The organism is Rhizobium sp. 01T417 (genome assembly GCF_056398905.1).
On sequence record NZ_JBFTQH010000010.1, the window covers coordinates 1 to 55,762 of the forward strand.

Here is a 55,762-nt window from a genome sequence, read left to right on the forward strand (position 1 = left end):
CATAAGAGGCAGTCATGCTTCCAACTCCCTTGTTGAGATCCGCAAAACCCCAACAGGATAAGCCGAAAGGCCGGAAGTGTGACTGTCCCTCAATCATTCGCAGTGATCCGTTCTCTCCGGAGGCGACCTCTTTCATGTCACCTCCCTTAATTATTTGCCGGCTCCGGCGACCTGGTCGCCGTCGCGAGTGAGGTAGTAGGCTGCCAGGATCGGCAGGAAAGTGACGAGCACGACGACCATCGCGACCACGTTGGTGACCGGGCGTTGGCGTGGGCGGATGAGTTCTTCGAGCATCCAGATCGGCAGCGTCGATTGCTGGCCGCCGGTGAAGGTGGTGACGATGACTTCGTCGAAGGACAGCGCGAAGGCGAGCATGCCGCCGGCCAGAAGCGCGGTCCCGATGTTCGGCAGGATGACGTGGCGGAAGGTCTGGAAACCGTCGGCGCCTAGATCCATCGATGCCTCGATCAGTGAACCCGAGGTGCGGCGGAAGCGGGCGACGGCGTTGTTGTAGACGACAACGACGCAGAAGGTCGCGTGACCGAGCACGATCGTCCAGACCGAAAATGGAATGTCGAACAGGCTGAAGGCCGAGCGCAGTGCAATGCCGGTGATGATGCCGGGCAGCGCGATCGGTAGGATGACGAGGAGCGAGATTGCTTCACGGCCGAAGAACTTCGTCTGGCTTACTGCGGCTGCGCAGAGCGTGCCGAGCACCAGCGCGATCGCGGTGGCGATGCAGGCGACCTGCACGGAGAGGCCGAGCGCTGACCAGACATCCGGGCGGTTCCACGCGATGGCGAGCCATTGCGTCGTCAGTCCCGGTGGCGGCCATTGATAGCTCTTCTCTTCCGTCGTGAAGGCATAGACGAAGATCAAGAGGATCGGCAGGTGTAGGAAGAGCAGGCCACCGGCTGCGGCGATCTTTAGAAGCAGCGGTGAACGCTGGGAACGGTCAGAGCGCATCGAAGGCCCCCTGTTTCTTGGCCAGCCAGAGATAAACGGCCATGATGACGATCGGGACGACGGAGAAGGCGGCCGCGAGCGGGACGTTGCCCGCGGTGCCCTGCTGGGCATAGACCGCCTGGCCGATGAAGAGGCGCGACGAACCGATGATCTGCGGGATGATGTAGTCGCCTAATGTCAGCGAGAAGGTGAAGATCGAGCCGGCGACGATACCGGGCAGCGCCAGCGGGAAAAGTACGGTGCGGAAGGTCTGGCTCGGTGTGGCGCCGAGATCGGACGACGCCTCGATCAGGTTGCCTGGGACGCGTTCGAGTGCTGCCTGTGTCGGCAGGATCATGTAGGGCAGCCAGACATAGACGAAGACGACAAACGTACCGAGATAGCTGACCGACAGCGAATTGCCACCGACAACGGGCAGGTTGAGGATGCCGTCGAGCAGCCAGGACAGGTGCAGCTTCTCGAAGATCCAGGTGAGGATGCCTTCCTTCGCGAGGATGAGTTTCCAGGCGTAGATCTTCACGAGATAGCTCGACCACAGCGGCAGCATGACACCGAGGTAGAACAGCGCCTTCCATTTGCCCTGCGCATAGCGAGCAGCGTAGTAGGCGATGGGAAAGGCGACGACGGCAGAAGCCAGTGTCACCAGCGCCGCCATGATGATGGTGCGGATGATGATGTCAAAATTCGTCGGGCTGAGGAGTTGCGCATAGGTCGCAAGCGTGAACTCGTAATTCACCAGGCCCGAGAAATCATCGATCGAGAAGAAGCTCTGCAGGAGCAGCGCGATCAGTGAGCCGATGTAGATGATGCCGAGCCACAGGAGCGGCGGCGTCAGCATCAGGAAGAGCAGCAGTCTAGGATGGCGCCAGAAGGCGTCCGAGAGCTGTCCGAAGAAACCGCCGCGACCGGGAAGGATCGAGGTCTCGCGCAGTTCCGCCGGTTTGGTGAGGGCAAGCGCTGTCATGCTGCGTCATCCATGTAATGCACGTCGACGGGCTGCCAGACGAGGCGGACGCTTGTGCCGACATCCGGCACGTTGGCGCCGGCCGGCAGCATGACGTGCAGGCGGGTGCCGCGGATATCGACCGAGAGGCGGGTTGCCGCGCCGAGGAAGCTTGCATGCTCCACACGCGCCTCAACGCCTTCGCCGGCGACGTGGATCGCTTCCGGACGCAGGCTCGCCCAGCGCTTCTCGCCGCCGAGCGCGGTCATCATATCGGGCGCAATGACATTGGAGGAGCCGACGAAATCCGCGACGAAGCGCGTCTTCGGGCGCCGATAGATGTCGTGCGGCGTACCTTCCTGGACGATGCCGCCGTTGTTGAAGACGGCGACGCGGTCGGCCATCGACAGGGCCTCGCCCTGGTCGTGGGTGACGAAGATGAAGGTGATGCCGAGCGCGCGCTGCAGGCTCTTCAATTCCTCCTGCATCTGCTCGCGCAGCTTCAGGTCGAGCGCGCCGAGCGGTTCGTCGAGGAGAAGGACTTTCGGCTTGTTGACGAGGGCGCGGGCGAGCGCCACACGCTGCCGCTGGCCGCCGGAGAGCTGTCCGGGTTTGCGCGCGCCGTAACCGGGAAGCTTCACAAGCTCCAGCGCCTGCTCGGCGGCTTTGGTGCGCTCTGGCCTACCGACACCCTTGACCATCAGCCCGTAGGCGACGTTGTCGAGGATGTTGAGATGCGGGAAGAGCGCGTAGTCCTGGAAGACGGTGTTGACGTTGCGGCGATAGGGCGGGATGCCTTCGGCGGTCTCACCGAAGATTTCGATGTGGCCGCCCGTCGGCTGCTCGAAGCCTGCGATCAGGCGCAGGCAGGTTGTCTTGCCGGAGCCGGAAGGGCCAAGCATGGCGAAGAACTCGCCGGGCGCGATTTCGAGATCGACGCTGTCGACGGCGCGGACCGGCCCGAAATGGCGCGAGACCTGTTGGAAACGGACGGCGGGAATCATTGTAAAACTCCGGGATGTTGCGTCTTTCACCTTCCCAGCGGGAAGGATGCGGCCCAAGGGGCCCCGACGAGGGGACAATTCGGCGTTCCGTCGTTGCCCCCAGCGCTCGGACGTTTCGCTCTTGTCTTCATTGTCCCCTCGCCTTGCCCTCAGCGGGCGCCTTCTCCGCTTGCGGAGAAGGAGAGGTTGTGCGGGCGGATTATCGTCCGCCGATCACACCGATATAGTCGGAGACCCAACGGTGATACGGTACGCACTCGCCCTGCGTTGCGCATTTGGCCGTCGGCGTTCTCCAGAACTTGATCTTGTCGAAGTGATCATAACCGTTCGTTGAGCAACCCTCGTCGGTCAGCAGCTCGTTGCCCTTGCAGGCAGCGGGAACGGAAGGAACGGCGCCGAACCAGGCAGCGGCATCGCCCTGGACCTTGGCCTGCAGCGAATGCTCCATCCACATGTAGGCGCAATTCGGGTGTTCGCTGTCGACATGCAGCATGGTCGTGTCAGCCCAGCCGGTGGCCCCTTCTTCCGGGAAGGTGGAGGCGATCTTCTGTTTGTCGGCTTGCATCAGGTTGACCTGGAACGGCCAGGAACCGGAGGCCACGACGCCTTCGTTCTTGAAGTCGTCGATCTGGATCATCGCGTCGTGCCAGTAGCGGGAGACGAGCTTGCGCTGGCCGCGCAGCAGGTCGAGCGCCGCCTTGTACTGGTCTTCGTTCAGTTCATAGGGATCCTTGATGCCGAGTTCCGGCTTGTGCGCCATCAGGTAGAGAGCGGCATCGGCAACGTAGATCGGACCATCATAGGCCTGGACACGGCCCTTGTTGGACTTGCCGTCGGGAAGGGTTTCTTCCTCGAAAACGACCTTCCAGCTGGTCGGTGCCTTATCCTTGAAGGCATCGGTGTTATACATCAGCACGTTCGGCCCCCAGAGATAGGGAACGCCGTAGTGGACGTCTTTGACCGTGTACCATGCGCCTTTCTGCAGGCGCGGATCGACGTTCTTGAAGCTCGGGATGAGATCGGTGTTGATCGGCTGGACACGCTTGCCTGCGATCAGGCGAAGCGACGCGTCGCCAGAGGCCGTGACGAGGTCGAATCCGCCTTCGTTCATCAGCGAGACCATTTCGTCGGAGGTCGCCGCCGTCTTGACCGACACTTTGCAGCCGGTTTCCTTTTCGAAGCCGGTGACCCAGTCGTAGCTCTTGTCGCTTTCACCGCGTTCGATGTAGCCCGCCCAGGCTACGATGCTGACAGCACCTTCGCCCTTGCCAAGCGCCTTCAGCGGTTCGGCTGCGGCAACCTGCGTCACGAAGCTCACGCTCGCGAGGGCAGCAGTGCACGATTTCAGAAGATATTTCATCTGATGTCTCCCGGTTGTTGCCACTTTTCGTGGCGTTATGTTCCCGGTTGAAAGGTGCGCTGAATTTTCCGGTTTCGCAAATTCATTTATCAGAAAGGCGATATCGGAATTTCCGATATCGTCCGAAGGATCACCGGGGCCGGCCGGATCGCAGGGCTTCTGCGATGCCCACGAAGTCGCGCGCCGCTTGCGGCAAACTCGAGCCCTTTCGCCAGACCATGCCGACCTGGACGACCGGAAGGGAGCCGGACACGTCACGGCTCTCGATTCGGTCGCCTTCCAGCGACCAGGGGCGATAGACCAGGTCGGGCAATAGCGCCACGCCGGCACCGGTCGCGACCAGACTGCGTACCGCTTCCACCGAGCGCGTGCGGAAGGCGACATGCGGCCGTGCGCCAAGCGCCGACAGCAGCTTGCCGGTGTTTTCCTCGATTTCGTCGACGGTCAGCATGATCAGCGGTTCGCGAGCGATGTCCGCCACGGAAATGATGTCGGCGGAAACGAGTGGATGGCCCATGGGCAACCACAACCGGTAAGGTGACGTCTCCAGGATCTCTGCCTGCAGGGCCATGCGGTCGCGCAGGTTGGAAATGACCATGACGGCCACATCCAGTTCGCCGCCGACCAGCAGGTGCTCGAGATAGCCGCCATTGTCTTCGATTGCGCTGACTTCGACGCCCGGGCAGGCGCGGCGATAGCGGGCCAGGAGGTCGGAGAGCACATAGCCGGCGACGAGCGAGGTGACGCCGATGTTGAGTTTGCCGGAGATCTCGTTCTGCTTGCCGGAAAAGCTGGTGCGCGCATCCGTCACGCTTGCCAGGATTTTCGTCGCATGGCGAAGGAACTGATGGCCATTGTGGGTGATCGTCAGGCCGCGTGGATGACGCTCGAAAAGCTCGACGCCGAGGTCGGTTTCAAGCTCCTTGAGGGCCTCCGTGACCGACGATTGCGAGATCGAAAGGTTCTGCGCGGCGCGCGTTACAGAGCCCTGCTCGGCGACGGCAACGAAGTACTGGATCTGGCGAAGCGTGAAGGCCATCAGCCGTTAGAGCATGGCCGTGAGGACATTGGCAAGCATAGGGAAAGCTTGGACCTTTTTTGGTGTTAATCCCATACTGATGCAAACTTAGAGCCCGCGTTTAAGTATTCGGAAACGTCATTTCTCTAGCGTCGAAACCACTCGTATTGCGTTGGAGCTTGTTAATGGCGGAGCAGTTGGCGTGAAGGCCCTACTGCGCATCTTCCGGCCTTCCCGGAAATTGGTGTTTATCATCGCTGGCGTCGCCCTTCTCGGGGGCGTCTCCGGCGGTGCCGCGCTTTTTATCGGCAAGGATAGGCTCCTTGGCCCTTCCGCAGAGACGATGAACGGCCTCTCCTGCACCGACGTCAATCTCGTCACCATCAAGAAGCAGAACCGCGTCTGGATCCGTAAATATATCAAGACCGAGCCGACCGATGGCATGACTCGCGTCAAGACCGCGCTTCGCGTCGCCAAGACGATCTACGATGCGCAGAGGCCCGATCTCGTGCAAGTCGTCGTTCTCGATACCAACGGACCGACGCTGCGCTCGGATATTCGCGGCAGGGCGATCGGCGCTGACGTCGTCTATATTCCGCATCCCGATCCCGTCCTCGAAAGCACGGAAGCCAAGACCTACACCGCCCGCTACTATGACGGGGAGGCGGCGGACAACGGGCTGTTCTTCGGCGAACGCGTCGATCTACCCGAGGACGAGATAACCGCGATGAACGCGTCCTTCAGGGACTATTCGGACTGTATCGATCCCATCGCCGTTGCCGCTACCAAGGGCGGCGAAGGAGAGGGCAAGAAAACTGCGAAGACAGCAGAGGCAAAGGAAGTAAAGCCCGCGGAAGGCGGCGAACATGGCTCCGCACCTGCCAAAGAGCCTGCTGCGCCGGAAGCCGCGCCCGGAGCCGGCCACTAACCCTTTCCAACAAAAAAGCGGCGAGCCCAACGGGTCGCCGCCTTTTTCTATTCCAGGTAAGCCGGCTCAGTCGGCCTTGCTGCGTCGAGCCGGGAAGAGGATGACGTCGCGGATCGATGGGGCGTTGGTGAGCAGCATGATCAGGCGGTCGACGCCGATCCCGAGACCGCCGGCGGGCGGCATGCCCTGGTCGATCGCATCGAGGAATTCGTCGTCCAGCTGCTTTTCCTTTTCGCCGCGGGCGTGCGCCTGCTCCAGCTGCTCGACCATGCGGCGGCGCTGCTCTTCCGGATCGTTGAGTTCCGAGAAGGCGTTGCCGAGTTCCCAGGCGTTGCAGTAGGTCTCGAAGCGTTCGACAAGGCGCCGCTCGCCTGGCACTTCCTTGGCGAAGGGCGAGATGTCCTTCGGAAAGTGGGTGACGTGTGATGGCTGAATGAGCGTGGCCTCAACCTTTTCTTCGAAGATGAAGGCAAGGCATTCGCCCCAGGTCCAGTCCTTCTCGACTTCGAAGCCGGCGGCCTTGGCAGCCGCGCGGGCTTCCTCGTCGGTCTTCATGGCGAGGAAGTCGATACCGGTCACTTCCTTGACGGCGTCTGGCATCGGCACGCGCTTGAACGGCCCCTTGAAGGAGATCGTCTTGTCGCCGAAGGGGAATTCCGTCGTGCCGTGGATCGACAGTGCCAGGCTTTCGAACAGCCGCTCCACGAGGTCCATGATGTCCTCGTAGTCGGCATAGGCCCAGTAGCACTCCATCATCGTGAATTCAGGATTGTGCCGGGTCGAGACGCCTTCGTTGCGGAAGTTGCGGTTGATCTCGAATACCTTGTCGGTAAGGCCGGAGACCAACGTCCGCTTCAGGTACAGTTCCGGCGCGATGCGCAGGTACATGTCGAGCTTCAGCGTGTTGTGATGCGTCTTGAACGGCTCGGCGGTGGCGCCGCCATAGACCGAGTGCAACATCGGCGTTTCGACTTCCATGAAGCCGTCGTTTTCCATGAAGCGGCGGATGCCGGACACGATCTTCGAACGCTGCTGGAAGCGGAGCTTCGATTCCTCGTTGGTCATGATGTCGAGGTGGCGCTTGCGATAGCGGATCTCGACGTCGGAAACGCCGTGCCACTTCTCCGGCATCGGGAGCAGCGACTTCGTCAGCATGGTGATTTCGCGAGCGTTGATCGACAGCTCGCCGCGCTTCGTGCGGCGCACCGTGCCGGTCACGCCGATGATATCGCCGATATCGATCATGCCAAGCATGTTGCGGGCTTCTTCCGGCGTCACGTCCTTGTGGCTGAAGATCTGGATCTTGCCCGAGGCGTCATGGATATCCATGAACATGCCGGAGTTGCGCGAGGAATAGACGCGACCGGCAACGGTCACGACATCCTGCGTCTCGACGTCGGATTCGAGGTCCTTGTACTTCTCCGCCAGTTCGGCATTGGTCATGGTCCGGTGGAAATGCGCCGGATAGACCTCGCCGATCTGTTCGCGCAGCAGCTTCAGCTTCTGGGCGCGGACCTCGGTCGCGTCGGAGGAAAGGGTCGCTGTTTCGGTCTTTTCAGTCATGATGCAAACGTCCGGTTCAGTTCTTCGGGCCGACGAGGGAGGCAACTGCCTGGGCGGCCAGTTTCAGCCGCTGACGCACGACGGAACGGCCGAGGATCGCCATCGAGTCGAAGAGCGGCAGCGAGCGCGACGAGCCTGATACTGCGACGAAGAGCGGGGCCACGACGACCTTCAGCTTCTTGCCCATGCGGTCGGCAATGGCGCGTAGCTCGGCTTCGATCGTCTCGACGTTCCATTCGAGGATCTTTTCGAGATCCGGCTGGACGGTGTTGAGGATCTCGAGGATCTCTTCCGGCGGTGACTTGATCTTGGCGAAGGCCGACGGGTCAACGCCGAGGTCGGACTTCAGCAGGAAGCCTGCGAGGTCAGGTAGTTCGCCGAGCTTGGAAATGCGCGACTGCGACAGGCGCAGGCCCGCCTTCAGGCGATCGTTCTCCATCGCCCAGTCGAGCACGCGGGCCTGGAACTCCTCTTCGGACAGCTTCTCACGAATCCAGCGGCCGTTCAGCCAGTCGAGCTTCTGGATGTCGAAGATGGCGCCGGCCTTCGAAAGGTTTTCGGGATCGAACTTCTCGGAAAGCTCGTCCATATCAAGCAACTCTTCGCCTTCGGCGATCTGCACGAAGAACAGGCCGAGGAAGTTCATCAGCGCTTCCGGGATATAGCCGAGAGCGGAGTAGTAGGAGATTGACGTCGGGTTCTTGCGCTTCGAGAGCTTCGATTTGTCGGCATTGCGCATCAGCGACAGATGCATGAACACCGGCTGCTCCCAACCGAAGTAGCGGTAAAGCAGGATGTGCTTCGGCACGGATGCCAGCCATTCTTCGCCGCGCGCGACATGGGTGATTCGCATCAGATGGTCGTCGATGACGTTTGCCATGTGATAGGTCGGCATGCCGTCGCCCTTGATCAGGACCTGCATGTCAACGGAATCCCACGGAATGCTGACATCGCCATAGACGCCGTCGGTGAAGTCGCAGGAGCCCTCGGTCGGGATCTTCATGCGGATCACGGAGCCTTCGCCGGCGGCCATCTTCGCGGAGACCTCTTCGGCCGAGTACTTCAGGCAGAGGCCGTCATACTTCGGCGCCTTGCCGGCGGCGCGCTGCTCTTCGCGCATCTTCTCTAGACGCTCAGGCGTGCAAAAACAGCGGAACGCATGCCCCTTGTCCAGCAGTTCCTGGCCGTATGGGGTGTAGATGTCCTTGCGGTCGGACTGACGGTACGGGCCGTAGGGGCCACCGATGTCAGGACCTTCCTTCCATTCGAGGCCGCACCATTTCAGCGCGTCCAACACCTTGGTCTCGAATTCCGGGGTCGAGCGCGTCGCATCGGTGTCTTCGATGCGCAGAATGAACTCGCCGCCGTTCTTCTTGGCGAAAAGGTAGTTGAAGAGAGCGATGTAAGCAGTGCCGACATGCGGCTCGCCGGTCGGCGAGGGAGCAATGCGGACGCGGACGCCGGAAGCTGTCATTTTATGTGCCCGTCAAATGAATGCCGGACGGCTTGCCTGAGAAAGCGACGTTCGGCCGGAAAGAATGCAGATAACTGGATCAGGAAACCGGCCGGAAAAGGGCACTGCCCCCGTTCATCCGCCGATTGCCCATTTGGCTGGCCTTAAGGCCATATTCGACCGCGCGCGTCAAGGAAAATGGGCGATCGCATCAATGGACAGGCCAGACGTAGAGCAGGACAGGTACGCTGACGAGGACGATGACGAATGACAGCGGCAGGCCGAGGCGGGGGTAATCGCTGAAACGATAGCCGCCGGGACCGAAGACCAGCGTGTTGCATTGGTGGCCGATCGGCGTCAGGAAATCGCAGCCAGCGCCGATGGCGACCCCCATCAAAAAGGCCTCCGGTCTATAGCCGAGCGTGTGGGCAAAGCTCGCCGCAATTGGCGCCATGACCAGAACCGTTGCCGCATTGTTGAGGAACGGCGTTACCGCCATGGCGGTGATGACGATCAGAGTCAGCGCGCCGAAGGGCGGCATCTGGGCGGCGAAGTGCCCCAGCCACCCGGCAATCAGATCGCTTCCGCCGGTCGTTCGCAATGTGTCGGAGACGGGGATCAGCGCGGCAAGCATGATGAGGATCGGGCCGTCCACCGCCTTGTAGACCTCGGCAAGGGGGATGGCCCGAAAAACGACCATCGCCAGCGCGGCGCAGAAGAAGGCGACCGAAACCGGAACCATTCCGGCCGCCGTCATCCCCATCGCTGTCGCAAGGATCAGCAGCGGTACGTAAGCTCTGCGCGGCGTGCCGAGCATGATTTCGCGCTGCGCCAATGGGAGACAGGAGAATTCCTGCAGGAAGCCCGGCAGGTTTCGACGGCTGCCTTGCAGCACAAGAACATCGCCGGCGCGCAGGGTGACTTCGCTCAACCGTTCGGTCAGCCTGTGCCCGTGCCGGCTGACCGCAAGCAGGTTGATGCGCCGGCGGTTCCAGAGCGAGAGCTGGCGCGCGGACCACCCGATCAGCATGGACTCGGAGGAGACCACTGCTTCGATCGAAGTCACGTCGCCCTCCGTCTTTGCTTCGGGGATCGGTTTGCCTGAAAGTTTGAGTTTGGCGTTGGAAACGACGCGATCCAGGGCTTCAGGACGCCCTTCCAGCAGAATCGTGTCGCCCGGCTTCAGGAGAACGTCGGGGAACGGCGCGAGGCGCGAATGCCCGCGCAGGATCGCGGTTGCGACCACTTCTCCATCGCCGAGCTGCAGGAGCTCGTTGAGCTTTTTGCCTTCGAAGCCGGAGCCTTCGACCACCGTTGCTTCGGAGAAATAGTTCTTCAAATCCAACGCTTCCTCAAGCGATGGGTTCTCGTTCTGCCGTTCGGGAACGAGCCAGTGGAAAAGGATCAAGAAGACGATGCCAACCAGAGCAAGCGTCGCGCCGACGGGTGTGAAGTCGAACATCGTGAAAGGCGTCCCGGTGATTTCGCCGCGAAGCCGCGAGACCACGATGTTTGGTGAGGTGCCGATCTGCGTCATCAACCCGCCGAGTAGCGCGGCAAAGCTCATCGGCATCAGGTAAAGCGACGGAGACCTCCCGCTTTTTCGGGCAAATTGGAAGGCGACTGGAATCATGATCGCAAGCGCGCCGATGTTCTTGATGAAGGCCGACAGAAGCGCGACGACAATGAGCAGCAGCGCGAGCTGCGCATGCAGCTTGGTCAGGTTCGGAAAGAAGCGCTTGATCGTTGTATCGACGATCCCCGAGCGCGCCACGCCGGCGCTGACGATGAGGGCGCTGCCGACGATGATCACGATGTCGTCGCTGAAGCCCGAAAATGCCCGGTTGAAAGGCACGATACCGACGCAGATGGCCAGCACGAGAGTGCAACAGGCAACCAGGTCATAGCGAAACCGATCCCAGATGAAGACTGCCATCATCAGGCCGATGAGCCAGAAGGCGAGGATCTGCTGCGTTGTCATGCGATTCCAGCAACTTGAGGTCGGCACCGGCGAGTGCCCGCCGTACCGATAACTGTAAGCTCCGCTGGACTAATCAATGCCGCGCCGCGGGCAAAGTTCCTAACGCCGCCCGTCGAGGATACGGATCGTTTCAGTGAGGATTTCGTCCGAGAGGGCAGGGTCATCGACGGCGCGCGCCATGACGAGGGCTCCGACGAGGCTTGAGAGATCTGCTATGGCCTTGCCGCGATCGACCGTTTGCCCCTGCTGCGCCTGGATCTGTTCGACCTGCTCGATGCGTGCGCGAACGTAGTCGGTGATCCCGCCGCGCTGCCCCTTGGGGAGGCGGGCGATTTCCGGGCCAAGAGCCGCAACCGTGCAGCCGCTGTCCGCCGCATCTCGATGTGCCCTCGATAGATAATTCTTCGCCAACGCACCGAGCGTGGCGTAGGCGGGTTCGGAACGTAGGCTTTCCAAAAGGGCGTGGCTGACGGCTTCCGCGGCAAGGTCGCCCTTCGATTTGAAGTGGCCGTAGAAACCACCATGCGTCAATCCGGCGCCCTTCATTACTTCGTCGACGCCGACAGCATGAATTCCTTTCTCTCGAAAGAGCCGACCGGCCGTGTCGATGATCCGTTGGCGGTTCTGGTTCGCCTGTTCCTTTGTTGGGCGCATTTGAGGCTCTCATCATTTGTTCTTGACAAATTATATGACGTCCGTCATTTAAATGCAAATGAATGACGATCGTCATTTAAAATTGACCAAGGAAGCAAGGAAGGCAATGACAATGCGCTATAGGATTTTCGGCCGAACCGGACTTCGTGTCTCCAGCCTGGCACTTGGCACAGGCAATTTCGGGACGGGCTGGGGTTACGGTTCCAGTCGCGAGGAGGCCAAGGTGGTCTTCGATGGCTACCGCAACGACGGCGGCAACTTCATCGACACGGCCGACCAGTATCAATTCGGCCAGTCGGAAACGATGGTCGGCGAGTTCATCGCGAGCGACCGCGATGACATGGTCGTCGCGACGAAGTTCTCGCTCGGTGATCGTCACGCGGCCGGCCTCCAGCGTACAGGCAACAGCCGCAAGGCCATGGTTCAGTCGGTCGAGGCAAGCCTGAAGCGGCTCGGCACCGATCGGATCGATCTTCTTTGGGCGCACATGCCGGATGCCGTAACGCCGATCGACGAGATCATGCGAGGTTTCGATGATCTCGTCCGCTCGGGCAAGATCCTCTATGCCGGACTTTCCGACTTCCCGGCTTGGCGCGTGGCGACTGGTGCCACGCTTGCCGAGCTTCGTGGCTGGGCGCCACTGTCGGCTCTGCAGCTGGAGTACAGCCTCGTCGAGCGTACGTCCGAGCGCGAGCTGCTGCCGATGGCGGCGGCCTTTGGCCTTGGTACTGTCGGCTGGTCGCCGCTCGGCGGCGGGCTGCTGACCGGTAAGTACCGCAAGGGCGAAACTGGCCGCCAGCAGGGGCTCGGCGTCGTCATTCACTCCGAAAGCGATGCGCGCAAGACGGCAACGGTCGATACAGTTCTGGCAATCGCCGAGGAAACCGGCGTGCCGGCCGGCCAGATCGCCATCGCCTGGGTGCTGCACAAGGGCACGCTGCCGATCATCGGGCCGCGAACGGCTGAGCAGCTTGCCGACAACCTTGCCGCGCTGGACGTGAAGCTTAGTGAGGAGCAGGTTCGGCGCCTCGATGACGCGAGCGCGATATCGCTCGGCTTTCCCCACGATGTGGTCTCCCAGAGCCGCAACACGCTGGCCGGTGCAAAGGCCGACCTCATCGACTGGCCGACGATTGCGGTTCGCTAACTGTGATGCCGTGGCCACACTGGGTCGCTCCTTCCAGGACGGCGCGGTGCTTCGCAGTTGCTATTGTTGAAGCTCGGCAAGCGCCCTGCGAAGAGGTGTGTCGGAGATCTGGATCCAGCCCGAGAATGGAATATCCATATCCAGCACGATGAAGATCGATAGCGATATCAGGAGCGCGGAGATGGTGAACATCAGCACGACAATGATGTTTCTTGGCGCGCGATAGCCGAAGCTCGCAAAGATCAACGTCAGCCACGCCGTCAGCATGCTTATGAGCGGCCTTGGGATGACGCCTTCCGACTGTTCCACGATGACCCAGCGCTGCTCGACGATCCGTTGATATTGCTGGCGAGCGTCGTTCCACAACACCACATGGCCCGGGTCGGAAGGCACGATCAGTGCCAGACTGTCTCCGACGGCGTTGAGGGCAATCTCGCTTGTGCGGTCGCTTTTGACCAGCGGATCCGGCGCGGCGCGTGCCGGATTGGTGAGAGCCTTTTCGACGTAGTTCTCCAGACGCTTGCGAGTTTCCGTGGCCTCGAGGCCATAGGTCCGCAAGGTCCGGTCGAGAAGGATGATCTGGGTTGCGAACGCGTGAACGTTCTTGTCGATCTCGCCGAAAGTGTTCTTCGAGGAATTGATCATCAGGCCGAAGACCAGCGATGTCATGACGACGAAGATGTTGGCGACGAGCCGAACGACGGTGTTGGTCTCGTCCTGCCGGTGATGCACAGGCAGCTTTGAATAGGTCAGCATCGTTCCGATCGAGGCTGTCATGAGCAAAGCAAAGACAACGGCCGCCACCAGCGATTCCAGTGCCATCTTTCGTTGCGCCCTCCCGTGCTCTCGACGGCAAACTAGCTGTTTTAATTGATTTTGTCAGTGGACCGGATCTGCCCGCTGGACAAACGCTCCGTTGGGTATAGCTTCCGCGGCGGAATTCATGGTGGAGATAGCGATGACGGACCTTTTGAATATACCGGTGAAGCTGGCCGATGGTCGCGAGACAACGCTGAACGATCACCGCGGCCAGGTGATTTTGGTCGTCAATGTCGCCTCCAAATGCGGCCTCACCGTTCAATATGAAGGGCTTGAGAAGCTCTATGAGGACAAGCGAGAGCGCGGCTTCGTGATTGCCGCCTTTCCGGCAAACAATTTCAAGGGGCAGGAGCCGGGTACGGATGCCGAGATCGTCGAGTTCTGCACGCTGACCTATGACGTGAAGTTTCCGATCTTCTCGAAGATCTCCGTCAAGGGCGGGGACAAGCATCCGCTCTACCAGAACCTGACGGCGGCTGCCGGGACTGCCGTCGGCGAAGGTCCGATGCGGGAGCGGCTGCGCAGCAATGGCCTGGCGACCGACGATAAGAGTGAAATTCTCTGGAACTTCGAAAAGTTCCTGATCGGTCGCGATGGCAAGATCGTGGCGCGGTTTGCGCCTGACGTGATGGCAGATGACCAGCGACTGGTTTCGGCCATCGACAAGGAACTTTCAAAGACCGCCTAAGACCGGCTATTAAGCCGGAGCGACTGCTGCGCCGTTCAGAAACAGGTCGGCGCACATTTTCGCCCGGGCCGCGATCTCCTCAATCCCCGGCGCCGGCTGCTGGCGCAGCATGGCGGCGCGCTGGGGCTCCATGGCCATCATGCCGCGCAGCATGCCGCAGGCCGCATGCGGGTCTTCGAGAGCGATGACGCCGCGATCAACCTGCTTGCGCAGCCACCCCTCCATCAGCGCATTCGTTCGGACGATGGCTTTTTCGTAGAAGGAAGCGGAGATCTCGGGGAAGCGGTCGGACTCGCCGATCACAAGCCGCATCATCGTGATTGTGTCGTCCGAAAGCGTCAGCATGCCGTAAGCCATCAGCATCCGCTCCAGTCCCTGGCGAAGATCGGCCGCGGCAAGCGTAGTCGGGTCGAGAGCCAGCAAAAAGCGTCCAATGCGATCGGTGATCAGGTCGGAAAAGAGGTCGGCTTTCGTCGGAAACAGCCTGTAGAGCGTCTTCGTCGAGACGCCCGCTTCCTGCGCAATATCCGCGATGCACGCCGTTGCATATCCGTTCGCGTGAAACTGCTTGTTGGCAGCCTCGATGATGACGCTCCTGGTGTCCTCGTCGCACCGCGCCTGCGGTCTGCCGCGCGGCCTTCTCTCGATCTTGTGATTTTGGACCATCGGTATTTTCCAAATTCAAGTTGACATCCATTTTATAGAGCATATTTTGGAAAACGTCAATTTTCCATTTTGTGCATCAGAGGCTGCATCGCTTGCGACGGCGGCCATGATCCGGAGAAAACAATGACCGCCCAGAAGCTGCATGCTCTGAACAACAACGCCGATCCAACCGCCGTAGCGGTCGCAGAGGTGATCCCGGAAACGCTTGAAGCGAGCAAGCCGCCGCACGCGGAGGCGCCACGCGCTGCCGCTGACGTGCCGCAAGCCCGCAAACGAGCCGGCCGGTTGCTCCTGCTTGGCGCAGCCGCCCTCGCGATCGTGGCCGGGGGTGCCTACTACGGACACGATTACTGGACGGTCGGTCGCTTCCACGTGTCGACCGACGACGCCTATGTGAAGGCGGACAACAGTGCGATCGCGCCGAAGGTTTCCGGCTACATCGCCCGGGTACTCGTCAACGACAACGAGACCGTCAAGGCGGGTCAGCCGCTTGCGCGTATCGATGATCGCGACTTCCGAGCCGCGCTCGACCAGGCGAAGGCCGACGTTGCCGCCGCGGCGGCGACGCTGAATGCGAAGGAGGCGGCCCTCCAAATCCAGCAATCGACGATCGCCGCCGCCCGCGCCACGGTCGAGGTCGACAAGGCCAACGAGACGTTCGCCGAGCAGAACAACAAGCGCTATTCGAGCCTGGCCACCAACGGTTACGCCCCGGTCCAGACCGCGCAGCAGGCCGCCTCGCAGATCGCGGCAGCACAGGCGACCATCGTGCGCGACAGCGCCGCCCTCGATGCAGCCGTAAAGCAGGTCGATCTTCTGAATGCCGAGCTTGCCCAGGCAAAGGCTGCGCTCACCCGCAGCCAGGCGCTTGAGCGCCAGGCCGAACTCAATCTCTCCTATGCCACGATTGTGGCGCCGGTCGATGGCTCCGTTGGCAACCGTACACTGCGCGTTGGCCAGTACGTCCAGGCAGGCACGCAGCTGATGTCGGTCGTTCCCACCAGCGCGGCCTATATCGTTGCGAACTACAAGGAAACGCAGCTGACCGACGTGCATGCCGGCCAGCCTGTCGAGATCGAAGTCGATACGTTCCCGGGCCGCACTTATCACGGTCACGTCGACAGCATCGCACCGGCCAGCGGCCAGGAATTCGCGCTGCTGCCGCCGGACAACGCCACCGGCAACTTCACGAAGGTCGTCCAGCGTATCCCGGTCAAGATCGTGCTCGACGGCAATGGAGCGGCAGCCGGCGATCTTCGCCCCGGCATGTCGGTGCAGCCAAGCATCAACACCAAGGCCGCCGATGCGGCCGATGGGGCCTGACCGGAGAGGATGAGGGTGGTGCCATGTCTACCACAACTGCAACCGTTGCCCCCGTCTCCCAGCCGGGCGCCAGCGTAAAGGATTGGATTGCCGTACTTGCCGGGATGATCGGCGCGTTCATGGCAATCCTCAACATCCAGATCACCAACGCCTCGCTCCTCGATATCGAGGGCGGCATCGGCACCGGCGTTGACAACGGCGCCTGGATCTCGACGTCGTATCTGATCGGTGAGATCGTCGTCATTCCGCTGACGGCGTATTTCAGCAGCGTCTTTTCCTTCCGCCGCTACATTCTCGTCAATTCGGTTCTCTTCCCGATCTTTTCGATCGCCTGTGCCTTCGCCCACGATCTCGGCACGATGATCCTGCTGCGTGGCCTGCAGGGATTTGCCGGCGGTGTCCTCATCCCCATGGCGTTTACCATGGTGCTTACCAAGCTCCCCAAGTTTCAGCAGCCTCGCGGCCTCGCACTCTTTGCCCTGTCCGTCACCTTTGCCCCGGCCATTGGCCCGACGATCGGCGGTTATCTCACGGAGAACTACGGCTGGCAGACGATTTTCTTCATCAACGCGCTCCCGAGTGCCATCATGGCCGCTGCGCTTGCCCTGACGCTCGAGAAGCAGCCGATGCAGCTCCACCTGCTGAAGGAAGGTGACTGGGCCGGCATTGTTACCATGGCGATCGGCCTTTCCGCCCTGCAGACGGTGCTCGAGGAGGGAAACAAGGAGGACTGGTTCTCCTCGCCTTTCATCGTCAAGCTCAGCATCGTGGCGTTCGTCTTCCTCGCTGCCTTCATCTGGATCGAGCTGACGGTTCAAAAGCCCCTGGTGAAGCTCAGTCTCCTGAAGCAGCGCAACTTCGGCATTGGCGTTGCCGTCAATGTGCTCGTCGGCGTCGCGCTGTTCGGGACCGTCTACATCCTGCCGCAGTATCTGGGACAGGTGCAGCGTTACAATGCCGAGCAGATCGGCAATGTCCTGGCCTGGACCGGCCTGCCGCAGCTGCTGCTCATTCCCCTCGTTCCGCTGCTGATGAAGCGCTTCGACGCCCGCTATATCGGTTTCCTCGGCATTTCGATCTTCGCGATCAGCTGCTTCATGAACATCACGCTGTCAGCGAACAACGCCGGTGATCAGTTCTGGATTCCGAACATCGTGCGGGCGATCGGCCAGGCCCTGGTCCTGACCCCGATCACCGCAATCACGACCGCTGGTATTGCTGCGTCGGATGCGGCGGCTGCCTCGGGCCTGACGAACATGCTGCGCAACCTCGGCGGCGCGGTCGGCACGGCGTCGCTTGGCACGATCCTGACCGAGCGCGAGCAGTTCCATTCGAATATCATCGGGCAGTCTGTAACGCTGGCTCGCGATGAGGTTCGTGATCGCCTCGCCCAAACCACCAACTACTTCCTGGCACACGGCGTCTCCGATCCGGCAGTCGCCAGCCAGAAAGCCATCGTCGCCTTGGGTCAGATCGTCAGACGTCAGGCTCTGATCCTTGGCTTTAGCGACACCTTCGCTGTGATCGGCGTCGTGCTGGCCATTGCCGCCTTCGCCCTGTTGCTCACGCGCAAGGCGCAGCCCGGTGGCGGCGCCGGCGCCCACTGAACAGCGCAATTGAACCGAATCAATGCATGACTGCGGCCGGACTCGATCCGGCCACAGTCATGTTCTGCGGTAGTGACGGCGGAATTCGCTTGGCGAACAGTGTTCGCGATCCTGAAACAGCCGCGAAAAGTAGAAGGCATCGTCAATACCGACGGCATACGCAATCGCCTCGATCGACCGATCCGATGTCGTCAGCAGCTGCTTGGCCCGATCGATACGAAGGCGCAGCTGGAAAGCCTTCGGCGACAGGCCGAGGGCAGCCTGGAAATGCCGCCGCAGCGTTGCCGGCGACATGCCGAATTCTTGTGCCAGCGAATGCATGTCCACCGGCTCGAAAGCCCGGCGCTGCAAGGTCTCGATGATCAACTCGATCTCGACGTTCGCCCCGTTGTCGCCGCCGGCGTTCGCATGGCGCGCGGATTGGACGGCGATGCGGTGAAGCGTCGCTGCCGCCGAAGCGAGGCTGAGCGGATCGCCTGCGGCAAAGTCCGAATGAAGCGCGCCGAAGAGGTGCTGCATCTCACGCAGGTTCTGTAGACGCACCACCGGTTCTGTCGGCGAGATCAGGCGCTGGCGGATCAGGTCTGCGATCAGCGTCCCCTCGAAGAGAGCCCATCTCTCCTCCCAGCTCGTTCCGTTCGTCGGGCCATAGGAATGTAATGTGCCGGCCGGCAACCAGAAGAGCGACGGCCCGTTGATCTCTTGAAGGCCCGCCTTCGCTGTCTGCAGCGTGCCATCCCCGGCCTCGACAAGGACGACCGCGTGCATTGGCAGGCGGCGGTTGGTGATACGCGCTCCGATGCGCTGCCGGCCAAACCCCGTGACGGCGAGCGCCATGCCTTCGGAAGAGGGCCAACGATAGAGAGCGATCGGCGCTTCAGTCATGAGCGAAAAGTCCAGTCGCTCTTTCCGTCCATGGCAAGTTTATCTCCAGTGTCTCACATATGCAGCGTCCATTTCGCTTTGGGAGTGATCGAAATGTCAAGTCTTGCCCTGGATCAGCGGCCAGCTCAACCACCGGCGATCGACTTGGTCGCCAACGGGAAAGTCCTTTCGACCGCAGCGAACCGGTTGGGCGAACTCAAGCCGACGGATCCGTCGATCGGCGTGGAGGCGATCCGCAGGCTTTATCACGAAAACGGCTATGTCTGGTTGAAGCGCTTTCTCGATCCCCAAGTGGCCAATGCGTTTCGCGGCTGGGTTTTTTCGCATCTGGCGCGCGGCGGGCTCGTCGCGCCAGGCACCGATCCGATGCTCGGGCTATCCGCCGGCACGGGTTTGGACAAAGGCCAGGTGGATCGCATTTTGATGTCGCTCGTCCGCTCGGTCGCCTTCGAGGGTTTTTGCGCGCAGCCGCGGCTTGCGCAGTTCATGGATGAGTTTCTTTCCGGCATCTCCTACCTTTACAAACGCAAGATCATGCGCTTTACCCAACCCGGTACGACGACAGCGACGCCGGCGCATTACGATCTGGTCTATCTACGTGGCGGCACCAACCGGCTGGTGACGGCCTGGATTCCGATCGGCGACACCCCAGTCGACATGGGTGGTCTCGTGTACCTCGAGGGCTCGCATGCCATTGGTGTGCGCATGGAGGAGGAGTTTTCCAGAAAGAGCCTCGACCTGTCTGCGGAAGAAAAGATCAGTGCCTTCAACCGCAACATGACCGAGGGCGGCTGGGTATCGAAGGACCTGCCCGACATGGCAGAGCGCTTCGATACGCGCTGGCTGGTCGCCGACTACGAGGCCGGCGATGTCGTGTTGCACAGCCCTTACATGATCCACGCCTCGACCACGAACCAAAGCGCCTCGAACAGGATCAGACTGTCGACGGATATCCGCTATCAAAACGTCGATGACGAGATCGATGCCCGATGGGGCAACCACTGGACCCTGGGGGACATGCTCTAGGGCACGGCCTCATTGCCGTGCCCATGGCGACTCAGTGGCCGCCCTGCTTTTTCCGCTGACGGGCATTGCGGGCGAACATGTTGAGCACCTCCACCAGCGCCGAGAAGGCCATCGCGGCGTAGATGTAGCCCTTCGGCACATGGTAGCCCATGCCCTCTGCGAACAGCGTCATGCCGATCATCATCAGGAAGGCCAGCGCCAGCATGACGATGCTCGGGTTCCTCTCGATGAAGTTCGCGAGCGGCTTTGCCGCGACCAGCATGACGGTTACGGCCACAACGACGGCGACGACCATGATGGGGACGTGTGGGGTCATGCCGACGGCGGTGATGATACTGTCGACCGAGAAGACGATATCCAGCAGCAGGATCTGGCCGATCGCTGCGGTAACGCCTCTTGTTGCTGATGAAACAATGAAATCCTCGTTGTGATCGGCCGGATCGACGTTGTGATGGATTTCCTTCGTCGCCTTCCACAACAGGAACAGACCGCCGACAAGCAGAATGATGTCCTTCCAGGAGAAGCCGTGACCGAACAGTTCGAAGACCGGCGTCGTCAGCGTAACGATCCAGGCAACCATGCCGAGGAGGGCAAGTCGCAGCACGAGGGCAAGGCCGATGCCGACCTTGCGTGCTCTCTCGCGATGCTCAGGTGGCAGCTTGTTGGTGAGAATCGAGATGAAGATGAGGTTGTCGATCCCGAGGACCACTTCCATCACCACCAGAGTGATGAGGGCCACCCAGGCGGCCGGGTCCTGAACGAGCATCATAATGTCTTGCATCGGCGTTTATCCCCTTGCGCCACACAAATTGACGCTCGCAATGTACGGACGCGGCCTGCCTTGGCAAGCGCGCAAGGGGATATACGAAAGCAAGGCGCGTTTTATTCCTTTATGGGAATCCAGATTTCCGTCAGGCCCATGCCGGTATAGGGGTCGAAGCGGTCGTCGTAACGCTCGAACATGTCGGGCATGTTGCCGAACTCCATGCCTGCGTTCGGCATCCAGCTCCCGAAAATCTGGTGCATCGTAGCGGGAATGCCGGAGACGTGGCCGCGATGAGCAAAGACCGCATACCGCTGACCGGGTATCTTCAACGTGGCAAAGCCGTCCGGCAGGTCGCTGCTGTCGTCGACAGCCACGGCCGCCATGTAGCGGAATTTCTCTGTCTCTCCCTCGATGTGCGTGCAGACGCCATAGGCGACATTGCCGACCTGGCCGGGAATGCTGCCGAAATGAACATTGAATTTTTGCCAGAGCGAGGGAATCGCGGCATTGCCGCCATAGGGATATGTCTCCTGCAAGCCGGCAAATAGCATCGGCGGCAAGGTTTCAAATCGTGGCGGCTCGAGTTCGGGAAGGCGGGCGGGATCCATTCTGATCGGCTCCAGTAGTGCGAGGTTGCGCGTGTGCCCCTGCTTGCGGACGGCCTCAGGTGTCAGGCCGAACTGGTCGCGAAAGGCGCGAGTGAATGCCTCGTGCGAGCCATAACCCGCGTCGAGGGCAACCTCGAGAATGCTCTCCGGCTGATCGACGAGCGTCCGTGCCGCGCCGCTCAGACGGCGGGCGCGGATATAGCCGCTGATCGAATGCCCGGTGACGAGTCCGAAGACGCGCGAGAGGTGGTAGCGCGAAAGGCCGGCAACGTCCGAAATCTCTTCCAGAGTAATGTCGTTGCCGAAATGACTTTCGATGAACCAGATCGCACGTCCGACGGCGCTCATTTCTTCTCCCTGGCTGCATTCCCTTCATAGCGAAGGGCAGCAGGCCGCGTTTGATCCCTGTTGCGGGATTCTGGCGCGGACGGAGAAAGAAATCAAAGGTGTGGGTTCAGGATCGCTTCTTGGTGCCGTACGCGGCGGTGAAGACGCGGATGGCGCCGTTGACCACGCGATCCATCTCCTCGCGCGGAGGAGGGGCGTCCATGTCGCCGAACAGCCGCAGCTTGAAGAAGCTTCCGCCGCAGAGCTCCAGGAACTGGCGGGCGGCAAGCTCTATGTCGTCGATCTCGAAACGGCCGGCCTCGACCTGGCTCGTCAGGAAGTCCTTCAGCACCGTCCGGATGTTCTCGGGGCCGGTGAAAAAGCGCTGACAGAGATGCGGCATGCGGTCGCGGACGCCGATGACCGTACGCATCGCATTGATGACCTTATCCTCGGTCAGATGGCTGACAAAGGTCATCCCGAAGTCGTGCAGCGCAACGTCGGGATCATTGGATTCCTTGAGAGTATTGCGCACGCTGGCGACGAACGCCGCGCGCTCGCTCTCCATCATCGCGGTGAAGAGCTCTTCCTTGTTGGCGAAGTAGACGTAGAGCGTTCCTTTTGAAACTCCCGCCTCGCGCGTTACATCGTTCATGCTCGCGGCATCGAAGCCAAGTTTCATGAAAACGCGGCGGGCGCCGTCGAGAATTTGTTTGCGCTTGGCAGGGTCTTCGCCCGCGGCCCATCGGCCGCCTGTCGAGGGAAACTCATCCACGCGCGTATCGGAAAGCTCTGTCATAGCTCCTTAACCATATCCGCATCAGCGAACTTTTCGTTAATAAAATCGAACCGGGTGGTTCGATACAGCTTGATATGAATGGAAAAAGGTTCTATGTCAACTGAACCGAACCGTTCAGTTCGATTAAATTCACTCAATTTGCCGGTAGTCGCCCATGTCGTCCAGTCCAAAAGCCAATGTTGCCCGCATCGTCAGCGAACCTGCTGAAACCGAGGGCAAGGCTCAGGAAGCAGCAGTCCCCACCGCGGAAGCACCGCGCGCGCCGCAGGCTCCTGCCGACACGCAGGCCGTTCCCGCTGAGAAGAAGAAAAAGCGCAGTCTTGCCCTGCCAATCATCGGCCTTGCGCTGCTCGCAGGCGCCGCATGGTACGGCTACGATTGGTGGACGACGGGCCGTTTCCTGGTCTCGACCGACGACGCTTACATCGAAGGCGATATCGCGACGATCTCGCCGAAGGTTACCGGCTATGTCGCCAAGGTGAACGTCGTTGCCAACCAGAATGTCAAGGCCGGCGACGTTCTGGCCTCGCTGGACGACGGCGACTACAAGCTCGCCCTCGATCAGGCGGTGGCTTCTCTCGATACCGAAACGCTCTCGCTGCAGCGTATTGACGCGCAGATTGCCGGTGGTCAGGCAAGCCTCGACCAGGCCAAGGCCCAGAAGACGGCTTTGGAAGCCACCGTTCGCGGTGCGCAGATCACACAGACCCGCGCCGCGGAACTGCAATCCAAGTCTGTCGGTACGACCGCTAACCTCGACGCCGCGAACATTGCTCTCGACCAGGCAAAGGCAAACCTGATTGGCGGTGATGCGGCGATCGCATCCGCGGAAGCAAATGTAACGCTGCTGCAGGCGCAGCGCCGCGAGGCCGAAGGCACGATCCGCCAGCTCGAGCTTGCGCGCGACAAGGCTGCCCGCGATCTCTCCTTCACGGTCCTGAAAGCGCCCTATGATGGCGTCGTCGGCAATCGCTCGGTGCAGGAGGGCGATCTGGTGTCGCCCGGCCAGCGTCTGATGGCGCTCGTCCCGGTTCGTCAGCTCTTTATCGACGCGAACTTCAAGGAAACGCAGATCCAACATCTGGTGCCGGGCTCCAAGGTCAACGTGCATGTCGATGCTTATGGCGACCATCCGATCGTCGGCACGGTTGAATCGATTTCGCCGGCTTCCGGCTCCGTCTTCTCGCTGCTGCCCCCGGAAAACGCCACGGGCAACTTCACGAAGATCATTCAGCGCGTGCCGGTTCGTATCTCGCTGCCGCAGGATGCTCTCGACAGCGGTCGCCTGCGCGCAGGCCTGAGCGTGGTTGTTGATGTCGACACGCGCACGGCGCCGGATGCGACCAAGTAAATCCTGACGAGGTAGGCCGATGGCCGCGAGCGCAACAGTTGGAACCGTTCCGGCCACTCCAGCGGCCACGGATCATATGGATCCACGCAAGCTCATCGCGTTCTTCGCGATGGTGCTCGGCATGTTCATGTCGATCCTCGATATCCAGATCGTGTCGGCATCGCTTGCCGAAATCCAGGCTGGCCTCAGCGCTGGTTCGGACGAGATCGGCTGGGTGCAGACCTCCTATCTGATCGCCGAAGTCATCATGATTCCGCTGTCGGGCACGCTCGCGCGCATCGTCTCGACACGATACCTGTTTGCGGCTTCCGCTGCTGGCTTCACCATGGCGAGCGCGCTCTGTGCTACGGCGACGAACATCGACCAGATGATCGTCTACCGCGCCATCCAGGGCTTCATCGGCGGCGGCATGATTCCGTCGGTCTTTGCGGCAGCCTTCACGATCTTCCCGCCCTCCAAGCGCAGCATCGTCTCGCCGATCATCGGCCTGATCGCCACGCTTGCTCCGACCATCGGCCCGACGGTCGGCGGCTATCTCAGCCACGCCTTCTCGTGGCACTGGCTGTTCCTGGTCAACATTGTCCCGGGCATCATTGTGACGATCGTCACTTGGAATTTCATCGATTTCGATAAGCCGGAATTCGCGCTGATCAAGAAGTTCGATTGGTGGGGCCTGTTGTCGATGGGCGTCTTCCTCGGCGCGCTTGAGTATGTGTTGGAGGAAGGCAATTCCAACGACTGGTTCAACGACAGCTATATCTTCATGGGCGCGATCGCCTCTGCAATCGCTGCCGTTGTCTTCTTCTATCGGGCCTTCACCGTTGATTTCCCGGTCGTCGACCTGAGGGCCTTCACGAACCGAAACTTTGCCTTCGGCTCCGTGTTTTCCTTCGTCATGGGTATCGGCCTCTATGGCTTGACCTATATCTACCCCGTCTACCTCGGGCGCATTCGCGGCTATGACTCGCTGATGATCGGCGAAACGATGTTCGTATCGGGCCTCGCGATGTTCTTCACCGCGCCAATTGCCGGAAAGCTATCGACGAAGATGGATCTGCGGCTGATGATGGTGATCGGTTTCGCCAGCTTCGCGGCCGGTACCTACATCATGACGCATCTGACCCAGGACTGGGACTTCTACGAGCTCCTCATTCCGCAGATCTTCCGCGGCTTCGGGCTGATGATGTGCATGGTGCCGATCAACAATATCGCGCTCGGCACGATGCCGCCGGCCCGTATGCGCGGCGCGTCGGGCCTCTTCAACCTGACTCGTAACCTCGGCGGCGCCGTGGGGCTGGCGATCATCAACACCGTGCTGACGAACCGGCAGGATGTTCATTACGAGCGGCTGCGCGAGAATATCGATTGGGGAAATCCCGCCGCGATCGACCAGATGAACAACATGGCGGCGAACTTCGACGCCTACGGCATGGATGGCGCGGTTGTTGCCATCAAGCAGATGGTCGGGCTCGTGACGAAGCAGGCAATCGTCCTGTCCTTCAGTGATGTTTTCCTGATGCTGACCGTGCTGTTCCTGGCGATGATCCTGGGCGTCGCGATGCTGGACAAGCCTGCACCCCAAGGCGGAGGTGGTGGCGGCGGAGGCCACTGACCACTCTTGAAATCAGGGTTTAGGGCCGGCCTGGGACACCACGCCGGCCCTCATTTTTTGCATAAAGATTTGACGTGAACGGAAACGTTTGCAGTTTTTGATTTACGTACATCAAATTTGGAGCTAAAGGTCTCGTCAGGAGGAGAGATGAGACCAACAGTCCACGATATCGCTGCTGCGGCAGGCGTCAGCCTGGCAACCGTTGACCGGGTTTTGAACCAGCGGCCGGGCGTGCGTCACGTGACGCGCGAGAAGGTCGAGAACGCCATTCGCGAGATCGGCTATGTCAGGGACGTTGCCGCTGCCAATCTCGCCAAGGGCCGGACCTATCCGCTCGTGTTCATCCTTCCGACCAGCGACAATTCTTTCATGCATGGGCTGAATGACGAGGTGCAAGCCGCGATTGCGCGGTCGTCCGTGGAGCGAACGCAAATCCGCACCGTCGAGGTGCCGGCGTTCGATCCGGGCGCGCTCGTCGGGGTTCTGGACGAACTTGGAGAAGAGCGGCCTTCGGGGGTCGCGCTTGTCGCCACCGATGCGCCTGAGGTGCGCGACGCTGTCGATCGGCTGGTGAAGGACGGTATTCCCGTCGTGACGCTGGTTTCGGATCTCACCGGTTCGCAGCGGCATCACTATGCCGGTGTCGACAATATTGCCGCCGGACGCACAGCCGCACGGCTGCTGGGGCGTTTCTTGGGCGGCAGCAAGGGGGAGGTCGCGGTGCTCGCCGGCTCGATGCTGGTCCGCGACCATCGCGAACGCCTCGAGGGTTTTGCTGCCGTCATGGCCGCGGAGTTTCCATCGCTCTCCATCCTTCCCGTCATTGAGGGGCGCGACGATCCTGACATGGCGCATATGCTGGTGGCGGATGCGTTGTCGAAGAAAAGCGGCATCATCGGCGTCTACAGCCTCGGCGCCGGTAATCGCGGCCTGATCAAGGCACTGAAGGAAAAGGCGGTCGACCGGTCGCTGACGGTCGTCGCGCACGAATTGACGGCCCATACTCGCGCCGCGCTCCTTGATGGAACGATTGATGCAATTCTGAACCAGAATGCAGGCCATGAGGTGCGCAGCGCTATCCGCGTCCTCAAGGCGAAGGCGGACGGACTTTCCGTCATCGAGGCGCAGGAGCGCATCCGCCTCGACATATTTCTGAAAGATAATCTGCCGTAACGGCAAAGGGAGAAACACATGTATCTGGGTCTCGATCTCGGAACCTCCGGCGTCAAAGCCATGCTGATCGATGGCGATCAGAAGATCATAGGCTCGGCCAATGGTTCGCTCGACGTCTCGCGCCCGCATTCCGGATGGTCGGAGCAGGAGCCCTCGCACTGGATCCGCGCGACGGAAGAGGCTGTAGCCGGGTTAAAGGCAAAGCATCCGAAGGAACTCGCCGCCGTGAAGGGCATTGGCCTTTCCGGCCAGATGCACGGCGCAACCCTGCTCGATGCCGAGGATAAGGTGCTGCGCCCCTGCATTCTGTGGAACGATACGCGCTCTTATGTCGAGGCAGCCGCGCTGGATTCCGATCCGCGTTTCCGCAGGCTGACCGGCAACATCGTTTTCCCCGGCTTTACCGCGCCAAAGCTTGCCTGGGTCGCCAAGCATGAGCCGGAAATCTTCGCCAAGGTCGCCAAGGTGCTGCTGCCGAAGGACTATCTGCGCCTCTGGCTGACCGGCGAGCACATTTCGGAAATGTCGGACTCTGCCGGCACCTCGTGGCTCGACACCGGCAAGCGCAAGTGGTCATCAGAGCTTCTTGCGGTCACCGGCCTCGATGAAAAGCAGATGCCTCATCTGATCGAAGGCACGGAGCAGGGCGGCAAGCTGCGCGGCGAGCTGGCCAGCAAGTGGGGAATCTCCGGAAGTGTCGTCGTTGCCGGCGGCGCCGGCGATAATGCCGCTTCCGCCTGCGGCATGGGCACGGTCAGCGATGGCGCGGCCTTCGTGTCGCTTGGCACCTCGGGCGTTCTCTTCGCGGCCAATGCGGCCTATTTGCCGAAGCCGGAAAGCGCCGTGCATGCGTTCTGCCATGCTCTGCCGAATACCTGGCATCAGATGGGCGTCATCCTCTCGGCGACGGACGCGCTGAACTGGCACTCCAGCGTCACGGGACAGTCGGCGGCTGACCTGACCACTGAACTCGGTGAAACGCTGAAAGCGCCGTCGGGCGTCACCTTCCTTCCCTATCTCTCGGGCGAGCGCACGCCGCACAACGATGCCGTCATCCGCGGTGCGTTCATCGGCCTCGAGCATGAGAGCAGCCGCGTGGTGCTGACCCAGGCTGTTCTCGAAGGCGTGTCCTTCGCGATCCGCGACAATCTCGAAGCGCTGCGTTCTGCGGGCACGGATATTTCCCGCGTCACCGCGATCGGCGGCGGCTCGCGCTCGCGCTATTGGCTGGCCTCGATTGCTACGGCGCTCGGTGTGCCGGTCGACCTGCCGGCTGACGGTGACTTCGGCGCAGCGTTTGGCGCGGCCCGCCTCGGCCTGATCGCCGCGACTGGCGCAGATCCGGTTGCGGTCTGCACACCACCGAAGACGGCGGGCACGATCGAGCCCGTCGCGGCGCTCTCCGGCGCTTACGAAGATTCCTACAAGCGCTATCGCGCTCTCTATCCGGCGATCAAATCGCTGCAGCACTGAACCCAGAACAACAATCCCGAAACCCAAGGAGACATGGACATGAGCACCGGATTTTTCGGCGACATCCAGAAGATCAAATATGAAGGCCCGGACAGCAAGAACCCGCTGGCCTTCCGCCACTACAACAAGGACGAAGTCGTTCTCGGCAAGCGCCTGGAAGATCATCTGCGCTTCGCGGTCGCCTACTGGCACACCTTCGCCTGGCAGGGCGGCGATCCCTTCGGCGGCCAGACTTTCCTGCGCCCCTGGTTCGAAGATACGATGAAGGCCGCCAAGCTGAAGGCCGACGTTGCGTTCGAACTTTTCCAGTTGCTCGACGCGCCCTACTACTGCTTCCATGACGCCGACGTGCGCCCGGAAGGCAAGAACTTCGCCGAAAACACCAAGAACCTGAACGAGATCGTCGACTACTTCGCCGAAAAGCAGGCCGCATCAGGCGTCAAGCTGCTCTGGGGTACCGCGAACCTCTTCTCGAACCGCCGCTTCATGTCGGGTGCGGCCACCAACCCGGATCCGGAAGTCTTCGCCTACTCCGCCGCGACGGTTAAGACCTGCATGGACGCCACGGCCAAGCTCGGTGGCGAGAACTACGTTCTCTGGGGCGGCCGCGAAGGCTATGAGACCCTGCTCAACACCGACCTCAAAAAGGAACTCGACCATCTCGGCCGCTTCCTCAACCTCGTCGTCGAGTACAAGCACAAGATCGGCTACAAGGGCACGATCCTCATCGAGCCGAAGCCGCAGGAGCCGACCAAGCACCAGTACGACTACGACGTCGCGACGGTCTACGGCTTCCTCAAGAAGCACGGCCTCGAAAACGAAGTGAAGGTCAACATCGAACAGGGCCACGCGATCCTCGCCGGCCACTCCTTCGAGCACGAACTGGCACTCGCGAACGCGCTCGGCATCTTCGGCTCGATCGACATGAACCGCAACGACTACCAGTCGGGCTGGGATACCGACCAGTTCCCGAACAACGTTCCGGAAATGGCGCTCGCCTACTACTACGTCCTGCAGGGCGGCGGCTTCACCACCGGCGGCACCAACTTCGACGCCAAGCTTCGCCGCCAGTCGCTCGATCCGGAAGATCTGCTGATCGGCCATATCGGCGGCATGGATGCCTGCGCCCGCGGTCTCAAGGCTGCTGCCAAGATGATCGAGCACAAGGCTCTGTCCGGCCCGCTCGATGCCCGCTACGCCGGCTGGGATTCGGCCGAAGGCCAGAAGCTCGCCCGCGGCGAATACTCGCTCGAGCAGATCGCCGAGTGGGTCGAAGCCAAGGACATCAACCCGCAGCCGAAGTCCGGCAAGCAGGAACTGCTCGAAAACATCGTCAACCGTTACGTTTAATCGGCGGTTGATTGTGGAGGAGAGGGCCGGGAGCGAGAGCTTGCCGGCCCTTTTTCGTTGATGGGGACGGCGCGCGGTCGTCGCCTTGACGATTCAGGCGAGATAGGATGCCAAGGGTACACTGCGGGCGGCCGGATGGCGATCTGAAAAGAAGGGCATGGCTACGATGGCCTATCTCAGACAGGGCATGCTTGCCATAGCAGCGATGTTGGCAGCGGCGATATCTGCAGGGGCAGCTTCCCCCCAGCCCTGCGTGCAGGATACCTTCGGAGGGGAGGCCTATATCGTCTGCACCGTCGAGAAAGAAGAAGGCGATCTGCGCTTGTTCTGGAAGAACGCGGATGGAGAGCCTTATCGGGATTTCTCCAGCGTCGCCGAGGCCGTTCGCAACAAGGGACAGACCTTGGCGTTCGCGGTCAATGCCGGCATGTATCTGCCTGATTTTTCGCCGATCGGCCTCTATGTGGAAGACGGCCAGGAATTGCGGCCCGTCAACCGCACCGAGAGAGACGGCGCCGCCTCGGGTCCCGTGCCGAACTTCTATAAAAAGCCGAATGGCGTGTTCTTCATCGATGGCGCCGCCACCGGAATACTTCCGACGCAAGAATTTTTGAAACGCCGGTCGGAGGTCCGGTTCGCCACCCAGTCCGGTCCGATGCTGGTCATCGGCAACAAGCTGAACCCGATCTTTATCGTCGGATCGACGGACCGCACCCGTCGTGGCGGGGTCGGCATCTGCGCCGATGGCGCGGTGCGCTTCGCAGTCAGTGAAGACAGGGTGAATTTCCACGACTTCGCGCGCTTGTTCCGCGATCATTTGTCCTGCCCGAATGCGCTGTTTCTCGACGGTGGCCGCGGTGTCGGGCTCTACAGTCCGGCCCTTGGGCGCAACGACAAATCCTGGCATGGCGGGTTCGGCCCTATGTTCGGGCTGGTGGAGTGACGCAGGGGCTGCGTCGCGTTCGAAGCGGTCGGATCATCCCGATATGCGGTTGCCAAATCTCGGCGTCATCCTACTTGGCCTCGGGACCATAACACCCGGAGGCGATGCCGTGTCCAAAGCCGACCTTGCTGCCGTCTATCGAGACTACATCGCCTGTCTGAACCGCCAGAATTGGACGGCGCTCGACCAGTTCGTTCATCCCGATGTTCACTACAATGGAGCGCGAATCGGGCTGTCCGGCTATCGCCAGATGCTGGAGGGCGACTTTCTTGCGATTCCGGACCTACATTTCGACATCGATTTCCTGATTTCCGAGCCGCCCCGCGTGGGAAGCCGCCTGCGGTTTGATTGCACGCCGAAAGGGCTCCTGTTTGGCATGCCGGTGAACGGCAAGAGGGTCTCGTTCACTGAAAACGTGTTCTATGAGTTCCGGGACGGGCGGATCGAGGAGGTCTGGTCTGTCATCGACAAGGCGGCAATCGCATCGCAGCTGCAGCAATGACGCCGCCGCTTCAATCATTCGCGCTTGCGCAGCCAAGGCTCGAGAGCGTAGACCGCCTTGCTGCGAACGGGGGTTGATAAATGAGCGACAGTGAACGTGATTGGAGCGCCGCCCTCGTGCAGGCCGTCGCCGATAGTCCCAAGCGCGACAACAGCGCCTATCACGCGGCCATGGCCGAGGCACGCCAGGCGTTTGAAGCCGCCGAGGCTGCTCTGGGCGGGCCGGTGCAGGTCAAGACGAAAACCAAGATGAAGCGAAGCGGCGAATACGTCGTGAAATGGATGTTCAAGCGGGTGAAATGACCTGCCGGCGGTCGGTCGGACGACCGAGGAACGCTTGCCTAGAGATGGTCTGCGGACGTATTCTTGGCTTTCGCGAGCCTGCCCCAGCGCTCAGCCGAGGTTGAAGGCCCGGCGAGAGGGAGGATATCATGAAGATCGCATCGATATTCGCAGTCGGCTTGATTGGATTCTGCGGGGCTGCATCGCTCGCTCTGGCGGAGGATGCGCACACTATATTCGCTCCCGGTGATATCAAGTGGGTCGAGGCCCCCAAGGTGCTTCCGGCCGGAGCACAAGCGGCGGTCTTGTTCGGCAATCCCACCAAGAAAGGCTTGTTTGCGCTTCGGCTAAAGGTGCCGTCGGGATATGCGATCCCGCCGCATACACATCCTGGCTATGAAGTTGTGACGATCCTATCCGGGACTGCCAAATTTGGCATGGGCAAAACCGCTGATCGGAGTGCCACGAAGGCACTGGCTGCGGGTAGTTTCTTTGCCCTGCCGCCGGGCACGGCGCATTTCGTCTACTTCGACGATGAGACCGTACTCCAAATCAACACGAACGGCCCTTGGGGCATCAAGTACGTCAACCCGGCGGATGATCCCCAGAAGTCGCAATAGCCAGTTGCCGGGTGAATGCCAATTGCTCCCGCCGCCAAGCGCGGCGGGACGTCCCGGCCGGTGTCGGATGGCGGCGTCACGTTGCCTCTTGGCGCGGACGGTGGGAGAACCGGCGCGCCTTCCAATGCAGTCGTTACGCCGTGGGCAAGGCCGCAATCACTTCGTCGGTCGTCAGGATCGCATGTGCGAAGGTCGGCGCGCTGAGCTCGTGTGCGGCGTGCATCAATTCATGCGAGAAGGCGGCCGTCGCATCGCGCACGAGAGTCACGTGATAGCCAAGCTCCATGGCGTAGCGGGCGGTCGTATCGATGCAGGTATTGGCCAGCAGTCCGACCACGATCACGTGGGTGATGCCCTTCTGCTTCAGTCGGAAATCCAGGTCGGTGTTGGCGAAGCCGCTTTGCCCCCAATGTTCCTTGGCGACGATGTCGCCAGGTTTCGGCGCAAAATCCGGGTGCCATTCGCCACCCCATTCGCCGCGCGCGAACTGGTGTTGGTGCATGATCCGTTGTTGGGTGGGGTTGGGATGATCCCAATCCTCATAATCACCCGGCTCCCACCGCCGGTGCGGGGCGATGGCCACCTGAATGCCCGCCGCGCGTATGGCGCCATCCAGCCGGCGGAGGTTATCGAGAAGCGCGACCTCATCGGCGATCGGCTTGAGGCGCGGATAAACCTTCCCGCCCTCGGACAGGAAGTCGTTGAAGGGATCGACGAAGAGCAAGGCGGTCGTTTGCTTGCTGTAATTCGGCTTTGACATGACTGTCTCCAATAAGCTGAGGTGTTTCGGGACTTAGTTGCGAAGTGCGGCACGCTCGATGCTGGCCGCAAAGAGTGGCGTTTCGCCCTTGTTGTGCGCAATCGACATCGGCTGACGCTGTGCGCGAAAGACGTCGAAAGGAATGCCCTGCCTATCGAGAAAGGCCTTGAATTCTTCCGTTGCTCTGGACCGAACGTGGTTCGTGAATTCGCAGGTCTGATCGTCGATTCGTTTGACGCTGAGTTCCCAAAGCACATGGATCGTCGTGCGGCCTGTCGGCGTGACTATATCCGAAACGGATTCCAGGATCAGGTGATCCTTTTCACCCAGGGTCTCGACATAGTGCTGAACCATCAGGCTGCCGCCGATCGTCTCGACATTGATCGACATGCGCCTACCGTCGGGGGCCGTCGTAAAGCCGGCGGCGATGTGTGCCGGAGAGCAGCGTTGGTACTCGTCTTCGGGGAGCGTGAAGCACCATTTCGGAATGTCGACCTTCTCGATCGGTGCGTTGATGACGGCGGTAAAGCTTGAATCGACGATTTCATGATCACTCATGACGGGTTCCTTTCGCTGCTGGATGAGCTTGATTTCGGCGCGACGTCGCCACGCAACTCCTTTGAGTGGGCAGTGCTATGCGCCTGCATTGCCGATGCTCCTGCTTGGGCCATGTCGCTCCTTTCAGCGCGGGCCAGATGGCCGGTTGCGCTTGCTTTAATGACTCCTTATATTAACTATGAAAATCATATCTACAAGTAACTATGAAAAAGAAAGTTACGCTATGGAGAAAGATTCTGCACCAGACACGCTGTGCCCGGTTGCTCGCTCGGAGGCGGTTGTCGGGGATCGTTGGACCGTGCTTGTTCTGCGCGAGCTGTTCATGCGCAGTCACCGGTTCGAAGAAATTCAGGCGCAAACTGGCGGGACCCCGCAGATGATCGCAACGCGCCTGAAGTCATTGGAAGCCGAAGGCATTGTGGAGCGCCGTCGCTACAGCGAGCGGCCGCCGCGCTACGAGTATCACCTGACGGAAAAGGGCGAAGCATTCTACCCGGTGATACTGGCGCTGCGCGCCTGGGGCGAGACCTGGCTGAAGTCGGGTGACGAAGGCCGCGCCGTGCAATACACGCACCTTTGCTGCGGCAAGCCGGCGGGGCTTGGGCCGACATGCGAATCGTGCGGCCAGCCGATAAGACGGGAAGATTTGAGTACTGAGCTCAATCCGGCCTATCAGCGCGAACGGGACGCGCGATGGGAGGCATTCAAGGGCAGTCGATGATCAATGTTTGATTGTATCGACGGTGCGGACGCTACGCCGTTCGCTTTAGCGTTTCGTCCAGCGACGCGATGGTGCGCCAACGGAGTTGCGTACCACTAGGTCCGGGCGCAGCAGGATTTCGGTTTCCGCCGGTTGGCCGTCGGACAGGAATTCCAGAAGAAGCGCCATGGCCTGCTTTCCGATCAAGGTTCGCGGCTGGCGGATGGTGGTCAGCGGCGGCGACATGAACACGGCCTGCGGCACGTCATCGAAGCCGGTCACGGAGAAGTCTTTCGGAATGTCGTAACCGCGGGCATTCAGTCCGATCATCACGCCGATCGCCGTCTGGTCGTTGACGCACATGAAGGCGGTCGGCAGCGTGTCGCGCATGAAGAGCTGCTCGACGGCATGGCGGCCGCTCTCTAGCGTTCCATCGCCTTCGAGCACGATGCGCATATCTGGCGCAACGCCCGCCGCATCGAGCCCCGCGTCGTAGCCCTGACGCCGGCGGCTATAGGCAAGGCGTGTGCGCGAATCGCCGATGAAGGCGATCTTGCGATGGCCCTCTGCCAGCAGCAGATCGACGGCCTTTCTGGCGCCTTCCACATCATCCACGCCGACATAAGGAATGCCGCCGTTGAAAACCGGCTCGAAGACCCCGACGCTGGGCGGCAGGCGGGCGGTCATCGTCTGGTGGCCGAAGGGCAGGATGCCGGTGAAGAGGATCAGCCCGGCGGCCTGGTTGGAATTCAGGAACTTCAGATATTCGAGGCCGCGCTGCGCATCGTTCTGCGTGTGACCGATCAGGATGCCGTAGCCGTGGGCGCGCGCCTCGTTCTCGAGGCCGACCAGAATGTTGGAGAAGTTTGGGTCGCCGATGTCAGGAGCAACCACGAGAATCATATTCGACCGACCGAGCCGCAGGCTGCGCGCCATGGCATTGGTCGTGTAACCGGTGATGGCGATTGCCTGGTTGACCTTCAGGCGCGTGGAGTTGGCGACCTTCTCCGGCGTGTGGATCGCCCGCGATACCGTCGCGATCGAAACCTCGGCGATCCGAGCGACGTCTTCTATGGTTGCGGGCGTGGAATTCGACACTGCGTCCTGCCTTGGGATGCCTTCGCCGCGACACTACACAGACTTGCCGGGAGGTCAAACGCGCCGACCTGCAGATCTGTGTGTAACAATGATGTAAACCTTTACATACGTCGTGTAAAGGTTTACATATGGCTTCAAGCGGATGGGAGCCGCAGGGAGGAAATCAGTCAATGAGTGTGGATTCTGCCGACACCGCGCCCGTGGTGTTGTCCGCGCGGCGCATCTGCAAGTCGTTCAGCGGCGTGCAAGTCCTCTTCAGTGTCAATTTCGATCTGCGTGCCGGTGAGATCCATGCTCTCATGGGTGAAAACGGCGCGGGCAAATCGACCTTGGTCAAGGTCATGTCCGGTTTCGAGCAGCCGAGTTCGGGCGAGATCCTGCTCGACGGCCAGCCGGTCGTCTTGCCGGCCAACGGCGCGGCCGAAGCGCTCGGCATCGTTCTCATCCACCAGGAATTCAATCTTGCCGAACATCTGACGGTGACCGAGAGCCTTTTCCTTGGCCGCGAAGTCACGCGGTTCGGCGTGCTTGACCGCAAACACATGCGCGCCGAGACCCGCAAGGCACTCGATCTGCTCGGTTCGCATGTCGACGAGAATGCCATCATCGGCACATTGTCGATCGCCGACAAGCAGATGGTGGAAATCGCCAAGGCAATCAGTCGCGATGCCCGCGTCGTCATCATGGATGAACCGACAGCCGTGCTTTCGCGCGAAGAGACGAACTTCCTGTTCCGGCAGGTGCGCAAGCTGCGTGACAAGGGAACAAGCTTTATCTTCGTATCGCATAAGCTCGACGAGGTGATGGAAATCACCGACCGGGTGACCGTGCTGCGCGATGGCCAGTGGGTCAAGACTGCGCCGACGGCGATGCTCGACGGCGAATCCATCGCGCAGCTGATGGTCGGGCGCGAGCTTTCAAGTCTCTATCCGACCAAGGTCGAGCCCAATGTCGACGAGGAAATCGTCCTTCGGGTCGAAAGTGTCTCGACGGGTTATGTTCAGGATGCCAGCTTCGAGGTCCGCAAGGGTGAGATCATCGGCTTCTCAGGCATGATTGGCTCCGGTCGCACGGAGCTGATGGAGGCGGTCGCCGGGCTTCGGAACCGTGCCGCGGGCGAGGTCCACATTGGCGGTGAATCGATTCCGTCAGGCGATGTACATGCCGCCAATCGCGCCGGCCTTGCCTACATGACGAAGGATCGGAAGTCGAAGGGCCTGCTTCTGCGCTCCGGCATGATGACCAATCTGACGCTGCAATCGCTCGGCCAGCATTCGCGACACGGCTATCTCAGCCCGAGCAGCGAGGCGCAGGCGCTCGCCAAGGCAAGGCGGCGCTTTGATATCCGGGTTCGCGACACCAACATCGTTGCCGGGCGTATGTCGGGCGGCAACCAGCAGAAGCTGCTGCTTGCTAAGGTCATGGAGACCGAGCCCGAGATCATCATCATCGACGAGCCGACGCGGGGCATCGACGTCGGCACCAAGCAGCAGATCTATCATTTCATCTCCGCGCTGGCGCGCGACGGTCGATCCATCATTGTCGTCTCCTCGGAGATGCCGGAGGTGATCGGCCTTTGCACGCGCGTCGCCGTGATGCGCGAGGGACGGATCGTCGGTGTGCTCGAGGGCGACGAGATCTCCGAGCAGGAGATCATGCGCTACGCCGCCGGATTGAAGAAGAAAGCCGCCTGACGGTGGCGGGGAGGCGCTGCGCTCGGCGCGCCGTAAAGGTATGATGCCCATCGAATTGAGGGCGGGAGGTTGGTTTGGAGATGAGTGTGAACGAGGAGACCAGGGAAATCAGCCGTCGCCCCTGGCGGGATATCGATCTCAGGGCGGTCGCGCCCTTTGCAGCCCTGATACTGCTCTTGATCGTCGGCGCGCTGGTCAATCCGAACTTTATCGGCATCACCAACCTCGCCAACGTCGCGACGCGCTGCGCCTTTATCGCAATTATCGCTGTCGGCGCCACATTCGTGATTTCCGCAGGCGATCTTGATCTGTCCGTCGGCTCGATGGTGGCCTTTGTCGCCAGCCTGATGATCCTTTTGATGAATTCCGGCGTGATTGCCGACCCGACACTGATGCTGGCGGCCGCGGTCGTGTTTACGCTCGTCGCCGGTGCGCTCTGCGGACTGGCCAATGGTCTGATCACCACGGTCGGCAGGATCGAGCCGTTCATCGCCACGCTCGGCACCATGGGCATCTATCGCGGCCTGACGACATGGCTTAGCCAAGGCGGCGCGATCACGCTGCGCTCGGCCGACATCCAGACGCTTTACCGTCCGGCTTATTTCGGCAACATTTTCGGCGTGCCGGTTCCGATCGTCGTGATCCTGGTAGTTACCGCCGTTGCGGCCTTCATTCTCTACCGCACGCGCTATGGTCGCCATGTCGTTGCTGTCGGTTCCAATAGTGATGTCGCGCGCTACTCCGGCATTGCGGTCAATCGCGTGCGCACGATCGCCTTTGTCATCCAGGGGCTCTGCGTTGCCATCGCGGTGCTGCTTTATGTGCCGCGCCTCGGCTCGACCTCGGCAACAACCGGCATTCTCTGGGAACTGCAGGCGATCACCGCCGTAGTCGTCGGCGGCACGGCGCTCAAGGGCGGCGCTGGCCGCGTCTGGGGGACCATCTGCGGTGCCTTCATTCTCGAACTCGTCGGTAACATCATGCTGCTGTCGAACTTCATCAGCGAATATCTCATCGGTGCGATCCAGGGTGCGATCATCATCATCGCCATGCTTGTGCAGCGCTCGCTGGTCCGCAAATCGTAAGCGGACTGGTTCCAGGAATTGGCCGGGATCACAGGGCGTCCGGTTGACGGGTAGGAAAAGTCCCTGACGTTTATTGGGAGGAAATAGAATGCGCAAACTCATGTTGGGTCTTGCGGTTGCGGCCGTCACGCTGGCGGGTACCGCATACGCACAGGACAAGAAGTTCACCATCGGCGTCTCGATTCCGGCAGCCGACCATGGTTGGACCTCGGGCGTCGTGTTCCACGCCGAACGCATCGCCAAGAAACTGATGGAACAGCATCCGGGCCTGAACGTCATCGTCAAGACTTCGCCGGATGCCGCCAGCCAGGCGAACGCTGTGCAGGACCTTGATACACAGGGCATCGACGCCCTCGTCATCCTGCCGTCGGATCCGGATCCGCTCGTCAACGCCATCAAGGAAGTCAAAGGTAAGGGCAAGTACGTCGCGCTCGTCGACCGTGCGCCCTCGACCAACGATGACACCGTCCGTGACCTTTATGTCGCTGGCAACAACCCGGCGCTCGGTGAAGTCGCTGGCAAGTACATCGCTGCGCAGACGCCGGACGCCGAAGTCGTCGTCATTCGCGGCCTGCCTATCCCGATCGATCAGCAGCGCCAGGACGGCTTCGACAAGGGCATTGCCGGCTCCAAGGTCAAGGTTCTCGACCGCCAGTACGGTAACTGGAACCGCGACGATGCCTTCAAGGTCATGCAGGACTATCTGACGAAGTACCCGAAGATCGACGTGGTCTGGTGCCAGGACGACGACATGGCTGTCGGCGTGCTGCAGGCGATCGAGCAGGCCAAGCGTACCGACATCAAGTATGTTGTCGCCGGCGCCGGCTCCAAGGACATGGTCAAGAAGGTCATGGACGGCGACAAGCTGATCCCGGTCGACGTTCTTTATCCGCCGGCAATGGTTGGCACGGCCATGGAGCTGACGGCTGCTGGTCTCTACGGCCAGGTTCCGGTTCGCGGCACCTTCGTCCTCGACGCGACGCTTGTCACGAAGGACAATGCGAAGGACTTCTACTTCCCGGATTCTCCGTTCTGATCCGAAGAATCTAATGCGGCGCCCGTTCGACAGGACGGGCGCCTTTCTTTGACAGTGTCGCTTGCTAGTCCGGCAGGCCGGCCTTGGCGAGGTCCGTGATGCAGCTGTCGATGAAGGCTTCGGTCATGACGGGATTATCGCCGAAATAGAACTCTCGGCGGGCGTCAGTGCAGGTCATCCCCGGCCGGAAGCGATGAAGCCTCGCAACTGCTTCTCGCGCCTCGTCGGTTTCGCCACCCACCCTTCCGAGGGCGGCAGCCAGAAAGATCGCTGGCCAGAAGGTGGCGTTCGGCGAGCGGAGCGATGCGCGCGCTGCCTTGGCCGCTTCCGCCATGTTGCCCAATTGATAGTTTGCGATGGCGAGAACGTTATGGAAGGTCCACAGATGCGGGTCGCGAGGACTGAGCCGAAACGCTTCCTTGATCTCCTCTATGCCTTCCGCAGGGCGTTCGACGTAGCAGAGGACCTGACCGAGCGCGAAGTGAGCCTGCGCAAAGCTCTGGTCCAGCTGCAAGGCGTTGCGCAGATGCACAAGCCCGGCCTCCGTCGCGCCATCAAGCGCCAGCGCCCTTCCCAGGGCGAGGTGCGCCGCGGGTTCTCTCTGGTCGGATATGATCGCGCGTTCGGCAAGCTCGATCGCATCGCAGATCCGCTCCGCGCGTTCATTGAGGGGGCCATACCAGCCGAGCTGAATGTGAACATAAGCCAGTCGCGCCTGCGCCTGCGCGAACGTCGGGTCAATACTGATTGCCTGCTCGAAGAGCGCCTTGGCGGTCTTCAATTCATCAAGCGTGAACCGATAGAGATGCCAGAGGCCCTTCAGGTAGATTTCCCAGGCATCCATGTCGAACACCGTGCGGCCACGAAGGGCGGCGAATTCGATGGAGCCCAGTTCCGGCTCGATCGTGCCGGTGATTTCCGAGGCAAGCTGGTCCTGAACCTCGAAGATGTCGGCCAGCGTCCGGTCGTAGCGTTCCGCCCAGAGCAGCGTGCCATCCGTGCCGTTCAGCAATTGCGCGGTGACGCGAACGCGATCTGCCGCGCGGCGCACGCTGCCTTCCAGCACGTACTTGACGCCAAGGTCCTCCGCTACCTGTTGCGCATTGGCCTGCCGGCCCTTGTAGCTGAACGACGAGTTACGGGCTGCGACCAGCAGCCAGCGACAGCGCGCCAACGTGGCGATCAGCTCGTCCGTGAAGCCATCCGAGAAATGTTCCTGGCCCTCGATGCTCGACATGTTGCTGAAGGGCAGCACCGCGATGGAGGGCCGATTGCGGACGGGGCCTGTGACCGGATCCTTCGGCGCGGCAGGCGAGGGAGGCGGTTCGCTTTCCGCCGTCCACCGCCAGACACGGATCGGTCGCTCGATGTTCTTGAGCTTGCGGTTGCCGAAATCAATCGCCCTGAAGTCAAGCTTCGACCGGATCTGGTCATTGACCTGCTGGGAGACGCAGATGCCGCCTGGAGGCGCCAGCGCCTGCAGGCTTGCGGCGACATTCACGCCGTCGCCGAAGATGTCCTCGTCTTCGACCAGCACATCATCAACGTGGATGCCGATGCGCCACAACATGCGCCGATCCGGCTCGACGGCCTCATTCAGCGCAAGCAATGCTCTCTGGATGTCCATGGCACAGCCGACGGCATCGACGACGCTCGCAAATTCAGCCAACGTGCCGTCGCCGACGAATTTGACCACGCGCCCATGATGTCTGCCGATGCTGGGGACAATGACTTCGCTGTTGTGCGCTTTCAGCATTGCGAAAGTGCCGCTTTCGTCAAGGCCCATCAGCCGGGAAAAGCCGACTACATCAGCATCCAAGATTGCTGCCAGACGCCGCGTCATGCGCCACCCTCCTGGTTTCAAGACAGTAACACGGCACTGCGCGATGTCCACCGCAGTAAGAAGCGATGGGTTCGCCGGCCGGCGTCCCCATCGTGACGGTGTGGCGACGAGAAATGCGGTACGTACATCTTGCAGCCCGAGACCGACCGTGGTTAAGTCGGCCGCCTTCGATCTCCGCCCGGTGGGGAAGATTTGTAGTTTCGCCGAAATCGGCTTGCAGACTTCAAATCGCGTGCTAGAACACTATCAAAAACGTTTACGGTCATCTTTTAGGGAGGAATTGACATGAAAACGATCAAAGGTCCAGGCCTGTTCCTTGGCCAGTTCGCGGGCGATGCCGCGCCTTTCAATTCGTGGGATTCGATCACCAAATGGGCAGCCGACATCGGCTACAAGGGCGTGCAGGTTCCGACCTGGGCGGGCCAGCTGATCGATCTCAAGAAAGCAGCGTCCTCGAAGGATTATTGTGACGAATTCGCCGGCGTCGCACGCAAGAACGGCGTCGAAGTCACCGAGCTTTCCACCCATCTTCAGGGTCAGCTCGTCGCCGTGCATCCGGCCTATGACGAAGCCTTCGACGGCTTTRCAGCACCTGAGGTGCGCGGCAATCCGAAGGCGCGTCAGGAATGGGCTGTCGAACAGGTCAAGATGGCGCTGACGGCGTCCAAGCACCTCGGCATCAAGGCACATGCGACCTTCTCCGGCGCGCTCGCCTGGCCCTTCATCTATCCGTGGCCGCAGCGCCCGGCCGGTCTTGTCGAAACCGCCTTCGACGAGCTTGCCAAGCGCTGGACGCCGATCCTCGACCATGCCGACGAAAACGGCGTCGACGTCTGCTACGAAATCCATCCGGGCGAAGACCTGCACGACGGTATCACGTTCGAGATGTTCCTCGAGCGCGTGAAGAACCATCCGCGCGCCAACATGCTCTATGATCCGTCGCACTATGTGCTGCAGTGCCTGGATTACCTCGACAACATCGACATCTACAAGGACCGGATCAAGATGTTCCACGTCAAGGATGCCGAGTTCAACCCGACCGGTCGCCAGGGCGTCTATGGCGGTTACCAGGGCTGGGTCGAGCGTGCCGGCCGCTTCCGTTCGCTCGGCGACGGCCAGGTCGATTTCGGCGCGGTCTTCTCGAAGATGACGGCCAACAACTTCGACGGCTGGGCCGTGGTCGAATGGGAATGCGCGCTGAAGCATCCGGAGGATGGCGCCCGCGAAGGTGCCGAGTTCGTCAAGGCGCACATCATTCGCGTCACCGAGAAGGCGTTTGACGACTTCGCAGCGGGAGGTACGGACCAGGCGGCCAACCGCCGCATGCTCGGTCTCTGAGGCCGCGGCCCTCTCGACAGGAGGGCTGATTGGAACGCAGCGGGAAGGGCTCTCCCTTCCCCAGCCGACCGAGGGAAGGGCTGTTTCTGCCCTACGCAAATTCAGGAGGAACCAATGGCAATTGAAGCATCTACAGAACAAGCGCGCGAACCGCGCATCCGTCTCGGCATGGTCGGCGGCGGTGCCGGCGCGTTCATCGGCGCCGTTCACCGCATCGCGGCCCGCATCGACGACCAGTACGATCTGATATCAGGCGCGCTGTCGTCAACGCCGGAAAAGGCGATTGCATCGGGCCGCGACCTCGGCCTCGATCCGTCGCGCACCTATTCCAGCTATCGCGAGATGGCGATCCGCGAAGCCAAGCTGAAGAACGGCATCGAGGCGGTTTCGATCGTCACGCCGAACCATGTGCACTATGACGCCGCGAAGGAATTCCTGCGTCGCGGCATTCACGTCATCTGCGACAAGCCGCTGACCTCGAACCTTGCCGACGCCAAGAAGCTGAAGAAGGTCGCCGACGAGAGCGGCGCTCTCTTCATCCTCACGCACAACTACACCGGCTATCCGATGGTTCGCCAGGCACGCGAGATGATCGCCAATGGCGAACTCGGCGACATCCGGATCGTCCAGGCCGAATATCCGCAGGATTGGCTGACCGAGGCCGTCGAGCAGACAGGCGCCAAGCAGGCCGTGTGGCGCACCGACCCGGCGCAGTCGGGTGCGGGCGGCTCGACCGGCGATATCGGCACGCATGCCTATAACCTCGCGTCCTTCGTATCAGGCCTCGAACTCGACAGCCTGGCTGCTGATCTCGACAGCTTTGTGCCCGGCCGGCGGCTGGACGACAACGCTCACGTTATGCTTCGCTTCAAGGCGAAGGGGTCGGAGAAGGCGGCCAAGGGCATGCTCTGGTGCAGCCAGGTGGCCCCCGGCCATGAGAACGGTCTGAAGGTCCGCGTCTATGGCACCAAGGGCGGTCTCGAATGGGTTCAGGCCGATCCGAACTATCTGTGGTTTACGCCGTTCGGCGAGCCGAAGCGCCTGATCACCCGCAACGGCGCCGGTTCCGGCCCGGCGGCGGCCCGCGTTTCGCGCATCCCGTCCGGTCACCCGGAGGGCTATCTCGAAGCCTTCGCGACGATCTACACGGAAGCTGCGCACGCCATCAACGCGCACAAGAAGGGCAAGGCGGTCGACAAGGCCGTCGTTTACCCGACCGTTGATGACGGCGTGAAGGGCGTTGCCTTCGTCGAAGCCTGTGTGGCTTCTTCGAAGAAGAACGGTGCCTGGGTCAAGGTCTGATCCTCACTCGACTACTCTGACGGATAAAACTAATGAGCGCGTTTCCTAGAATATTAGGATGCGCGCTCATTGTCGTTTAACAATGCTATGGCAGAAAATGCGCGCAACCACATGGAGAGATGGTCGATGAAAGTTTCTGCCAAAGTTCTGACATGCGCGTTTGCGCTCGCTGCGTTTCCGGCATTGTCGCAGGAAGTCCCCAACCGCGCACCGAACTTCTACGCCGGCGAGCGTGCTCTCGGCACGGTCAAGGTGCAGACGACGATGTCCCTCTCGGTGCCTGTTGAGGTCGGGCAGGAAATCGGTGAACAGATCAAGGCAGCCCAGAAAGGGCTCTACACGATGGCTAGCGAGCAATGTGATCTCATCCTGCAGGCACTGGCCGAAAGCTGCCAGATCACCAACCTCACCAGCAGCGTGGATCTCAATCGCGGTGGGCGCAACGAAATCCTCGTGAATGCCGCAGTGACAATGGCCGTGAAGGTCAAGGACGCAGCGAAGGGGCCCTAACCAGCACGGCGTCATTGAGACGCCGAAGTGCAAGCCCGCTTCGATTTATCCGGCAAAGGGTGGCCAGGTCAGGCACGGACCGTCGCCGGTTTGCGGTTCCACCCGATATCGCCTTGATTTCAGCCCTCTGCCCGCCTAGATTGCGGCCATCGCCAATACCAACAGGATGTGTGCAGCAATGGATTCCACGCCGATCGCAACGCCAGCTCGCCTTGCCATTCGGGAGTCCTTTATCCATGCCTGCATCCATTACCCTATCCAATCTGTTGTGGTCCACGCCTGACGGGCGACCCCTTCTTTCCCATCTCGATCTGAGCTTCGGCGCCGAGCGAACCGGTCTTGTCGGCCGCAATGGTGTCGGCAAGACGACGCTGCTCAAGCTCGTCTCTGGCGAACTGCAGCCGCAATCCGGCAGCATTGCCTTTGGCGGACGGCTCGGCATCCTGCGCCAGTCGGTCCAGGTGGAGGAGGGTGCAACGGTCGCCGATCTCTTCGATGCCAGTGATGCGCTCGCAATCCTTCGCCGCGCCGAAGCTGGCGACGCCACTGCCGACGAACTCGCCATTGCTGATTGGACGATCGAGGCGCGTATCGCCGCGGCGATCGAACGCGTCGGGCTGGACGCAGAACCGGAGACGTTGCTTATCTCGCTTTCCGGCGGCCAGCGGACGCGTGTGGGTCTTGCGGCCCTCGTCTTCTCCGATCCCGATTTCCTGATCCTCGACGAGCCGACCAACAATCTCGACCGGGATGGGCGGGAGGCTATCATCACGTTGCTTTCCGGCTGGCGCGCCGGCGCCATCGTCGTCAGCCATGATCGGGAGTTGCTCGATACCATGGATGCGATCGTCGAGATCACCAGCCTCGGTGCCCGGCGATATGGTGGAAACTGGAGCGCCTTTCAGGTGCGCAAGGCGCTTGAGCTCGCCGCCGCCGAGCACGACCTCGCGGACGCGGAGCGGCGTGTTGCCGATGTGGTCCGCAGCGCCCAGGTCGCGGCGGAACGACAGGCCCGCAGCGATCGCAACGGCCGCAAGAAGGCGGCAAGAAGCGATATGCCGCGTATCGTCGCCGGTGGCCTCAAGCGGGCGGCGGAAAACACCAGCGGCAACAAGGTTCGCCTTGGCGAAAAACGCCGCGAGGAGGCGATGGAGGAGGCGGCCGCGGCGCGGCAGCGGATCGAGATCCTGCAGCCCTTTTCAGCGCAACTCGCGTCAACCGGGTTGCCGCCCGGCAGGCATGTCTTGCGGTTGGAGCGCGTCACCGCGGGCTATCGGCCCGAGGCGCCGATCATCCGAAACCTCTCTTTTGCCATGACCGGCCCCGATCGCGTCGCGATCGCCGGGCCGAACGGCTCCGGCAAGACGACAGTGCTGGCGCTGATCACAGGCGTGCTGCAGCCGTGGTCCGGGACCGTTTCCGTCATGACCGGCTTTTCACTGTTCGATCAGAGTGTCAGTCTGCTCGATCGATCGTTGTCGATCCGCGAGAATTTTAGCAATCTCAATCCCCAGGCCAATGAGAATGCCTGCCGTGCGGCGCTGGCGCGTTTCATGTTCCGGGCGGATGCCGCCCTGCAGCAGGTGTCGACGCTCTCGGGCGGGCAGTTGCTGCGCGCCGGTCTTGCCTGTGTTCTCGGTGGCGCAAAGCCGCCGCCGCTGCTCATCCTCGACGAACCGACCAACCATCTGGATATCGATTCCATTGCAGCCGTAGAAGCGGGGCTGCAGGCCTATGACGGAGCGCTGCTTGTCGTCAGCCACGACGAGGTGTTTCTGGAGAATATCGGCATATCGCGTCTGCTTCAGCTTCCGCTTGGCGAAGAGCTTCTTCTCTAGGCGGGCCGGGTGCGGGGTCAGATGTAAAGGCCGGCCATCTTGCGCCAGGCGCCTGCCCGGTGAGCGCGGCCTTCCCAGACATGCAGCTGGTGGCCGACCTGCTTCTCCGCCAGCAGCCGGCTGAGGTGATAGTTGTTGTCGAGGAAGGGGTCGGCGTCACCGATGGTCAGGACGATCTCGACCTCGCGCAGCTTATCCAGCTGCCAGCCGCCGTTTAGCCCCGGCAGGAAGTGCGTCGGCGTGTGGAAATAGACCGTGTCGTCGTAATAGCCGTCGAACAGATCGCCGAAGGAGTCGACCCTGATCGTCAGGTCGTAGCGGCCGGAGAAGGCAACCAGCTTGCGGAACAGATGCGGATGCCGGAAGACCAGGCTGGCGGCCTGGAAGGCGCCGAGGCTGCAGCCATGCACGATGGTGCACTCATGTCCGTTCTTCGATGCCATCAGCGGCAGGACTTCGTTCAGGATATAGTCTTCGAAGGCCGTGTGGCGGCGGATTCGGTCAGCCGGATGCCGGTCGAAGCCGTAGAAGGTCTCTGTGGCCAGCCCCTCGATGCAATAGAGCTGCAGCTGGCCGGCTTGCAGCTTGTCGGAAAGGCTTTCGACCACGCCGAGCCTTTCGTATTCCCAGAAACGTCCCTCGCGGGTCGGAAACATCAGGACCTTGGCGCCGGCATGGCCGAACACCAGCAGTTCCATCTCGCGATGCAGGCGTGGACTATGCCAGCGCAGATATTCCCGGTTCATAACACCTTGAAGAAATCTCGGACTTTCTCGCGCAGTACCGCGTTCTGCTCAGTGCTGCCGGGATAATCGAAGTGCCCCGCATCCAATATGAAGGTTTCATTATATTTTGATGTCGGAAGGGCGTTGGCCACCGCGAACTGGCAGGGCGGCGCGACGGCGGGGTCGAAGAGGGCGACGGCTGCGAGCATCGGCACCTCGATCCGGCTTGCGGCACTGGCTGCGTCGAACATCCGCAGGGTCTCGAGAACGCTTCCATGTGTCGTCTGGTATGTCTGCACGGAATCTGCGCTGCCGACGGTCGGTAGCGTCAGCCATAGCTCCCGGTCGCCGAAGGTCGGGACGACGAGGTGGCCGCGATCGATGCGCGGATCGAACGGGATCGCCAGCGCGCCGATGCCGCCGCCGAAGCTGACGCCGCTGTAGCCGATGTGGCCTGAGAGCCATGGATAAAGTGTGAGAAGCGACGAGACGGCAAGCCAGAGATCATCGACGCAGCCGCCGATGATGTAGGTGTTCGGGTTGTCGATACCCTGCAGGACATGCCCCGACGCATCGGCCGGAATGGGCGGGCGGGCGCTGAGCGACAGGCCACGGGCGCAGGGGAAGAAAATGGCAGCTTCCTCGACAGGCAGGTCGAAATCGGGCGCATCGCGGCCGCCATAGCCGTGGCCCACCACCAATCCGCGGCGCACCGGCAGCCGCCGTGGCAGGAGCAGCCAGCCGCCGATCTCGAATCCACCGGTCGAGGTGTAGGTGATGTCGAGGACCTGCCAGTCGGGATGCGTCAGGCTGCTCTTTCGAAGCACCGGCTGCGGGTCGGTGGCGATCGCTCTTTCGTATCGGGCCTGCCAGAACGCATCGAACCCCGGCGGCGCTTCGGGCGGAACGATCGCTCGGAGGTCGGCAAGGGTCATGCCGTAGGTGGGGTTAAAGGCGAAGGGGTGTGTGGTGGGAATGCTCATGGGAGGGTTGTTTCGCGAAAGGGCGCGCAATGCAAGGCGGGAGCGCCTGATGCGCAAGGCGCCCCCGGAACGGCTAACCTGAAACGTTACAGCATTGTCATTTCCACGCTGTACAACATCGGTCCGCTTGGCTAAACCGCCTCTTGAAACCATGAAGAACGGGATTTTCATGATCGATCCGAAGACCCTTGCTGCCCGCTTCCCGGGCGATTTCACGTTCGGCGTTGCGACGGCGGCGTTTCAGATTGAAGGCGCTTCCAAGGCAGACGGCCGCAAGCCCTCCATCTGGGATGCCTTCTGCAACATGCCGGGTCGCGTATTCAACCGCGACAATGGCGATGTCGCCTGCGATCACTATAACAGGCTCGATCAGGACCTCGATCTCATCAAGTCCATGGGCGTCGACGCCTACCGCTTCTCGATCGCCTGGCCGCGCATCATTCCTGATGGTACCGGCCCGGTAAACGAGGCGGGCCTCGATTTCTACGATCGTCTCGTCGATGGCTGCAAGGCGCGTGGCATCAAGACCTTCGCAACGCTTTACCATTGGGATCTGCCGCTGCTTCTCGCCGGCGACGGCGGCTGGACGGCGCGCTCGACGACCTATGCATTCCAGCGCTACGCCAAGACAGTGATGGCCCGCCTCGGCGACCGCCTCGATAGCGTCGCGACCTTCAACGAGCCATGGTGCATCGTCTGGCTCAGCCATCTCTATGGCATTCATGCGCCGGGCGAACGCAATATGCAGGCAGCGCTTCACGCCATGCACCACATGAATCTCGCGCATGGCCTCGGCGTCGAAGCGATCCGCGCGGAAGCGCCCAACGTGCCTGTAGGCCTCGTGCTCAACGCCATGTCCGTCATGCCGGGCTCCGACAGCGCTGCCGACATTGCGGCTGGCGAACGCGCGCACCAGTTCCACAACGGCGCCTTCTTCGATCCGGTCTTCAAGGGCGAGTACCCGAAGGAGTTCCTGGAAGCACTCGGCGAGCGCATGCCCGTTGTGGAAGAGGGTGATCTCAAGATCATCAATCAGAAGCTCGACTGGTGGGGCCTCAACTATTACACGCCGTTGCGAGTTGCTGATGATCCGGCAAAGAACGGCGACTTCCCCTGGACTGTCGAGGCGCCACGCGTCAGCGACTTTAAGACCGATATCGGCTGGGAAGTATATGCGCCTGGCCTGAAGAACGTCGTCGAGGATCTCTATCGCCGCTACGAGCTGCCGGAGTGCTACATCACCGAGAACGGCGCCTGCTACAACATGGACGTCGTCAACGGCGAGGTCGACGACCAGCCGCGCCTCGACTATTACAGCGAGCACCTCGATACCGTCGCCGACCTGATCAAGGACGGGTATCCGATGCGCGGCTACTTCGCCTGGAGCCTGATGGACAATTTCGAATGGGCCGAGGGCTACCGGATGCGGTTCGGCCTCGTGCATGTTGATTACGAGACCCAGGTCCGCACGGTAAAGAAGAGCGGCAAGTGGTACAGCGAACTTGCGGCACAGTTCCCGAAGGGCAACCACAAGAGCAGCTGACGAGCGCATGGCGCGAATCGGCGCCGTGGCTTAAACCGTGCGCATGGAAAAGCCGCTCTTCCTCTATGCGCTCTGCGGCAGCCAGCGAAAGGCTTCGACCAATCGCCGGCTGCTCGAAGCCCTGCGGGATAATGCGCCCGCAGGCGTCGTAGTCGAGATCTGCGAGCTGATCGGCGAGCTGCCGATCTTCAACCCGGACCGCGAGGGCGAGAACACGCCAGCGATCGTCGAAGAGTTTGCAGCCAAGATCCGTGCGGCCAACGGCATTATCGTCGCATGTCCGGAATATGCCCATGGCCTGCCCGGGGGATTGAAGAACGCGCTTGATTGGCTCGTTTCCCGCGACGAAGTGCCGTTCAAGCCCGCAATGATTGCGCATGCCTCGCATCGCGGCGATTTCGCCCTCGAGCAGTTGACCGAAGTACTGAAGACGATGTCGCTGCGGCTTGTCGACGAGGCTTTTCTAAAGATCTCGTTGCTTGGCAAGACGGATGGCGGACAATCTGACGTCCTTGCCGAAGCCGTGAAAAGCGGGCTTCTCGTATCTGTGCTTGTAAAATTCTGCGCTGCAATCAATCGCGTTGGCGTCTGACTCATTCCGTCAAGTTGCGGAAAACATTGCGTAATCAATGTATTTTCCTGACGTTTTGGGGGCTAGCGGTTATGGCGAAAAAATCGCCGATGATTAATCGTTACATCGATCCCTTAACCGTTTTTTGAGCCCTAGCTGGCAGACTTCCGTGATCGGGGAGCAATGAATGCGGGCAATTTTCGGGGGCAACAAGAAAGTATCGGGCATCGGTCGTCATGCGACGGTCGCCGGCGTGCTTTTCTCCTTTGCCATTGTTGTCGCAATTGTCACGACGCTCGTGTTGAGCGCGCTCGAGCGCGTTGCGGATCGATCCAACGTGCTGGATGACGAGCGCTCCCGTGAAACTGTCTCCGGCGCCCTGAAGACCTTCGAGATGCAGTTGGGCGCGACGCTCAACGATTATGCAGCCTGGGACGATGCCGCGGTGAACGTCTATGCCGCCGATGGCATGGCCTGGACGATCAGCAACTACGGCGAAATGTCGGTCAACAGCGCCCTCTTCGATATGGCAATCGTGATCGATGACGAGAAGAAGTCGATCATGGCCTATCAGGAAGGCAAGCCGATGGAAGGCGCGCTGGACGATTTCTTCTCGCCCGCGCTCTGGTCACTCTTCGACAAGGTGAAAGCGGCGGGCCTGCAGGACAACCCGGAGGCGACAGGTTTCGTCGATACCAAATCCGGTATTGCGGCGGTCGGCGTCGCGCTGGTGCGCGAGAAATCCGGCGCGCTCGATATGCCGGCAGAAAAACATCGCTATCTCATCTTTGCCCGCCACCTAGGTTCCGAGAGGGTGGCCGAACTTGGCGCGACCTATGTGGTCGACGGTTTGAAGCTGGTCGCCCCTGATTTCGAAGCCCCGTATTCGGTGGCGATCGCCGACGCCAAAGCGGCCATGCTCGGCAAGCTCATCTGGCTGTCGCGGGGGCCCGGCGATATCGGCTATGGCGAAGTTCGTCCGATGGTCGTCAAGGCACTCGGACTTGTCGGCTTGTTCTTCATCGTTCTGCTCATCATCGGTTGGCTGGCGCTACGCCGCCTCAAGGCCGAGGAAATCATTGCCCGAGAGGAAGCCAATCGTGACCGGTTGAGCGGCCTGTTGAACCGAGATGGGCTTGGAACCGCGATCGACGCCTTCGTTGCCGAGGCAGCGCAAACGCATCGCAATGTGCTCATCCTCTATCTCGATCTCGACGGCTTCAAGGAAGTCAACGACGCTTATGGTCATGGCACCGGCGATCAGCTGATCCGCGCGGTCGCAGCTGGCCTCAACGTGCTCATTCCTGTGGGCGCCGTGCTCGCCCGCATCGGCGGCGACGAGTTCGCCATCGCTTTTGTCTCCGAGAGTGAGCACGCCGTTGCCCTGCAGCTTTCCGAGCAGATCCTGGACTTCCTCGCAGAACCGCTGGAGATCGGCCGGCGCGTCGTCGTCATCGGTGCAAGCATCGGCATCGCCATGTCGGAGGGTGGTGCGATCGACCGCGAGGAACTGGTGCGCCGGGCTGACCTTGCCATGTACAAGGCCAAGGAAGCCGGCCGTGCACGCATGACGCTTTACGATCCAGCCATGGACGCCGACCGGGCCGAGCGCAATGCGCTGGAACTCGATTTGCGCATGGCGATCGAAGGCGGTGATTTGCAGATTGCCTATCAGCCGCTGATCGATGCTGCGACCCATGAAATGACGGGCGTCGAGGCGTTGGTGCGATGGAACCGCCCGGGTCACGGGCCGGTCTCGCCTGAAGTGTTTATCCCCATTGCGGAAACCAGCGGGCTTATCGAAGCGCTGGGGCTCTTTGTTTTGCGCAAGGCCTGCGAGACAGCCAAGCAATGGCCGGAACTGCGCATCTCGGTCAATGTTTCTCCGGGGCAGTTCCGTAACCCGGCCTTTGTCGACTATGTCCGATACGTGCTGAAGCAGACGGAGATCGAGGCCAAGCGGGTGACCCTTGAAGTCACCGAAGGTTACATGATCCAGAACCCTCAGCGTACCCGGCAGGCGATCGAGCGACTGAAGACACTCGGCGTCAAGGTTGCGCTCGACGACTTCGGCTCGGGCTTTTCTTCCATCGGCTACCTGCGCCAGTTCGGCTTCGACCGCATCAAGATCGACCGCTCGCTGGTCATGGACATCCTGGAAAGCGACAGCCAACGCGAAATGCTGCAGGCGACGGTGGCACTTGCCCGCTCGCTCGACATTCCGGTCACGGCCGAGGGTATCGAGACCGAAGAGCAGGGCATAGCGGTGCGGCTCTTCGGCTGTGATACGTTACAGGGCTACTTCTTTGGCCGGCCGATGCCGGCCGATCAGATCACCGAACGGCTGATGCGGTCGCGCGCGGCAAAGGTCACCACCCGCCGCACCAACGCCGCCTAATCAGGTTCCGATGTGCTTTTGGCCACGCTTCTTGGCGAGCGCGATCTGATGCTGCCGCTGGCGGTAGCGCAGGCGGTCGTCTTCGCTGCGCGTGCTGTAGCAGTTGCTGCAGGAAACGCCTTCCTCGTAGTGAGGTGAGGTGATCTCCTCAGCTGTTATCGGATTGCGGCAGGCGTGGCAAAGCTTGTGTTCGCCTTCCTTTAGGCCATGCTCGACCGAGACGCGCTCGTCGAAGACGAAGCAGGCGCCATCCCAGAGGCTTTCTTCCTGCGGGACTTCCTCGAGATACTTCAGGATGCCGCCCTTGAGGTGATAGACCTCCTCGAAGCCCTGCTCCTTCATGAAGGCGGTTGCCTTCTCGCAGCGGATGCCGCCGGTGCAATACATGGCGATCTTCGGCTTGTTGTGCAGGCCGGTATTGTTGCGCACCCAGTCCGGAAACTCGCGGAAGGTCTTCGTATTCGGGTCAACAGCACCGCGGAAGATGCCGATTGCCGTCTCATAGTCGTTGCGCGTGTCGATGACGATCGTGTCGGGATCGGAGATCAGCGCATTCCAGTCCTGCGGCGCGACATAGGTGCCGACCACCTTGTTCGGATCGATGTTCTCGACGCCCATGGTGACGATCTCTTTCTTGAGCTTCACCTTCATGCGCAGGAATGGCATCTTCGATGCGTGGCTTTCCTTGTGCTCGAGCGCGGCAAATTCCGGCTGCGCGCACAGGTAGGCGAGCACTGTCTTGATGCCCGCGTCCGGTCCGGCGATCGTGCCGTTGATCCCCTCGTGCGCCAGAAGCAGCGTACCCTTCACGCCATTGTCTTCGCAAAGTGCCTGCAGCGGCTCGCGCAGGCTTTCGAAGCGCGGCACGGAAACAAAATGGTAAAGCGCCGCGACGAGAAAAGGGCTCGCCGCTGCCGTCGGTTGGGTCAGCGTGTCTGTCATACGGCTGGAAATACAGGTTTCGGCCCGCGAACGCAATCGGCGGGATCGTCGCGGTTAGCAACGGCCCTCCAGAGCAGCGCGATCCGGTCCGCTTCCTTGTCATAATCTTTCGGGAACACATCCTCGGCACGGTCCAGCGCTGCATTCCGATCTTCCTGCTGGCGGAAGATGATGGCGTCGAGCAGACGGGCGAGATCGTCCGCACCCGGAAAAAGGTGCGGCTCTGCCTCGACGAGTTCGCAGAGCACATCGAGATCGTGGACGTGACCGAGCAGATCAACGAGTTGGCTGGCCGCTTCGTACTTCGCCTTCATTGCCGTCGGCCACAGGGGGCGGAGAAGAGTGTGATAGGCGCGGTAGTCCTGCGTCCGTTTGCGCAATGTATGGAAGGTTTCCGCCGAGGCTTCGTCGTGACAGGAGGCAATTGCTTTCTGCGCTCCGCGGACGGTTTTTCGCCAGCCTTTGGCGATCAGTCGCGCATTCTTGCTCTGACGGCCGTTGAACTCGATTGTGTCGAGCGCGGCGATGGCCTCCCCAAGCATGCCGGGTATTTCCGATAGCCGCTGCTCCAGGCCGCTCTCGGCGGCCCCAAGCATACGATCGCGGCGCATCTCGAGTGCAGAGACGATGCGGCCGAGTGTCTCACCCTCCTCGGCATCGCGCGCGTTCTCCTTCAGGTAGACGGCAGTGTCGATCAGCGCCGCGGCATCACGGATTGTGGAGACGGATTTGGCGACGTCGCGGAGCCTGGCGTTCTCCCGCTCGCGAAAGGCCGGGATGTCCCTGGCGACGAGGCGATAGAGCGAGCGAACGCGTTTCAGGTTCTTGCGGAAGTCATGGATGGCCTCGTGCGTGCCATTCGGCCTCTCTTCAATAATGTCTATCGCCTCTCGCAGGTGGCCAGCGGCCGCTCTACGAAATTCGTCTGTGAGATGGTGGTCAGGCCGTATGCGAAAAGGCATGCCTATCGTGCTCGAATTCGGTGGCAAGGGCCTGATTTGAGTAGCGGAAATCACCTGTAACTTCACGGCCGATCCAGGCGGGCAGCGTTGGATTGTCGTCTTCCGAATCCATTTCGACTTCTGCGATTACCAGTCCGTGGTGCTCGCCGGCGAAGACATCGACCTCCCAGACAAAACCATCATGGGGGACGCGGTGGCGCGTCTTCTCGATGACAATGCCGACTGCCTCCTTCAAGAGCTCTTCAGCGTCGCCAACAGGGATATCGTACTCGAATTCGTCGCGCGTCATCGTGCTGCGGCCTATCTTGACCGTCAGCCGTGCTTTCTTGTCATCCAGCACACGAATGCGGACCGATCGGTCGTCCATGGAGGCAATGTAGCCCTGCCGTAGCTTCGATTTCGTCTCGGCTTCGGAACGCCATGCATCGCTGCGTACTAGAAACTTCCGCTCGATTTCTTTCGCCATTTCCGATGACCTTTTGTGACGATTTTATTACGCTAGCCTAATTTTCCCGCTATGGGTACCCATTCTGTTACGAGGATAGGTTTTGTCTCGACAAAGCGCACCCTTGGAGGTATTTCGAGACCCGAATTCAATCGTTTCAAAAGGATCACGCGGCCATGGGCGAAAAGACAGAAAAGCTCCTTTCCATCCTGAAACTTCAGCCTGTTGTACCGGTTCTGATCGTCGATGACGTCAAGTCCGCGGTTTCGCTGGCGCGTGCTCTTGTCGCAGGCGGCCTGAAGGCGATCGAAATCACCATGCGCACGCCAGCCGCCCTCGATGCCGTTCGCGCCGTTGCCGACGAGGTCGAAGGCGCTGAGGTGGGTGCCGGCACCATTCTCAACGCCGCCCATTGGGATGCCGCGGTCGCTGCCGGCTCGAAATTCGTCGTCAGCCCGGGCGCGACGCAGGAGCTGCTGGATGCGGCCCGCAATTCCTCCGTTCCGCTGCTGCCGGGTGCTGCGACCGCAAGCGAGGTCATGGCGCTGCGCGAGGAAGGCTACAAGGTGCTGAAGTTCTTCCCGGCAGAACAGGCTGGCGGCGCTGCCTATCTCAAGGCGCTGTCTTCGCCGCTCGCAGGTACAGTCTTCTGCCCGACCGGCGGCATCTCGCTGAAGAATGCGATGGATTACCTGTCGCTGCCGAACGTTATCTGCGTCGGCGGCTCCTGGGTGGCTCCGAAGGAATTGGTTGCTGCGGGCGATTGGGCCGGCATCACCAAGCTCGCGTCGGAAGCCGCTGCACTGAAGGCTTGATTCCAGGATAAACGGCATTTGATGCAGGCGGCATTTCCGCCTGCATTTGTATTTTGGGCGTCAGCACCTATCTCCCATTTGGCCTCTAGACAGGGAGATGATGAGGAATGATCGACGCGAAGAAGCTTCTTGAGCAGTTTCTGGGTTCGCAGGTGCCGGGTGTCGGCGGTACCGTCAAGGACCGGGCGGGCGACGCGATCCAGATGGCCAAGGACAATCCGTGGAAAGCCGGTGCGCTGGCAACCGTTCTGCTCGGGACCAAGGCTGGACGCAGCATTGCCGGCAATGCGCTTACTATCGGCGGTCTCGCTGCGATCGCGGGTCTCGGCTATCAGGCCTATAAGAATTATCAGGCAGGGCAGGCGCCGGCTACTCCGTCCGATGCGCCCCCACCAAGGACGGCCGTGCTGCCGCCCCCCGCTGACTCCGGCTTCAGCACCGGTTCCCCCGCCCAAAGCAACGAATTCGTACTCGTTCTCATCCGCGCCATGATCGCCGCGGCCAAGGCCGATGGCCATGTCAACGATGACGAACGCGCCCTCATCCTCGAGAAGATCAGGGCCGCGGATGTCGCCGCCGAAGCCGCCTTCTTCATCGAACGGGAGTTGTCGCTGCCGACGGATCTCGACGCACTGGTTGCCGCCGCCGAGACTGAGGAGCAGCGGGTGGAGCTCTACACCGCGTCACGCCTGACCATTGAGCCGGATTCGCGCGCCGAGCGCGGCTATCTCGACCTGCTGGCTGGTCGCCTTGGCCTTCCCGATGCTTTGGTCGACCACA

Annotated in this window: 53 protein-coding genes (1 of these 53 cut by a window edge); 29 read left to right on the plus strand and 24 right to left on the minus strand. The window is 61.1% G+C overall.

What is annotated here, in order from left to right; translation table 11 throughout:
• Positions 1-150 precede the first annotated feature (150 nt).
• From AC1DPR_RS12520 to AC1DPR_RS12540, 5 genes are all read right to left on the minus strand, one after another.
• A complete protein-coding gene (locus tag AC1DPR_RS12520; RefSeq protein WP_018856501.1) occupies positions 151-966 on the minus strand; it encodes an ABC transporter permease in 816 nt (271 codons plus the stop codon).
• A complete protein-coding gene (locus AC1DPR_RS12525) occupies positions 956-1,930 on the minus strand; it encodes an ABC transporter permease (protein ID WP_018856502.1) in 975 nt (324 codons plus the stop codon). The genes AC1DPR_RS12520 and AC1DPR_RS12525 overlap by 11 nt, the downstream gene beginning before the upstream one ends.
• A complete protein-coding gene (locus AC1DPR_RS12530) occupies positions 1,927-2,913 on the minus strand; it encodes an ABC transporter ATP-binding protein (RefSeq protein WP_018856503.1) in 987 nt (328 codons plus the stop codon). Before AC1DPR_RS12530 ends, AC1DPR_RS12525 begins: the two co-directional genes overlap by 4 nt.
• A gap of 199 nt (positions 2,914-3,112) precedes the next feature.
• Positions 3,113-4,273 (minus strand): ABC transporter substrate-binding protein, encoded by a 1,161-nt coding sequence (locus tag AC1DPR_RS12535; protein ID WP_018856504.1) that lies wholly within the window; start codon positions 4,271-4,273, stop codon positions 3,113-3,115.
• A gap of 130 nt (positions 4,274-4,403) precedes the next feature.
• The gene (locus AC1DPR_RS12540; protein ID WP_018856505.1) at positions 4,404-5,312 is read right to left on the minus strand and encodes a LysR family transcriptional regulator; all 909 of its coding nucleotides are present in this window, start codon (positions 5,310-5,312) and stop codon (positions 4,404-4,406) included.
• 181 nt (positions 5,313-5,493) lie between these two features.
• On the opposite strand from AC1DPR_RS12540, the gene AC1DPR_RS12545 reads away from it, so the two are divergent.
• Complete coding sequence (locus AC1DPR_RS12545) at positions 5,494-6,219, plus strand: hypothetical protein (RefSeq protein ID WP_113471964.1); 726 nt, start codon at positions 5,494-5,496, stop codon at positions 6,217-6,219.
• Positions 6,220-6,285: 66 nt separating this feature from the next.
• Here the strand turns inward: AC1DPR_RS12545 and lysS are convergent, their stop codons facing one another.
• The 4 genes from lysS to AC1DPR_RS12565 all read right to left on the minus strand — a co-directional run bounded on the left by lysS (position 6,286) and on the right by AC1DPR_RS12565 (position 11,870).
• A complete protein-coding gene (gene lysS, locus AC1DPR_RS12550) occupies positions 6,286-7,782 on the minus strand; it encodes a lysine--tRNA ligase (protein WP_018856507.1) in 1,497 nt (498 codons plus the stop codon).
• Positions 7,783-7,798: 16 nt separating this feature from the next.
• The gene (gene gltX / locus AC1DPR_RS12555) at positions 7,799-9,256 is read right to left on the minus strand and encodes a glutamate--tRNA ligase (RefSeq protein WP_025658866.1); all 1,458 of its coding nucleotides are present in this window, start codon (positions 9,254-9,256) and stop codon (positions 7,799-7,801) included.
• Positions 9,257-9,446: 190 nt separating this feature from the next.
• A complete protein-coding gene (locus tag AC1DPR_RS12560) occupies positions 9,447-11,216 on the minus strand; it encodes an SLC13 family permease (RefSeq protein WP_477816426.1) in 1,770 nt (589 codons plus the stop codon).
• A gap of 99 nt (positions 11,217-11,315) precedes the next feature.
• Positions 11,316-11,870, minus strand: coding sequence for a TetR/AcrR family transcriptional regulator (locus AC1DPR_RS12565; RefSeq protein ID WP_018856510.1), 555 nt, complete (start codon positions 11,868-11,870; stop codon positions 11,316-11,318).
• Between the two features lie 112 nt (positions 11,871-11,982).
• Between AC1DPR_RS12565 and AC1DPR_RS12570 the strand changes: the two genes are divergently transcribed.
• A complete protein-coding gene (locus AC1DPR_RS12570) occupies positions 11,983-13,017 on the plus strand; it encodes an aldo/keto reductase (RefSeq protein ID WP_477816427.1) in 1,035 nt (344 codons plus the stop codon).
• A 60-nt stretch (positions 13,018-13,077) separates the two neighbouring features.
• Here the strand turns inward: AC1DPR_RS12570 and AC1DPR_RS12575 are convergent, their stop codons facing one another.
• Positions 13,078-13,839 (minus strand): bestrophin-like domain, encoded by a 762-nt coding sequence (locus AC1DPR_RS12575; RefSeq protein ID WP_018856512.1) that lies wholly within the window; start codon positions 13,837-13,839, stop codon positions 13,078-13,080.
• 136 nt (positions 13,840-13,975) lie between these two features.
• Between AC1DPR_RS12575 and AC1DPR_RS12580 the strand changes: the two genes are divergently transcribed.
• Complete coding sequence (locus AC1DPR_RS12580) at positions 13,976-14,524, plus strand: glutathione peroxidase (RefSeq protein ID WP_477816428.1); 549 nt, start codon at positions 13,976-13,978, stop codon at positions 14,522-14,524.
• A 9-nt stretch (positions 14,525-14,533) separates the two neighbouring features.
• On the opposite strand, the gene AC1DPR_RS12585 is transcribed toward AC1DPR_RS12580, so the two are convergent.
• The gene (locus AC1DPR_RS12585; protein ID WP_018856514.1) at positions 14,534-15,190 is read right to left on the minus strand and encodes a TetR/AcrR family transcriptional regulator; all 657 of its coding nucleotides are present in this window, start codon (positions 15,188-15,190) and stop codon (positions 14,534-14,536) included.
• 123 nt (positions 15,191-15,313) lie between these two features.
• Here AC1DPR_RS12585 and AC1DPR_RS12590 point away from each other — a divergent pair, with 123 nt between their 5' ends.
• Together AC1DPR_RS12590 and AC1DPR_RS12595 are read left to right on the plus strand one after the other, a co-directional pair.
• Positions 15,314-16,513, plus strand: coding sequence for an HlyD family secretion protein (locus tag AC1DPR_RS12590; protein ID WP_018856515.1), 1,200 nt, complete (start codon positions 15,314-15,316; stop codon positions 16,511-16,513).
• 23 nt (positions 16,514-16,536) lie between these two features.
• Entirely contained in the window at positions 16,537-18,120 is a 1,584-nt protein-coding gene (locus AC1DPR_RS12595) for a DHA2 family efflux MFS transporter permease subunit (RefSeq protein ID WP_018856516.1), read from the plus strand.
• A gap of 57 nt (positions 18,121-18,177) precedes the next feature.
• Here the strand turns inward: AC1DPR_RS12595 and AC1DPR_RS12600 are convergent, their stop codons facing one another.
• On the minus strand, positions 18,178-19,005 hold the full coding sequence (locus AC1DPR_RS12600) for a helix-turn-helix transcriptional regulator (RefSeq protein WP_018856517.1): 828 nt from the start codon (positions 19,003-19,005) through the stop codon (positions 18,178-18,180).
• A 93-nt stretch (positions 19,006-19,098) separates the two neighbouring features.
• Between AC1DPR_RS12600 and AC1DPR_RS12605 the strand changes: the two genes are divergently transcribed.
• A complete protein-coding gene (locus AC1DPR_RS12605) occupies positions 19,099-20,031 on the plus strand; it encodes a phytanoyl-CoA dioxygenase family protein (RefSeq protein WP_477816429.1) in 933 nt (310 codons plus the stop codon).
• A 31-nt stretch (positions 20,032-20,062) separates the two neighbouring features.
• Here the strand turns inward: AC1DPR_RS12605 and AC1DPR_RS12610 are convergent, their stop codons facing one another.
• The 3 genes from AC1DPR_RS12610 to AC1DPR_RS12620 form a co-directional block, all read right to left on the minus strand.
• Positions 20,063-20,812, minus strand: a complete 750-nt coding sequence (locus AC1DPR_RS12610; protein ID WP_113471958.1) for a TerC family protein — start codon at positions 20,810-20,812, stop codon at positions 20,063-20,065.
• A gap of 101 nt (positions 20,813-20,913) precedes the next feature.
• Positions 20,914-21,753: an AraC family transcriptional regulator gene (locus AC1DPR_RS12615; protein WP_018856520.1), complete on the minus strand. Its 840-nt coding sequence runs from the start codon at positions 21,751-21,753 to the stop codon at positions 20,914-20,916.
• A gap of 106 nt (positions 21,754-21,859) precedes the next feature.
• A complete protein-coding gene (locus AC1DPR_RS12620) occupies positions 21,860-22,531 on the minus strand; it encodes a TetR/AcrR family transcriptional regulator (protein WP_018856521.1) in 672 nt (223 codons plus the stop codon).
• A 154-nt stretch (positions 22,532-22,685) separates the two neighbouring features.
• Here AC1DPR_RS12620 and AC1DPR_RS12625 point away from each other — a divergent pair, with 154 nt between their 5' ends.
• The 9 genes from AC1DPR_RS12625 (at position 22,686) to AC1DPR_RS12665 (ending at position 31,836) form a co-directional block, all read left to right on the plus strand.
• Complete coding sequence (locus AC1DPR_RS12625) at positions 22,686-23,882, plus strand: HlyD family secretion protein (protein WP_113471957.1); 1,197 nt, start codon at positions 22,686-22,688, stop codon at positions 23,880-23,882.
• Between the two features lie 19 nt (positions 23,883-23,901).
• Positions 23,902-25,494 (plus strand): DHA2 family efflux MFS transporter permease subunit, encoded by a 1,593-nt coding sequence (locus AC1DPR_RS12630; protein WP_018856523.1) that lies wholly within the window; start codon positions 23,902-23,904, stop codon positions 25,492-25,494.
• A 147-nt stretch (positions 25,495-25,641) separates the two neighbouring features.
• Positions 25,642-26,667, plus strand: a complete 1,026-nt coding sequence (locus AC1DPR_RS12635; RefSeq protein ID WP_018856524.1) for a LacI family DNA-binding transcriptional regulator — start codon at positions 25,642-25,644, stop codon at positions 26,665-26,667.
• Positions 26,668-26,685: 18 nt separating this feature from the next.
• A complete protein-coding gene (gene xylB / locus AC1DPR_RS12640) occupies positions 26,686-28,140 on the plus strand; it encodes a xylulokinase (protein WP_018856525.1) in 1,455 nt (484 codons plus the stop codon).
• A 39-nt stretch (positions 28,141-28,179) separates the two neighbouring features.
• A complete protein-coding gene (gene xylA / locus AC1DPR_RS12645; protein WP_018856526.1) occupies positions 28,180-29,490 on the plus strand; it encodes a xylose isomerase in 1,311 nt (436 codons plus the stop codon).
• A 166-nt stretch (positions 29,491-29,656) separates the two neighbouring features.
• The gene (locus tag AC1DPR_RS12650; RefSeq protein WP_026371711.1) at positions 29,657-30,433 is read left to right on the plus strand and encodes a phosphodiester glycosidase family protein; all 777 of its coding nucleotides are present in this window, start codon (positions 29,657-29,659) and stop codon (positions 30,431-30,433) included.
• Positions 30,434-30,542: 109 nt separating this feature from the next.
• The gene (locus AC1DPR_RS12655; protein WP_026371712.1) at positions 30,543-30,935 is read left to right on the plus strand and encodes an ester cyclase; all 393 of its coding nucleotides are present in this window, start codon (positions 30,543-30,545) and stop codon (positions 30,933-30,935) included.
• An 80-nt stretch (positions 30,936-31,015) separates the two neighbouring features.
• Positions 31,016-31,237 (plus strand): hypothetical protein, encoded by a 222-nt coding sequence (locus tag AC1DPR_RS12660; RefSeq protein ID WP_477816430.1) that lies wholly within the window; start codon positions 31,016-31,018, stop codon positions 31,235-31,237.
• Between the two features lie 128 nt (positions 31,238-31,365).
• Complete coding sequence (locus AC1DPR_RS12665; RefSeq protein WP_018856530.1) at positions 31,366-31,836, plus strand: cupin domain-containing protein; 471 nt, start codon at positions 31,366-31,368, stop codon at positions 31,834-31,836.
• A 133-nt stretch (positions 31,837-31,969) separates the two neighbouring features.
• Here AC1DPR_RS12665 and AC1DPR_RS12670 read toward each other — a convergent pair whose 3' ends face one another.
• Both AC1DPR_RS12670 and AC1DPR_RS12675 read right to left on the minus strand, forming a co-directional pair.
• Positions 31,970-32,596 (minus strand): cysteine hydrolase family protein, encoded by a 627-nt coding sequence (locus AC1DPR_RS12670; RefSeq protein WP_477816431.1) that lies wholly within the window; start codon positions 32,594-32,596, stop codon positions 31,970-31,972.
• Positions 32,597-32,629: 33 nt separating this feature from the next.
• On the minus strand, positions 32,630-33,154 hold the full coding sequence (locus tag AC1DPR_RS12675; protein ID WP_018856532.1) for a hypothetical protein: 525 nt from the start codon (positions 33,152-33,154) through the stop codon (positions 32,630-32,632).
• On the opposite strand from AC1DPR_RS12675, the gene AC1DPR_RS12680 reads away from it, so the two are divergent.
• Together AC1DPR_RS12680 and AC1DPR_RS12685 are read left to right on the plus strand one after the other, a co-directional pair.
• Positions 33,143-33,355: a hypothetical protein gene (locus tag AC1DPR_RS12680; protein ID WP_156828743.1), complete on the plus strand. Its 213-nt coding sequence runs from the start codon at positions 33,143-33,145 to the stop codon at positions 33,353-33,355. The genes AC1DPR_RS12675 and AC1DPR_RS12680 overlap by 12 nt on opposite strands.
• Before the next feature lie 22 nt (positions 33,356-33,377).
• On the plus strand, positions 33,378-33,875 hold the full coding sequence (locus AC1DPR_RS12685; protein WP_018856533.1) for a winged helix-turn-helix transcriptional regulator: 498 nt from the start codon (positions 33,378-33,380) through the stop codon (positions 33,873-33,875).
• Positions 33,876-33,920: 45 nt separating this feature from the next.
• On the opposite strand, the gene AC1DPR_RS12690 is transcribed toward AC1DPR_RS12685, so the two are convergent.
• Positions 33,921-34,952 carry a LacI family DNA-binding transcriptional regulator gene (locus AC1DPR_RS12690; protein WP_018856534.1) on the minus strand — a complete coding sequence of 344 codons (1,032 nt, stop codon included), beginning with the start codon at positions 34,950-34,952 and terminating at the stop codon, positions 33,921-33,923.
• 170 nt (positions 34,953-35,122) lie between these two features.
• On the opposite strand from AC1DPR_RS12690, the gene AC1DPR_RS12695 reads away from it, so the two are divergent.
• From AC1DPR_RS12695 to AC1DPR_RS12705, 3 genes are all read left to right on the plus strand, one after another.
• A complete protein-coding gene (locus AC1DPR_RS12695; RefSeq protein WP_018856535.1) occupies positions 35,123-36,646 on the plus strand; it encodes a sugar ABC transporter ATP-binding protein in 1,524 nt (507 codons plus the stop codon).
• An 80-nt stretch (positions 36,647-36,726) separates the two neighbouring features.
• Positions 36,727-37,731 carry an ABC transporter permease gene (locus AC1DPR_RS12700; RefSeq protein WP_026371713.1) on the plus strand — a complete coding sequence of 335 codons (1,005 nt, stop codon included), beginning with the start codon at positions 36,727-36,729 and terminating at the stop codon, positions 37,729-37,731.
• Between the two features lie 88 nt (positions 37,732-37,819).
• On the plus strand, positions 37,820-38,767 hold the full coding sequence (locus AC1DPR_RS12705; protein ID WP_016556996.1) for a substrate-binding domain-containing protein: 948 nt from the start codon (positions 37,820-37,822) through the stop codon (positions 38,765-38,767).
• A gap of 64 nt (positions 38,768-38,831) precedes the next feature.
• Here AC1DPR_RS12705 and AC1DPR_RS12710 read toward each other — a convergent pair whose 3' ends face one another.
• Entirely contained in the window at positions 38,832-40,610 is a 1,779-nt protein-coding gene (locus AC1DPR_RS12710) for an adenylate/guanylate cyclase domain-containing protein (RefSeq protein WP_477816432.1), read from the minus strand.
• 285 nt (positions 40,611-40,895) lie between these two features.
• Here AC1DPR_RS12710 and AC1DPR_RS12715 point away from each other — a divergent pair, with 285 nt between their 5' ends.
• The 4 genes from AC1DPR_RS12715 to AC1DPR_RS12730 all read left to right on the plus strand — a co-directional run bounded on the left by AC1DPR_RS12715 (position 40,896) and on the right by AC1DPR_RS12730 (position 45,598).
• On the plus strand, positions 40,896-41,948 hold the full coding sequence (locus tag AC1DPR_RS12715; RefSeq protein WP_477816433.1) for a sugar phosphate isomerase/epimerase family protein: 1,053 nt from the start codon (positions 40,896-40,898) through the stop codon (positions 41,946-41,948).
• Between the two features lie 114 nt (positions 41,949-42,062).
• On the plus strand, positions 42,063-43,250 hold the full coding sequence (locus tag AC1DPR_RS12720; RefSeq protein WP_018856539.1) for a Gfo/Idh/MocA family protein: 1,188 nt from the start codon (positions 42,063-42,065) through the stop codon (positions 43,248-43,250).
• Between the two features lie 126 nt (positions 43,251-43,376).
• The gene (locus AC1DPR_RS12725) at positions 43,377-43,760 is read left to right on the plus strand and encodes a hypothetical protein (protein ID WP_018856540.1); all 384 of its coding nucleotides are present in this window, start codon (positions 43,377-43,379) and stop codon (positions 43,758-43,760) included.
• A gap of 236 nt (positions 43,761-43,996) precedes the next feature.
• Positions 43,997-45,598, plus strand: coding sequence for an ABC-F family ATP-binding cassette domain-containing protein (locus AC1DPR_RS12730; protein WP_018856541.1), 1,602 nt, complete (start codon positions 43,997-43,999; stop codon positions 45,596-45,598).
• A gap of 17 nt (positions 45,599-45,615) precedes the next feature.
• Here the strand turns inward: AC1DPR_RS12730 and AC1DPR_RS12735 are convergent, their stop codons facing one another.
• Positions 45,616-46,344 (minus strand): esterase family protein, encoded by a 729-nt coding sequence (locus AC1DPR_RS12735; protein WP_018856542.1) that lies wholly within the window; start codon positions 46,342-46,344, stop codon positions 45,616-45,618.
• On the minus strand, positions 46,341-47,306 hold the full coding sequence (locus tag AC1DPR_RS12740) for an acetylxylan esterase (RefSeq protein ID WP_018856543.1): 966 nt from the start codon (positions 47,304-47,306) through the stop codon (positions 46,341-46,343). Before AC1DPR_RS12740 ends, AC1DPR_RS12735 begins: the two co-directional genes overlap by 4 nt.
• A 169-nt stretch (positions 47,307-47,475) precedes the next feature.
• On the opposite strand from AC1DPR_RS12740, the gene AC1DPR_RS12745 reads away from it, so the two are divergent.
• From AC1DPR_RS12745 to AC1DPR_RS12755, 3 genes are all read left to right on the plus strand, one after another.
• Positions 47,476-48,849: a GH1 family beta-glucosidase gene (locus AC1DPR_RS12745; protein ID WP_026371714.1), complete on the plus strand. Its 1,374-nt coding sequence runs from the start codon at positions 47,476-47,478 to the stop codon at positions 48,847-48,849.
• Between the two features lie 43 nt (positions 48,850-48,892).
• Positions 48,893-49,441: an NADPH-dependent FMN reductase gene (locus AC1DPR_RS12750; protein ID WP_018856545.1), complete on the plus strand. Its 549-nt coding sequence runs from the start codon at positions 48,893-48,895 to the stop codon at positions 49,439-49,441.
• A gap of 166 nt (positions 49,442-49,607) precedes the next feature.
• Positions 49,608-51,818 (plus strand): bifunctional diguanylate cyclase/phosphodiesterase, encoded by a 2,211-nt coding sequence (locus AC1DPR_RS12755; protein ID WP_113470623.1) that lies wholly within the window; start codon positions 49,608-49,610, stop codon positions 51,816-51,818.
• Here AC1DPR_RS12755 and trhO read toward each other — a convergent pair whose 3' ends face one another.
• The 3 genes from trhO to AC1DPR_RS12770 are packed head-to-tail and all read right to left on the minus strand — an operon-like array spanning position 51,819 to position 54,188.
• Positions 51,819-52,760, minus strand: coding sequence for an oxygen-dependent tRNA uridine(34) hydroxylase TrhO (gene trhO, locus AC1DPR_RS12760; protein ID WP_018856547.1), 942 nt, complete (start codon positions 52,758-52,760; stop codon positions 51,819-51,821).
• A complete protein-coding gene (locus AC1DPR_RS12765; protein ID WP_477816434.1) occupies positions 52,757-53,722 on the minus strand; it encodes a CHAD domain-containing protein in 966 nt (321 codons plus the stop codon). The genes trhO and AC1DPR_RS12765 overlap by 4 nt, the downstream gene beginning before the upstream one ends.
• Positions 53,700-54,188 carry a CYTH domain-containing protein gene (locus tag AC1DPR_RS12770; protein WP_018856550.1) on the minus strand — a complete coding sequence of 163 codons (489 nt, stop codon included), beginning with the start codon at positions 54,186-54,188 and terminating at the stop codon, positions 53,700-53,702. The genes AC1DPR_RS12765 and AC1DPR_RS12770 overlap by 23 nt, the downstream gene beginning before the upstream one ends.
• A 155-nt stretch (positions 54,189-54,343) precedes the next feature.
• Here AC1DPR_RS12770 and AC1DPR_RS12775 point away from each other — a divergent pair, with 155 nt between their 5' ends.
• Positions 54,344-54,982 (plus strand): 2-dehydro-3-deoxy-phosphogluconate aldolase, encoded by a 639-nt coding sequence (locus AC1DPR_RS12775; protein ID WP_018856551.1) that lies wholly within the window; start codon positions 54,344-54,346, stop codon positions 54,980-54,982.
• Positions 54,983-55,089: 107 nt separating this feature from the next.
• A protein-coding gene (locus AC1DPR_RS12780; RefSeq protein ID WP_113470626.1) for a tellurite resistance TerB family protein crosses the window boundary here: on the plus strand, positions 55,090-55,762 show its 5' portion. 38 nt of this gene lie beyond the right edge of the window; the window shows 673 of its 711 coding nt (coding positions 1-673); its start codon is at positions 55,090-55,092; its stop codon lies beyond the right edge, outside the window.

Bases quoted from the DNA above. Each gene is read 5' to 3' on its own strand.
- AC1DPR_RS12625 (WP_113471957.1), top strand. From the start codon at position 22,686: ATGTCGTCCAGTCCAAAAGCCAATGTTGCCCGCATCGTCAGCGAACCT.
- AC1DPR_RS12600 (WP_018856517.1), bottom strand. From the start codon at position 19,005: ATGACTGAAGCGCCGATCGCTCTCTATCGTTGGCCCTCTTCCGAAGGC.
- AC1DPR_RS12730 (WP_018856541.1), top strand. From the start codon at position 43,997: ATGCCTGCATCCATTACCCTATCCAATCTGTTGTGGTCCACGCCTGAC.
- AC1DPR_RS12650 (WP_026371711.1), top strand. From the start codon at position 29,657: ATGGCCTATCTCAGACAGGGCATGCTTGCCATAGCAGCGATGTTGGCA.
- AC1DPR_RS12525 (WP_018856502.1), bottom strand. From the start codon at position 1,930: ATGACAGCGCTTGCCCTCACCAAACCGGCGGAACTGCGCGAGACCTCG.
- AC1DPR_RS12630 (WP_018856523.1), top strand. From the start codon at position 23,902: ATGGCCGCGAGCGCAACAGTTGGAACCGTTCCGGCCACTCCAGCGGCC.
- xylA (WP_018856526.1), top strand. From the start codon at position 28,180: ATGAGCACCGGATTTTTCGGCGACATCCAGAAGATCAAATATGAAGGC.
- AC1DPR_RS12685 (WP_018856533.1), top strand. From the start codon at position 33,378: ATGGAGAAAGATTCTGCACCAGACACGCTGTGCCCGGTTGCTCGCTCG.
- AC1DPR_RS12725 (WP_018856540.1), top strand. From the start codon at position 43,377: ATGAAAGTTTCTGCCAAAGTTCTGACATGCGCGTTTGCGCTCGCTGCG.
- AC1DPR_RS12665 (WP_018856530.1), top strand. From the start codon at position 31,366: ATGAAGATCGCATCGATATTCGCAGTCGGCTTGATTGGATTCTGCGGG.
- AC1DPR_RS12750 (WP_018856545.1), top strand. From the start codon at position 48,893: ATGGAAAAGCCGCTCTTCCTCTATGCGCTCTGCGGCAGCCAGCGAAAG.
- xylB (WP_018856525.1), top strand. From the start codon at position 26,686: ATGTATCTGGGTCTCGATCTCGGAACCTCCGGCGTCAAAGCCATGCTG.
- AC1DPR_RS12620 (WP_018856521.1), bottom strand. From the start codon at position 22,531: ATGACAGAGCTTTCCGATACGCGCGTGGATGAGTTTCCCTCGACAGGC.
- AC1DPR_RS12765 (WP_477816434.1), bottom strand. From the start codon at position 53,722: ATGCCTTTTCGCATACGGCCTGACCACCATCTCACAGACGAATTTCGT.
- AC1DPR_RS12520 (WP_018856501.1), bottom strand. From the start codon at position 966: ATGCGCTCTGACCGTTCCCAGCGTTCACCGCTGCTTCTAAAGATCGCC.
- AC1DPR_RS12755 (WP_113470623.1), top strand. From the start codon at position 49,608: ATGCGGGCAATTTTCGGGGGCAACAAGAAAGTATCGGGCATCGGTCGT.
- AC1DPR_RS12775 (WP_018856551.1), top strand. From the start codon at position 54,344: ATGGGCGAAAAGACAGAAAAGCTCCTTTCCATCCTGAAACTTCAGCCT.
- AC1DPR_RS12635 (WP_018856524.1), top strand. From the start codon at position 25,642: ATGAGACCAACAGTCCACGATATCGCTGCTGCGGCAGGCGTCAGCCTG.
- AC1DPR_RS12530 (WP_018856503.1), bottom strand. From the start codon at position 2,913: ATGATTCCCGCCGTCCGTTTCCAACAGGTCTCGCGCCATTTCGGGCCG.
- AC1DPR_RS12610 (WP_113471958.1), bottom strand. From the start codon at position 20,812: ATGCAAGACATTATGATGCTCGTTCAGGACCCGGCCGCCTGGGTGGCC.
- AC1DPR_RS12705 (WP_016556996.1), top strand. From the start codon at position 37,820: ATGCGCAAACTCATGTTGGGTCTTGCGGTTGCGGCCGTCACGCTGGCG.
- AC1DPR_RS12540 (WP_018856505.1), bottom strand. From the start codon at position 5,312: ATGGCCTTCACGCTTCGCCAGATCCAGTACTTCGTTGCCGTCGCCGAG.
- AC1DPR_RS12745 (WP_026371714.1), top strand. From the start codon at position 47,476: ATGATCGATCCGAAGACCCTTGCTGCCCGCTTCCCGGGCGATTTCACG.
- AC1DPR_RS12585 (WP_018856514.1), bottom strand. From the start codon at position 15,190: ATGGTCCAAAATCACAAGATCGAGAGAAGGCCGCGCGGCAGACCGCAG.
- AC1DPR_RS12680 (WP_156828743.1), top strand. From the start codon at position 33,143: ATGATCACTCATGACGGGTTCCTTTCGCTGCTGGATGAGCTTGATTTC.
- AC1DPR_RS12570 (WP_477816427.1), top strand. From the start codon at position 11,983: ATGCGCTATAGGATTTTCGGCCGAACCGGACTTCGTGTCTCCAGCCTG.
- AC1DPR_RS12695 (WP_018856535.1), top strand. From the start codon at position 35,123: ATGAGTGTGGATTCTGCCGACACCGCGCCCGTGGTGTTGTCCGCGCGG.
- lysS (WP_018856507.1), bottom strand. From the start codon at position 7,782: ATGACTGAAAAGACCGAAACAGCGACCCTTTCCTCCGACGCGACCGAG.
- AC1DPR_RS12535 (WP_018856504.1), bottom strand. From the start codon at position 4,273: ATGAAATATCTTCTGAAATCGTGCACTGCTGCCCTCGCGAGCGTGAGC.
- AC1DPR_RS12710 (WP_477816432.1), bottom strand. From the start codon at position 40,610: ATGACGCGGCGTCTGGCAGCAATCTTGGATGCTGATGTAGTCGGCTTT.
- AC1DPR_RS12740 (WP_018856543.1), bottom strand. From the start codon at position 47,306: ATGAGCATTCCCACCACACACCCCTTCGCCTTTAACCCCACCTACGGC.
- AC1DPR_RS12565 (WP_018856510.1), bottom strand. From the start codon at position 11,870: ATGCGCCCAACAAAGGAACAGGCGAACCAGAACCGCCAACGGATCATC.
- AC1DPR_RS12675 (WP_018856532.1), bottom strand. From the start codon at position 33,154: ATGAGTGATCATGAAATCGTCGATTCAAGCTTTACCGCCGTCATCAAC.
- AC1DPR_RS12605 (WP_477816429.1), top strand. From the start codon at position 19,099: ATGTCAAGTCTTGCCCTGGATCAGCGGCCAGCTCAACCACCGGCGATC.
- AC1DPR_RS12720 (WP_018856539.1), top strand. From the start codon at position 42,063: ATGGCAATTGAAGCATCTACAGAACAAGCGCGCGAACCGCGCATCCGT.
- AC1DPR_RS12735 (WP_018856542.1), bottom strand. From the start codon at position 46,344: ATGAACCGGGAATATCTGCGCTGGCATAGTCCACGCCTGCATCGCGAG.
- AC1DPR_RS12660 (WP_477816430.1), top strand. From the start codon at position 31,016: ATGAGCGACAGTGAACGTGATTGGAGCGCCGCCCTCGTGCAGGCCGTC.
- AC1DPR_RS12575 (WP_018856512.1), bottom strand. From the start codon at position 13,839: ATGGCACTGGAATCGCTGGTGGCGGCCGTTGTCTTTGCTTTGCTCATG.
- AC1DPR_RS12560 (WP_477816426.1), bottom strand. From the start codon at position 11,216: ATGACAACGCAGCAGATCCTCGCCTTCTGGCTCATCGGCCTGATGATG.
- AC1DPR_RS12615 (WP_018856520.1), bottom strand. From the start codon at position 21,753: ATGAGCGCCGTCGGACGTGCGATCTGGTTCATCGAAAGTCATTTCGGC.
- trhO (WP_018856547.1), bottom strand. From the start codon at position 52,760: ATGACAGACACGCTGACCCAACCGACGGCAGCGGCGAGCCCTTTTCTC.
- AC1DPR_RS12670 (WP_477816431.1), bottom strand. From the start codon at position 32,596: ATGTCAAAGCCGAATTACAGCAAGCAAACGACCGCCTTGCTCTTCGTC.
- AC1DPR_RS12580 (WP_477816428.1), top strand. From the start codon at position 13,976: ATGACGGACCTTTTGAATATACCGGTGAAGCTGGCCGATGGTCGCGAG.
- AC1DPR_RS12590 (WP_018856515.1), top strand. From the start codon at position 15,314: ATGACCGCCCAGAAGCTGCATGCTCTGAACAACAACGCCGATCCAACC.
- AC1DPR_RS12700 (WP_026371713.1), top strand. From the start codon at position 36,727: ATGAGTGTGAACGAGGAGACCAGGGAAATCAGCCGTCGCCCCTGGCGG.
- AC1DPR_RS12595 (WP_018856516.1), top strand. From the start codon at position 16,537: ATGTCTACCACAACTGCAACCGTTGCCCCCGTCTCCCAGCCGGGCGCC.
- gltX (WP_025658866.1), bottom strand. From the start codon at position 9,256: ATGACAGCTTCCGGCGTCCGCGTCCGCATTGCTCCCTCGCCGACCGGC.
- AC1DPR_RS12770 (WP_018856550.1), bottom strand. From the start codon at position 54,188: ATGGCGAAAGAAATCGAGCGGAAGTTTCTAGTACGCAGCGATGCATGG.